The 52,089-nt window shown below is 48.0% G+C and carries 53 protein-coding genes, 1 tRNA gene and 1 pseudogene; 19 read left to right on the forward strand and 36 right to left on the reverse strand.

The window, feature by feature from the left end; genetic code table 11:
- A pseudogene (locus tag DU481_RS09485) lies at window positions 1-87 on the forward strand (IS1595 family transposase); the annotation flags it as partial.
- A 100-nt stretch (window positions 88-187) separates the two neighbouring features.
- On the opposite strand, the gene DU481_RS09490 reads toward DU481_RS09485, so the two are convergent.
- From DU481_RS09490 to DU481_RS09505, 4 genes are all read right to left on the reverse strand, one after another.
- On the reverse strand, window positions 188-904 hold the full coding sequence (locus DU481_RS09490; protein ID WP_350134028.1) for a GGDEF domain-containing protein: 717 nt from the start codon (window positions 902-904) through the stop codon (window positions 188-190).
- Window positions 905-1,195: 291 nt separating this feature from the next.
- Entirely contained in the window at window positions 1,196-2,899 is a 1,704-nt protein-coding gene (locus DU481_RS09495) for a GGDEF domain-containing protein (protein ID WP_350134030.1), read from the reverse strand.
- 145 nt (window positions 2,900-3,044) lie between these two features.
- Window positions 3,045-3,677 (reverse strand): response regulator, encoded by a 633-nt coding sequence (locus tag DU481_RS09500; protein ID WP_107803953.1) that lies wholly within the window; start codon window positions 3,675-3,677, stop codon window positions 3,045-3,047.
- A gap of 15 nt (window positions 3,678-3,692) precedes the next feature.
- Window positions 3,693-5,264, reverse strand: coding sequence for a hybrid sensor histidine kinase/response regulator (locus DU481_RS09505; RefSeq protein ID WP_350134032.1), 1,572 nt, complete (start codon window positions 5,262-5,264; stop codon window positions 3,693-3,695).
- Between the two features lie 304 nt (window positions 5,265-5,568).
- Between DU481_RS09505 and DU481_RS09510 the strand changes: the two genes are divergently transcribed.
- From DU481_RS09510 to DU481_RS09545, 8 genes are all read left to right on the forward strand, one after another.
- A complete protein-coding gene (locus DU481_RS09510) occupies window positions 5,569-7,020 on the forward strand; it encodes a flagellin N-terminal helical domain-containing protein (RefSeq protein ID WP_350134034.1) in 1,452 nt (483 codons plus the stop codon).
- A gap of 98 nt (window positions 7,021-7,118) precedes the next feature.
- Window positions 7,119-7,490 (forward strand): flagellar protein FlaG, encoded by a 372-nt coding sequence (locus DU481_RS09515; protein ID WP_121167547.1) that lies wholly within the window; start codon window positions 7,119-7,121, stop codon window positions 7,488-7,490.
- A 28-nt stretch (window positions 7,491-7,518) separates the two neighbouring features.
- The gene (gene fliD, locus DU481_RS09520; RefSeq protein WP_350134037.1) at window positions 7,519-9,489 is read left to right on the forward strand and encodes a flagellar filament capping protein FliD; all 1,971 of its coding nucleotides are present in this window, start codon (window positions 7,519-7,521) and stop codon (window positions 9,487-9,489) included.
- Between the two features lie 38 nt (window positions 9,490-9,527).
- Window positions 9,528-9,956 carry a flagellar export chaperone FliS gene (gene fliS, locus DU481_RS09525; protein ID WP_350134039.1) on the forward strand — a complete coding sequence of 143 codons (429 nt, stop codon included), beginning with the start codon at window positions 9,528-9,530 and terminating at the stop codon, window positions 9,954-9,956.
- Between the two features lie 37 nt (window positions 9,957-9,993).
- The gene (locus DU481_RS09530) at window positions 9,994-10,329 is read left to right on the forward strand and encodes a flagellar protein FliT (RefSeq protein ID WP_107803947.1); all 336 of its coding nucleotides are present in this window, start codon (window positions 9,994-9,996) and stop codon (window positions 10,327-10,329) included.
- Between the two features lie 71 nt (window positions 10,330-10,400).
- Window positions 10,401-11,444 (forward strand): flagellar hook-length control protein FliK, encoded by a 1,044-nt coding sequence (gene fliK / locus DU481_RS09535; protein WP_350134041.1) that lies wholly within the window; start codon window positions 10,401-10,403, stop codon window positions 11,442-11,444.
- Window positions 11,431-11,754: an EscU/YscU/HrcU family type III secretion system export apparatus switch protein gene (locus DU481_RS09540; protein WP_350134043.1), complete on the forward strand. Its 324-nt coding sequence runs from the start codon at window positions 11,431-11,433 to the stop codon at window positions 11,752-11,754. The genes fliK and DU481_RS09540 overlap by 14 nt, the downstream gene beginning before the upstream one ends.
- A gap of 2 nt (window positions 11,755-11,756) precedes the next feature.
- A complete protein-coding gene (locus DU481_RS09545; RefSeq protein WP_350134045.1) occupies window positions 11,757-12,542 on the forward strand; it encodes a flagellar brake protein in 786 nt (261 codons plus the stop codon).
- Between the two features lie 47 nt (window positions 12,543-12,589).
- On the opposite strand, the gene DU481_RS09550 is transcribed toward DU481_RS09545, so the two are convergent.
- Complete coding sequence (locus tag DU481_RS09550) at window positions 12,590-12,931, reverse strand: YnfA family protein (protein ID WP_292669430.1); 342 nt, start codon at window positions 12,929-12,931, stop codon at window positions 12,590-12,592.
- A 68-nt stretch (window positions 12,932-12,999) separates the two neighbouring features.
- Between DU481_RS09550 and DU481_RS09555 the strand changes: the two genes are divergently transcribed.
- The 3 genes from DU481_RS09555 (at window position 13,000) to DU481_RS09565 (ending at window position 15,028) form a co-directional block, all read left to right on the forward strand.
- Window positions 13,000-13,254, forward strand: coding sequence for a Rho-binding antiterminator (locus DU481_RS09555; protein WP_350117112.1), 255 nt, complete (start codon window positions 13,000-13,002; stop codon window positions 13,252-13,254).
- A 78-nt stretch (window positions 13,255-13,332) separates the two neighbouring features.
- Window positions 13,333-14,403 carry an A/G-specific adenine glycosylase gene (gene mutY, locus DU481_RS09560; RefSeq protein ID WP_350134047.1) on the forward strand — a complete coding sequence of 357 codons (1,071 nt, stop codon included), beginning with the start codon at window positions 13,333-13,335 and terminating at the stop codon, window positions 14,401-14,403.
- A 10-nt stretch (window positions 14,404-14,413) separates the two neighbouring features.
- Entirely contained in the window at window positions 14,414-15,028 is a 615-nt protein-coding gene (locus tag DU481_RS09565) for a 5-formyltetrahydrofolate cyclo-ligase (RefSeq protein WP_350134048.1), read from the forward strand.
- 24 nt (window positions 15,029-15,052) lie between these two features.
- Here the strand turns inward: DU481_RS09565 and DU481_RS09570 are convergent, their stop codons facing one another.
- From DU481_RS09570 to lptC, 8 genes are all read right to left on the reverse strand, one after another.
- Window positions 15,053-15,667, reverse strand: a complete 615-nt coding sequence (locus tag DU481_RS09570; protein WP_350134050.1) for a flavin prenyltransferase UbiX — start codon at window positions 15,665-15,667, stop codon at window positions 15,053-15,055.
- Window positions 15,668-15,744: 77 nt separating this feature from the next.
- Window positions 15,745-16,698 (reverse strand): HPr(Ser) kinase/phosphatase, encoded by a 954-nt coding sequence (gene hprK / locus DU481_RS09575; protein WP_350134051.1) that lies wholly within the window; start codon window positions 16,696-16,698, stop codon window positions 15,745-15,747.
- A complete protein-coding gene (locus DU481_RS09580; RefSeq protein WP_090318670.1) occupies window positions 16,685-17,152 on the reverse strand; it encodes a PTS sugar transporter subunit IIA in 468 nt (155 codons plus the stop codon). Before DU481_RS09580 ends, hprK begins: the two co-directional genes overlap by 14 nt.
- 73 nt (window positions 17,153-17,225) lie before the next feature.
- The gene (gene hpf, locus DU481_RS09585) at window positions 17,226-17,552 is read right to left on the reverse strand and encodes a ribosome hibernation-promoting factor, HPF/YfiA family (RefSeq protein ID WP_090318606.1); all 327 of its coding nucleotides are present in this window, start codon (window positions 17,550-17,552) and stop codon (window positions 17,226-17,228) included.
- A gap of 18 nt (window positions 17,553-17,570) precedes the next feature.
- Window positions 17,571-19,022: an RNA polymerase factor sigma-54 gene (locus DU481_RS09590; protein ID WP_350134053.1), complete on the reverse strand. Its 1,452-nt coding sequence runs from the start codon at window positions 19,020-19,022 to the stop codon at window positions 17,571-17,573.
- A 54-nt stretch (window positions 19,023-19,076) separates the two neighbouring features.
- Window positions 19,077-19,799, reverse strand: a complete 723-nt coding sequence (lptB, locus tag DU481_RS09595; protein ID WP_350134055.1) for an LPS export ABC transporter ATP-binding protein — start codon at window positions 19,797-19,799, stop codon at window positions 19,077-19,079.
- 34 nt (window positions 19,800-19,833) lie between these two features.
- Window positions 19,834-20,367 (reverse strand): lipopolysaccharide transport periplasmic protein LptA, encoded by a 534-nt coding sequence (gene lptA, locus DU481_RS09600; protein ID WP_350134057.1) that lies wholly within the window; start codon window positions 20,365-20,367, stop codon window positions 19,834-19,836.
- An 11-nt stretch (window positions 20,368-20,378) separates the two neighbouring features.
- Window positions 20,379-20,915 carry an LPS export ABC transporter periplasmic protein LptC gene (gene lptC, locus DU481_RS09605; protein ID WP_256206178.1) on the reverse strand — a complete coding sequence of 179 codons (537 nt, stop codon included), beginning with the start codon at window positions 20,913-20,915 and terminating at the stop codon, window positions 20,379-20,381.
- A gap of 244 nt (window positions 20,916-21,159) precedes the next feature.
- Here lptC and nadA point away from each other — a divergent pair, with 244 nt between their 5' ends.
- The 5 genes from nadA (at window position 21,160) to smbP (ending at window position 25,859) form a co-directional block, all read left to right on the forward strand.
- Window positions 21,160-22,257: a quinolinate synthase NadA gene (gene nadA, locus DU481_RS09610; RefSeq protein WP_350134059.1), complete on the forward strand. Its 1,098-nt coding sequence runs from the start codon at window positions 21,160-21,162 to the stop codon at window positions 22,255-22,257.
- A gap of 124 nt (window positions 22,258-22,381) precedes the next feature.
- On the forward strand, window positions 22,382-23,554 hold the full coding sequence (gene clsB, locus DU481_RS09615; protein WP_350134060.1) for a cardiolipin synthase ClsB: 1,173 nt from the start codon (window positions 22,382-22,384) through the stop codon (window positions 23,552-23,554).
- A 61-nt stretch (window positions 23,555-23,615) separates the two neighbouring features.
- The gene (locus DU481_RS09620) at window positions 23,616-24,638 is read left to right on the forward strand and encodes an L-threonylcarbamoyladenylate synthase (protein ID WP_350134061.1); all 1,023 of its coding nucleotides are present in this window, start codon (window positions 23,616-23,618) and stop codon (window positions 24,636-24,638) included.
- 25 nt (window positions 24,639-24,663) lie between these two features.
- Window positions 24,664-25,434 carry an HAD family hydrolase gene (locus tag DU481_RS09625; protein ID WP_350134063.1) on the forward strand — a complete coding sequence of 257 codons (771 nt, stop codon included), beginning with the start codon at window positions 24,664-24,666 and terminating at the stop codon, window positions 25,432-25,434.
- 71 nt (window positions 25,435-25,505) lie between these two features.
- Window positions 25,506-25,859, forward strand: coding sequence for a small metal-binding protein SmbP (smbP, locus tag DU481_RS09630; protein ID WP_107803930.1), 354 nt, complete (start codon window positions 25,506-25,508; stop codon window positions 25,857-25,859).
- Window positions 25,860-25,941: 82 nt separating this feature from the next.
- Here smbP and DU481_RS09635 read toward each other — a convergent pair whose 3' ends face one another.
- The 22 genes from DU481_RS09635 to DU481_RS09740 form a co-directional block, all read right to left on the reverse strand.
- The gene (locus DU481_RS09635) at window positions 25,942-27,009 is read right to left on the reverse strand and encodes a peptidoglycan DD-metalloendopeptidase family protein (protein ID WP_350134065.1); all 1,068 of its coding nucleotides are present in this window, start codon (window positions 27,007-27,009) and stop codon (window positions 25,942-25,944) included.
- A gap of 15 nt (window positions 27,010-27,024) precedes the next feature.
- The gene (locus DU481_RS09640) at window positions 27,025-27,687 is read right to left on the reverse strand and encodes a protein-L-isoaspartate(D-aspartate) O-methyltransferase (protein ID WP_350134066.1); all 663 of its coding nucleotides are present in this window, start codon (window positions 27,685-27,687) and stop codon (window positions 27,025-27,027) included.
- Between the two features lie 45 nt (window positions 27,688-27,732).
- Window positions 27,733-28,476: a 5'/3'-nucleotidase SurE gene (gene surE / locus DU481_RS09645; protein WP_350134068.1), complete on the reverse strand. Its 744-nt coding sequence runs from the start codon at window positions 28,474-28,476 to the stop codon at window positions 27,733-27,735.
- Window positions 28,477-28,570: 94 nt separating this feature from the next.
- Window positions 28,571-28,647, reverse strand: a tRNA-Pro gene (locus tag DU481_RS09650).
- A 72-nt stretch (window positions 28,648-28,719) separates the two neighbouring features.
- Window positions 28,720-29,100, reverse strand: coding sequence for a MerR family transcriptional regulator (locus DU481_RS09655; RefSeq protein ID WP_350117098.1), 381 nt, complete (start codon window positions 29,098-29,100; stop codon window positions 28,720-28,722).
- Complete coding sequence (locus DU481_RS09660; protein WP_090321981.1) at window positions 29,078-29,386, reverse strand: integration host factor subunit alpha; 309 nt, start codon at window positions 29,384-29,386, stop codon at window positions 29,078-29,080. Before DU481_RS09660 ends, DU481_RS09655 begins: the two co-directional genes overlap by 23 nt.
- A gap of 187 nt (window positions 29,387-29,573) precedes the next feature.
- On the reverse strand, window positions 29,574-31,940 hold the full coding sequence (pheT, locus tag DU481_RS09665) for a phenylalanine--tRNA ligase subunit beta (RefSeq protein ID WP_350134070.1): 2,367 nt from the start codon (window positions 31,938-31,940) through the stop codon (window positions 29,574-29,576).
- Between the two features lie 43 nt (window positions 31,941-31,983).
- A complete protein-coding gene (gene pheS, locus DU481_RS09670) occupies window positions 31,984-33,003 on the reverse strand; it encodes a phenylalanine--tRNA ligase subunit alpha (RefSeq protein WP_350134072.1) in 1,020 nt (339 codons plus the stop codon).
- A gap of 120 nt (window positions 33,004-33,123) precedes the next feature.
- Window positions 33,124-33,483: a 50S ribosomal protein L20 gene (gene rplT, locus DU481_RS09675; RefSeq protein ID WP_090321990.1), complete on the reverse strand. Its 360-nt coding sequence runs from the start codon at window positions 33,481-33,483 to the stop codon at window positions 33,124-33,126.
- A gap of 12 nt (window positions 33,484-33,495) precedes the next feature.
- Window positions 33,496-33,693 carry a 50S ribosomal protein L35 gene (gene rpmI / locus DU481_RS09680; protein WP_350134074.1) on the reverse strand — a complete coding sequence of 66 codons (198 nt, stop codon included), beginning with the start codon at window positions 33,691-33,693 and terminating at the stop codon, window positions 33,496-33,498.
- 89 nt (window positions 33,694-33,782) lie between these two features.
- On the reverse strand, window positions 33,783-34,337 hold the full coding sequence (gene infC / locus DU481_RS09685; RefSeq protein WP_502889939.1) for a translation initiation factor IF-3: 555 nt from the start codon (window positions 34,335-34,337) through the stop codon (window positions 33,783-33,785).
- 51 nt (window positions 34,338-34,388) lie between these two features.
- The gene (gene thrS, locus DU481_RS09690) at window positions 34,389-36,296 is read right to left on the reverse strand and encodes a threonine--tRNA ligase (protein ID WP_350134076.1); all 1,908 of its coding nucleotides are present in this window, start codon (window positions 36,294-36,296) and stop codon (window positions 34,389-34,391) included.
- Between the two features lie 91 nt (window positions 36,297-36,387).
- A complete protein-coding gene (locus DU481_RS09695; RefSeq protein ID WP_350134078.1) occupies window positions 36,388-37,143 on the reverse strand; it encodes a hypothetical protein in 756 nt (251 codons plus the stop codon).
- Window positions 37,144-37,301: 158 nt separating this feature from the next.
- Complete coding sequence (locus DU481_RS09700; protein WP_350134079.1) at window positions 37,302-37,994, reverse strand: NapC/NirT family cytochrome c; 693 nt, start codon at window positions 37,992-37,994, stop codon at window positions 37,302-37,304.
- On the reverse strand, window positions 37,994-38,713 hold the full coding sequence (cycA, locus tag DU481_RS09705) for a cytochrome c-550 CycA (RefSeq protein ID WP_350134081.1): 720 nt from the start codon (window positions 38,711-38,713) through the stop codon (window positions 37,994-37,996). The genes DU481_RS09700 and cycA overlap by 1 nt, the downstream gene beginning before the upstream one ends.
- Before the next feature lie 97 nt (window positions 38,714-38,810).
- Complete coding sequence (gene haoB / locus DU481_RS09710; protein ID WP_350134099.1) at window positions 38,811-39,803, reverse strand: hydroxylamine oxidation protein HaoB; 993 nt, start codon at window positions 39,801-39,803, stop codon at window positions 38,811-38,813.
- Between the two features lie 35 nt (window positions 39,804-39,838).
- Window positions 39,839-41,551 carry a multiheme c-type cytochrome gene (locus tag DU481_RS09715; RefSeq protein ID WP_121165764.1) on the reverse strand — a complete coding sequence of 571 codons (1,713 nt, stop codon included), beginning with the start codon at window positions 41,549-41,551 and terminating at the stop codon, window positions 39,839-39,841.
- A 367-nt stretch (window positions 41,552-41,918) separates the two neighbouring features.
- Window positions 41,919-42,635 (reverse strand): hypothetical protein, encoded by a 717-nt coding sequence (locus DU481_RS09720; protein WP_350134083.1) that lies wholly within the window; start codon window positions 42,633-42,635, stop codon window positions 41,919-41,921.
- 106 nt (window positions 42,636-42,741) lie between these two features.
- Window positions 42,742-44,016: a glycolate oxidase subunit GlcF gene (gene glcF / locus DU481_RS09725; RefSeq protein ID WP_350134084.1), complete on the reverse strand. Its 1,275-nt coding sequence runs from the start codon at window positions 44,014-44,016 to the stop codon at window positions 42,742-42,744.
- Window positions 44,017-45,090 carry a glycolate oxidase subunit GlcE gene (glcE, locus tag DU481_RS09730; protein WP_350134086.1) on the reverse strand — a complete coding sequence of 358 codons (1,074 nt, stop codon included), beginning with the start codon at window positions 45,088-45,090 and terminating at the stop codon, window positions 44,017-44,019. It lies immediately after the preceding gene.
- A gap of 5 nt (window positions 45,091-45,095) precedes the next feature.
- Window positions 45,096-46,550: an FAD-linked oxidase C-terminal domain-containing protein gene (locus tag DU481_RS09735; protein WP_350134088.1), complete on the reverse strand. Its 1,455-nt coding sequence runs from the start codon at window positions 46,548-46,550 to the stop codon at window positions 45,096-45,098.
- A gap of 4 nt (window positions 46,551-46,554) precedes the next feature.
- On the reverse strand, window positions 46,555-47,460 hold the full coding sequence (locus tag DU481_RS09740) for a 2-hydroxy-3-oxopropionate reductase (RefSeq protein ID WP_350134089.1): 906 nt from the start codon (window positions 47,458-47,460) through the stop codon (window positions 46,555-46,557).
- A gap of 322 nt (window positions 47,461-47,782) precedes the next feature.
- Here DU481_RS09740 and DU481_RS09745 point away from each other — a divergent pair, with 322 nt between their 5' ends.
- The gene (locus DU481_RS09745) at window positions 47,783-48,952 is read left to right on the forward strand and encodes a L,D-transpeptidase family protein (RefSeq protein ID WP_350134091.1); all 1,170 of its coding nucleotides are present in this window, start codon (window positions 47,783-47,785) and stop codon (window positions 48,950-48,952) included.
- Window positions 48,953-49,022: 70 nt separating this feature from the next.
- Window positions 49,023-50,018 (forward strand): isoaspartyl peptidase/L-asparaginase family protein, encoded by a 996-nt coding sequence (locus DU481_RS09750; protein WP_350134093.1) that lies wholly within the window; start codon window positions 49,023-49,025, stop codon window positions 50,016-50,018.
- 13 nt (window positions 50,019-50,031) lie between these two features.
- Here DU481_RS09750 and DU481_RS09755 read toward each other — a convergent pair whose 3' ends face one another.
- The gene (locus DU481_RS09755; protein ID WP_350134095.1) at window positions 50,032-51,849 is read right to left on the reverse strand and encodes an adenosylcobalamin-dependent ribonucleoside-diphosphate reductase; all 1,818 of its coding nucleotides are present in this window, start codon (window positions 51,847-51,849) and stop codon (window positions 50,032-50,034) included.
- Between the last annotated feature and the right edge of the window lie 240 nt (window positions 51,850-52,089).

A 52,089-nucleotide genomic window follows, 5' to 3' on the forward strand; every position in this document is an offset into this window, starting at 1 on the left:
TTGAAAGAAACCGAATTTCGTTTTAATCATCGCCGTGATAATCTCTATCATGAAATTCTTAAATTGTTACGTTTAAACCCGCTTTAACTTCCTAAGACCCTTTTTTTATTATTCATGCACACTGTTGATCAGAATCCCGGCTTGGTCACAGCAAAACTCTCACTCATGAAAATTTTGTTTGTGTTCGTCAGATCAATGCAGGAATAGCGCGATTTTTTCCTGTGCGCTTCGCTTGATAAAGCGCTTTATCCGCTCGACTTATGACTGAGTTTTGATGTTCGCCGAACGAACGTAGCGCGACACCGGCACTAAACGTTATCGGCAATGCTTGGTTATCCGCTTGGATTGAGTAATTCTTTGTCAAGTTATTTTGTATCCGCTGAATAACAGTCAGCGCATCTTGCATCTCAACATCGGGCAACAAGATGATAAATTCTTCTCCGCCAAAACGCGCCACAATATCGGAAGGCCGAAGTGTTTCTTTGGCTACAGTAACAAAATTGATCAGCACACTATCGCCATATTGATGGCCAAGGTTGTCATTGATTTGTTTAAAGTTATCCAAATCAACCAATACGACCCCCAATGATTGCGCATTCCGGTCTGCCCGAGCGGCTTCGCGCTTAAAAATATCCTCTAAGCCACGGCGATTGAATGCACCTGTCATTTGATCCGTTTGCACAAGCCCTCTTAACTGTTCCAGCTCACTCTTCAGAGATTCAATCTTCTGTTCCGCGCGCTTTACTTGCTCCTGCGCGGTGAAAACTTCATCACTAAATCTCAACCCCCGGGTTTCTGATAATACAATGTCAAGAATCCCGATGATCTCATCAGCGTTATTTGTTTTACGAATCTGCTCGGCATATCGTTCTACTTGCTTGTAATAGTCCTCAGAATCAATCATAGGTTTCTGCTCACTTTTAATAGCATTTGTTGATTTAACCAATCTCAGCATTCTTTTCTGTTTAGTAGCTTCTTGCATGGCTATCCTCCTCAATTAACATCATTAAGTGCCAGACTACGCCAGTTCGGGGGATAATTCGTTGGATTGCGAAGGAGAACCCACTCCGGTATAGACTGCCATGTCAGTAACGTTAACAGAGCAGTCCGTGAATGGATTGAATGAATAAAAAGGGAAATCGGTGCTATTTACCGACAGAAAGAATAAATACTATAACTAACAGAATGTTAAAAATTAATCAGCGATGATGATTTGATTCTTACCACCTTTCTTTGCACGATATAAAGCTTCATCTGCTCGCTTGAAAACACTTTCCTGAGATTCGCCCGCTTGCAACTGCGCAATACCGGCGCTAAAAGTGATGAGCAAACGCTTATTCTCATGCAGGAAGAACTTTTTGGTTAGATTGCGCCGGATTCTGGATAGAATCTGAGTCGCCTCTTCAAGACTTGTGTTCGGCAGCAAGATCACAAATTCTTCACCGCCATAGCGTGACACGACATCTTCGGGACGTGTCGTGTCCTTAACGGATTCAACCAGATAAACCAAGGCATCATCCCCCACTTTGTGACCATGGGTGTCATTCAACAGTTTGAAATTATCAATATCTAGCAACGCAAAACACAATGGCGTCTCATGGCGTATTGACCGGGAGGTCTCTCGCTCAAAAGCAGTATCCAAGCCACGCCGGTTCAGTATCCCGGTCAAATGGTCTTCATGAACCTTTTCGCCCATTTCCTGCAACTCGGTCTCGAGTTGATTGATCTTATCCTGCGCCAGACTCACTTCGGCACGCGCCGCCAGAAAATCATTACGGTAATTGAGTGCGCTTTTTTGCATCTGCTTGGTTTCTTCCATGATCTGCACCAGCAGTTGATTCAGTTCTTTTATATCATCCGTTTTACTGATTATCTCGGAATATTGTTCAAGCTTTTCCTGATACCCTCCGGTCGTATCGCTGAGTTCTTCGATATTGGTAATCAGTGAAGTCACCATCTTTTTCAGGGTCAGCTTGGCTTCACTCAAGTTGCGCCGGATAATTTCCTGCCTCTGTGTGATCTCTTCCAGATAATGCTCGGCTTGTTCGATGACTTGAAGATCCAACGGTCCGGATATCGTTTCGCGTAGTTTATTGATCTGCGCGCCAACCCATTGGTCTTCGGCCAGCAATTCGCCCGTACTCTTCATCAGCATATTGAGCAAATTGAGCAACCCCTGCTGCAATTTCCGGCCGCTCTCGCCGTACTCATCAAACCTACCGCAAAATTGCTTGAACTCCCCGGCAAACCGCTCCATTTCGGCCATCTCTTCAATCTTGCGGACTTGATGAGCCAGCACCTTGGCTTCATCCGCCAGCCCAGTATCATTTACTTGCACGGCAATAACTTGCTCTAGCACTTGCGCCAGCAGCTCCAGCAGTTGATCAGTAACATGGCTGACCGAAGAGCTTGACTCTACCGCGAATGTCTTGGGTCGCGCACCTTCCAGGTCCGCACCGGTTTGTGCAATCGCATCTTCTACTTCGATCGCAGCACTTGATTCTTGGGACGCAGCAGCCAATGCACCCCACGAATCGATCAGCGCCTTTAGCTTATTGTGCAACTGTTTTGAATCTTTCGAAAACTTGGTCAGAACCCGATTGACACCCTCTTTTTTCTTCGCGGTTGTCAGCGTGCCGTGCTTGCTTTCCAATTGTTTCAACAGCGTTTCTATTGTCTCTCCCCAGGCTGGAACGGTATCAATGATTGTATTCTCTATGGGAGATTCGAGACTTACTGAACTCGCAATCGCTGAATTGGTATTTTCTTCTGAGTTACCTGAAATCTGGTTATACAACCTATGGTAATTATCAGGGGTCGGAGGAATTCTAAGCGTTGCAAGCTGCCGCAGAGTTTCACGGGCTATGATGGTTGGGTTGGAGTCTTTTAATTGCTTCATAAAATTGGCCAGAATTTATTACTGCATTAGCAGCAGTTCATAGAGTTCAAAAGTATCGGCCAAGCGGCACAAATCTTGATCATGATCCGATGAGAAAGCCAGAAAAATGGATTAAAAATTGACTCTCCGCAACAGCAATGAAAAATCAGTCGACCAATCTATTTTTAATCGCATAGCGTATAAGCTCCGAATTATTAGTTAGCTTGAGTTTTTCCAGCAAGCGAGCCCGATACACGCTGACTGTCTTGGGGCTTAGGAACATCTCGGCCGATATCTCCGACAATGTTTTACCCGCGGCAATAAAACATAAGGTTTGATATTCCCGGTCGGATAACGTGGTGTGAAGGGGTTTGTCGACATCCGTGTTGATGATATTCGCAAGTTCTTGCGCTACCACCGGACTCACGTACTTATCACCAGCGGCTACTTGCCGGATTGCCACTACCAGTTGAGCGGGCGCGCTTTGTTTATTGAGATAACCGGATGCACCCGCTTTGAGTGCACGAATTGCAAATTCGTGTTCGTTATGCATGCTGAGCATGAGAACGGCCAGACTGGGTCTGTCTTTCTTTATCTGCTTCAAAATTTCAATACCATTTCTGTCTGGCAAAGAAATATCCAGTAGCATGACATCGAAATCTTGCTGCCGTGCAATCTTGATTGCTTGGAATCCCGTCTCTGCTTCACCGGTTACTTTGATGTCATCGGTTTCGCTCAGTATCTGTTTTAGACCTTGACGAACAATTGCATGATCATCAGCAATCATCACACTTATCATGGATACCTCCGGCTTCTAGAGCCGAGAAACCTTCTTTTTTTTCTTCACTGCTTCTAGCGGTACCGGCCGTTCCAATTCACTCTCCAGTCCATTCACATGTCCGGACTGATATTCCAGGTTACCTGTAGGTATGAGAATAGTCACTTTCGTTCCTTTTCCCTTATCTCCGGATATATGAAAATTGCCCTTCAATTGCTGACAACGCTCACGCATGCCTCTTATTCCGAATGAATCCTGCTTTTCCATATCGATATCGGTAATACCACGGCCATTATCAATCACTTCAAGTAAAACCAGTCCTTCTAGTTCAATGAGCTTTACTTGTATCCGGGAAGCGTTGGCATGCTTGGAAATATTCGTCAGCGTTTCCTGAAAAACACGGAAAATCGCTATCGCCAAATCCGAGTCTAGCGATATTTCATCTTCTTCACACGAAACTTTACAAGCAATACCATTCCGGTCACTGAATTCTTTTGCTTGCCATTGAACAGCCGCTACTATGCCGCAATCCAAAATACCCGGACGCAAATCAAGAGAAATCCGCCGGGTACTATCAATCACCCGATCCACAAGCGACTCAATCGATTTTGCTTTTTGTTGATAAAACTCCTGCTTTCTCGCCGTTGAGTCCATGCAGGGAAACAACTCGCATTTAATAGCAGTTAATGTTCCCCCGATATCGTCATGAATTTCGCGCGCAATACGCGCACGCTCTTGTTCCTTCACTCTTTGCAGATAAGACGATAATTCCGCCAGTTGTTCACGGGAGCGCGCGATTTCTCTCTCCGCCAGCTTATTTCGCGTAATGTTAATCATGATGCCATCCCAGAGTGTTGCATTATCCGACACTCTCCTAGGCGTAGCACGCAGGCTGATCCATTTGATATCACTGTCACCTTTCACCTGAATACAGCCTTCCCAGTTCCAAGTTGATAGCTGCTCCGCGGAGGTAACCATTAACTGATGGTAAGTTTTTTTGTCTTCTTGCAAGATCAACTCCGGAAACAGTTCCGGTCTATCCATCAGCATCTGGGGCGACAATCCCAATAATGTCTCACTGGCATCACTCACATACGGAAAGCTTGCCTGATGATTACCCGATAATAAAAATTGAAATACGACACCAGGAAGGTTGGAGGTGATCACTTGAAAAAGCGCTTCGCTCTTCTGTAGCGCAGTCTGTGTGGTGATAAAACGCTGATAATTCTCAACTTCATGCAAGCTGCGCCGGATTGCCGGTACCAATCGGGCCAGATTTGATTTCATTATGAAATCATAAGCACCTAAAGCCATGATATGTTCGGCTGCTTCTTCACCTACGTGACTGGATATGATAATCAGCGGTATATCGAGCTCTTTGCTTTTTATGACTTGCAAAACTTCCTGAGCACTCAGTCGAGGTAAATCATAATCCGATAGCACCACATTCCAATCCCGAGTCATTAGGGCATCATGCAAAGCTTCAGCCGTACTAACACACAGGCAATCAGTCTTAAAACCGCCTTGCGAAAGTATTTGCAACGCCCGATCGATATCCTTCTCGGAATCCTCGACCATCAGTATGTTCAGTTTCTCTTCATTAATCATCTCAGCATATTACCGGTTGAAGTCGATATAACATATAACTTCTCTTAACTTGTCAAATTAACTGACTGAATATATTCCCAATTTTACAAGATAATTTTACGAGAGAAAATCATTTTATACCATGAATAGCTCATATTAACCAATCAATTGGACAAAAACCATGAAAGTAAAATCCTAAACTTTTCAAATTGATTTCCGATAACTGCAATCAACGGTGGTTACACACCCTCTTGGATTGCAGGGCAGCCAACGTCGTAAATGGCAATTATGCCAAAACAAATAGTTATCAAAAAGGAGAACCCAAATGCCACAAATCATTAACTCTAATGTAGCCTCATTAAATGCGCAACGTAACCTGAACACTTCACAAAATGCATTAAATACTTCATTGACACGTTTATCATCTGGTTTACGTATTAATAGCGCAAAAGACGATGCTGCCGGTCTCGCAATTTCAGAAAGAATGACTTCACAAATTCGCGGTTTAAACCAAGCAGTGCGTAACGCGAACGATGGCATCTCTCTGTCGCAAACCGCCGAAGGTGCACTGGGTGAAATCGGCAACAACTTGCAACGTATTCGCGAACTGGCAGTACAATCCGCCAATGCAACCAATAGTGCCAGTGATCGCGCCTCACTACAAGCTGAAGCCGCTCAATTAAGTGCTGAGGTAACCCGTGTCGCCAGTCAGACTCAATTTAACGGTCTGAACTTGCTGGATGGCTCTTTCCTTAACCAAAGCTTCCAGGTCGGGGCTAATGCAAACCAAACCATTAATATTTCTTCAATCTCAGATGCACGCGCTACTGCATTAGGCAGCCACATTTTAACCACCAATGGTACGGCAATGGGTACAGCAACCGCTGCTGCCGCTGCATCTGCCGCCAATGGTGTTGCGGTTGAAGCGGGCTTAACGCTAGCCAATAACAAAGGCGTCACCGGTAACATTAGCTATGCAGCAGGTGATGATGCTAAAACCATTGCCGCCGCCATTAATACGGCGGCCTCCGGTATCGGTATTACTGCAACCGCATCCAACAGTGCCACACTAGGCAATTTGTCGGGAACTGGCACTACTGCGCTGACAATCAATGGCAGCACAGTTTCTGCCACAATCACCGATGCCGCCGATCTAAGCGGTTTGGCTTCCGCTATTAATGGATTGCAATCCACTACCGGCGTCACCGCCTCATTCGCTTCTTCGACGGACAAATCGGTAATTACACTGTCAACCTCAGACGGTAGAGACATTGTATTGGCAGATTTCACCAATGGCGCCATCACCGCAGATGTCACTGCCGGCTCAACTACAAGAACGCTAACCAGTGGTGGTAACGACTCAACAACCGTCACAGGTACCATTGAACTTTCGAGCGCCTTCGGACAGATCACTGCAGCGGGAAGTAACGCCACGGAATTTGGAGCTACCTCTAGTTCTTTTAACTCTGTTGCCACTTTGGATATCTCTACCGGAACCAACGCACAGACAGCAATTAAAACATTGGATGAAGCTTTAAAAGCCATCAATAGCTCACGTGGTGATTTGGGTGCAATTCAGAATCGTTTCAGTTCGACCATCGCAAACCTGCAAACAGCGTCGGAAAATCTGTCTGCTTCTCGCAGCCGGATTCAAGATGCTGACTTTGCCGCAGAATCTGCCAACCTAACGCGCGGACAAATTCTGCAACAAGCTGGTGTAGCGATTCTGGCGCAAGCAAATTCACTACCCAATAACGTTTTATCACTATTACGTTAAGTAGATCGTAACAGATGATATTTCGTATTAAATAAAGCTGATAGAACGCGGAATTCAAGAAATATTCCGCGTTTCTCTCAACTTTAAGGAGTTACAACATGACTATAAATCAAATAAATACTATCGGCGCACTTCCACCGTCTTCGCCACCATTGTCGACATCTCGAAAATTATCCATATCTAATGCAGATGTAGTTGCATCACCCGTCTCAACCGCAGACCCTAGAGTTAATAGCAGCCCGAGATCCGAGGATCAAGTTAACGAGGCTGTTCAAAAAATTCAAGGTACTGTGGATAATCTGGCACACAACTTGCGATTTTCAATTGATGAGGATACTGGGAAAACAATTATTAAAGTAATGGATGTGCATACCGAAGAAATTATCCGCCAGATTCCATCAGAAGAAGCTGTTGAAATAGCCCGCACCTTAGACAAAGTCCAAGGATTGTTATTCAACGGAAAAGCATAATTACAATCATATTGGATAGAGCTCAGAAATGCTTTCATCTCCAGGAATCGGATCAGGCTTAGATGTCAATGGCATAGTCAGTAAGTTAATGGCGGCGGAAAGCCAGCCACTTACCGCTCTTGATGCAAAAGAAGCTAAACAGCAAACCCGGTTAACTGCTTTTGGTACTTTGAAGGGGGCATTATCTTCATTTCAGAGCAACCTTGTGGCACTGTCCGACCCGGCAAAATTTACCGCCGTCACGGCTAATTTTTCTGATACAACATTGGCCAGTGCAAGCGCATCATCGTCAGCAGTCACTGGAAGTCATTCTGTAGAAATCCAAACACTCGCTCAAGCTCAGAAATTAAAATCGGCTAACTTTGCAAACACCAGTGCCACAGTCGGTAGCGGCACTTTAACGATTCAGTTTGGCACATACAATAGCGGTACATTTACGCTTAATCCGGATAAAGCTGCACAGTCTATTATCATTTCCCCAAGCAATTCATCGCTATCTGGTATTCGTGACGCAATTAATCAAGCGAATGCGGGAGTAAACGCCAGTATAGTCAATGATGGAACAGGCAATCGCTTAGTTGTTGCATCTCAAGATACTGGTTTAAGTAATGCTCTGAAAATAACTGCGACTGATACCGATGGTAACAACATCGATAATGCCGGACTCTCCCAGCTTGTTTATGATGCATCGACTGGTGGCACGACCAACCTGACTCAAACGATGGCCGCTAGTAATGCCACACTGGTTATCGATGGTATCTCAATCAGCAAAGCGTCAAACAATATCACGGATGCTATTGAGGGCGTCACATTAAATTTATTAAAAGCAAATCCTGGCACCACATCTACCTTAAATTTATCGCGAGATACAGCAGGCATTCAAAACGTTGTGTCATCATTTGTAAAATCCTTTAACGATTTGAACAAGACAATTGTTGATCTATCGAAATATGATGCAGCAACAAAGCAAGCATCAATTTTAACTGGGGATTCAACAGTTAGATCAATTCAAACACGAATACGTAGTGCAATTTCTGATCCATTGACTACTGCGGGTGGAGGTTTAAGCTTATTATCAGAGACCGGCATTTCCTTTCAGTCGGATGGAACACTTAAATTGGATTCAGCTAAGCTATCAAAGGCACTGAATGATCCAACCAAAGATATCTCAACTCTATTTGCTTCTGTTGGAAAAACCAGCGACAGTCTCGTCTCATTTACCAGCGCCAAACCCGAAACCGTCAATGGCAAATATGCACTGAATATCAGCCAAATTGCAACACAAGGTACCGCAATTGGTAGCACCGCGGCAGCATTAACCATCAATACGGGGGTTAATGATTCACTGAATCTCACCATTGATGGCGTTAATGCCAGTATAACCCTTGCAGCCGGTACTTATACGGCAACCTCTCTGGCAGCTGAGATTCAATCAAGAATTAATGGCACATCTGCAATTTCCTCTGCAGGTGTCAAAGTAGCAGTGAGTCAGTCTGCTGGAAATCTAGCTATTACCTCAGATCGTTATGGCTCTGCCTCAACCGTATCCATTACAGGTGGAAATGGCAAATCGGATTTATTTGGCACACCCGTTGAAACTGCAGGAGCAAACGTAGCTGGCACGATAAATGGCGTCACTGCAACAGGTTCTGGCCAGACTCTAACCGGTGCCGCTGATAGCAGCGGACTCGTACTCAAAATAACTGGAGGCAGCACAGGTGCAAGAGGGGATATAGATTTCGCGCATGGTTTTGCAGCAAAATTGAATAAATTGGTGGGAGGAATGCTGAACGGCCAGCTAATTGACAGTCGCATTGATGGTATAAATTCGTCTATCAAAGATATAGGAACACAACGAGAAACTTTAACTCAGCGCCTTGCTGATACAGAAAAACGAATACGCGCTCAATTTACCGCATTGGATACAACCATTGCCAGCATGACTCAAACCAGCAATTTTTTACAACAGCAATTATCCAGATTGCCAAAATCAGAATAACCAGCAACCAGTCTCGTCAATAAATAAAGGAGTACAAAATGTATACAGCCATGAACAGTGCGATATCCGCTTACCAACGTGTTGGTGTTGAAACAGGAATTGAGTCGGCCGATCCGCACAAGCTCATTTTGATGCTATTCGAAGGTGCGCAAGAAGCTTTGGCAAAAGCCAAAATGCATATGCACCACAATGAAATTGCCGAGAAAGGGCAAATGATCTCAAAAGCTATCATGATCATTGATCACGGCCTAAAAGCAAGTCTGGATATGAATGCCGGTGGTGATCTAGCAGTTAAGCTTCAAGCACTCTACGATTACATGGCATATCGACTTCTGGTTGCCAATATCCAGAATAATCTTGAAATTGTCAACGAGGTCAGCAAATTGCTATCTGAGTTGCATGGCGCTTGGAAAGAAATTGGGCAAACCGGTGAAACACAAACCACAATCAAAGCAGTCGCAGTCTAGCTCACAATTCTGAATAAAAATAAGGGTACAAAGATAAATGGATAGTGTACAAACACTGAAAACATACAATGCTATTTTAGCAACTACTGGAAAAATGCTGGCGGCAGCTCAAAATAGCGAATGGGATCAATTAATACAATTGGAACAGGAATGCAGGCAGTTAACCGAAGTACTTATTAAGAACGACCAGGAGCCCATATTAGACGAAGAATTACTTCAAAAGAAAGTAAAAATTATCCATCAAATATTAGCTGATGATGCGCAAATCAGAGCGATCACAGAGCCATGGATGATGAAACTGCAAGATATGCTCTACACGAATAGCCGTACACGTAATCTTCAACTAGCTTATCAACCCGTTAGCAATCTATAAATACACATTAGAAACAATATGCCACACTCAGAATTTTTCCAATTCATTATTTAGATTTAAGATGAGTTGTCGTGATTCCGACCATAATTAAAACAGATGTAGCTGCAATTTCAAATCAAATCAAGCCAACCGCCCCCGTTACGCCCGTAACGGCGATACTCGATTCACAAACCTCTCCCGCAGAATTCATACAAGGTCAAAAGTATCAAGCACTAGTTGAATCGCGCTTATTGAATGGTGATTCACGGGTATTGGTTGCAGGCAGGTCATTACAAATGCGTCTGCCTGAAAATTTTCAACCGGGTAACAAACTGCAACTCGTTTTCATCTCGAATGAACCAAAGCTTGAGTTTCTGGCCTTGAGCGATACACCATCAGATAATGAAACAAATAATACATCCATAAGCACCACTGGGCGTTTCTTGGGAGCGCTGATGCAAAATATCCTGAAGCAAGCGCCAGCAAATGCGCCGGATACCCCAGCCACGCAATCACTCAGCAGCTCCGCTCCTATTCTGACCAGTGCGCCAATAAATAGCACTGATTTACCCAGTTTATTGCAAAAAGCAATTGTGCAAAGTGGTTTATTCTATGAATCACACCAAGCGCAATGGGTTAATGGAGAAAATACACTTGAAAACTTGCAGCAAGAGCCTCAAGGAAAATTAATGCTGGTCACGGCTGATTTGTCTACTGCCAAAGTGGCTGCAGCGGCTTCGTTAAGTCCGGAGATGCCGGTGCACACTCAAGCAATCCCGCTAGTGCAACAACAGCTGACCACCTTGGAAACCGGTCATCTGCTTTGGCGCGGAGAAGTCTGGCAAGGTCAGTCGATGGAATGGGATATTCATGAACAGCCCGCAGACGAAAAGGCGCAGGAAAATGAGCTCGATCAAGCAGCGCAGTGGCGCACACAGCTTCGTTTATCGATGCCTCAGCTGGGTGATATTACCGCCAACATTGCGCTGAGTGCAAATGGCATCAGCATCAAACTGAACGCCGCGCAATTAGAAACTGCCGGTTTATTGAAAGGTAATCAACTACCACTCGCCACCGGCATGCAATCCGCAGGGTTAAATATTCGCGCGGTAGAGGTCGAGTATGATGGAGGATGAGTCTTACCTTACTGCAGTTGCACTCGCTTATCGCGAAGGGCAAATTGCCCCTAAAGTCGTTGCCAAAGGCCGCGGTCTGATTGCCCAAGAGATTATTAAACGCGCCAAAGAAACCGGAATCTATGTTCATGAATCGAGTGAACTGGTCGCGCTACTCATGCAAGTGAACCTTGACGATCGAATTCCGCCCCAACTTTACCTCGCTGTGGCGGAGTTATTAGCATGGCTTTACAAATTGGAGCAAGGCAAAGCAACTTTAACCGCAAATAGCCTGAACAAAAAGATTACACAGAAAATTCTGGAGAATTAATAATGTTGCATACATCCGACCAAGTCACTGAAGAGCCTACCGTATTTACACCCACTCAATTCTCTCGAGAAGAAATGAGCGAGAATTTCCGCATCCATTCGGAAATCGATATTCTCTTTATTCTTCGAGGGATTATGCAAACAAATTCATTAATCACTCTCTATCCCGATTACGCCAGTGATTTTATTTTAACTTCAATCCTCGCGATCGACACGAACAAAAAAGAAATGGTGATTGATTATGGCATCGATGACAAACATTGCCAGAAAGCACTGCATTCCAAAGCACTGGTCTTTGTAACCACGCAAAATAGAGTAAAAATTGAATTTGTTTGCGATCAAATCAGAAAAATTCAGTATGACGGTAAAGATGCTTTCGCAGTCAATATTCCTAAATCACTGTTACGCATACAAAGAAGAAATCATTTCCGCATTACCACTCCCATCGCCAAACCGCTTAAATGCGTCATTCCAATTCCAGGAAAGGACGCATCCACAAAAGCTGAAGTGGCATTACTCGATATCAGCTGCGGCGGAATCGCCGTGATTGATCACCATCCAATCATTGATTTTGATCCAGGCATGATCTATAGCGATTGCGTAATCGCCCTTCCGGAAATCGGAACCATCACGGTCACCATTCAGGTAAAAAATACCTACGAAATCACGTTGCGTAACGGACAGAACTGCATGCGCGCAGGATGTCAATTCATAGAACTGGCAGCCAGCATGGAAGCGATGATTCAACGCTATATTATCAAGCAGGAACAGATAAGAAAAATCAAATAACTGTTCGGAAAACAACTTGTAACACCGGAATACGCCAGTCAGTTTTGCTATAAATACCGGTCCAGTTGTCTTCCGTACATAATCACGATTACCCCGATCAGGCAGATACTTACTCCAATCCAATCCGTCATTGCCGGGCGGATAGCATCGACCGCCCACAACCACATCAGCGCCACACAGATATAAACACCGCCATAAGCGGCATAAACACGGCCAGCCGCTTGCGGATGCAGTGTCAACAACCAAACAAATATTACCAAACTGACCGCTGCGGGGAAAAGCAACCAGAACGGCTTGCCTCCTTTCAAATAGAGGTACGGCAGATAACAACCGATTATTTCAGCGAGCGCAGTAACGGTAAATAAACCCAGTGTTTTTAGAATTTCCATAATTTGATTTTGCAGCTTTAGTATCGTGTATATTATGCCCTCATACTATCATTTAAGGATTCATCACCATGACTCAAGACGCAATTTCATGCGATCTTCATGATTTTGTGGAGGTTGCTTGCATGTACGGCTACCAGCTGAAACTCATCTTAAAAAACGATCAAATTATCGAAGGAAAAGCCATCGATATTGTCAATTCACCCGAGAAAAATGAATGCCTGGTGATCGATAGCGATACGCGGCAGCAAGTCGAATTAATCCGTCTCGCCAAAATGGAAGTGCTAACACCCAATGCCAAATTCAGTGAAGTCATTTTCCCGTAAATCTTGCCAAAGAGTGATCGCAATATAGCAATCATGACAGTTTTTCCAGGTCACCTGCTCCGGCGCATTTGAGCTTTCATGTCGTTTATAGCATCCCGGCTTATCCATTGGCATTCCGACCATGGCCGTCACCACTTGCCTTGGCAACGGAGTCGCGATCCCTATGCGATTTGGCTATCTGAAATTATGTTGCAGCAAACGCAAGTCAATACGGTCATTCCTTATTACACCCGGTTTATGCAGACATTCCCAACCGTTGCTAGTTTGGCACAAGCACCACTCGATGCGGTATTGGCTTTGTGGAGCGGACTTGGCTACTACTCACGCGCGCGCAATCTGCACCGGACGGCTCAAAGGATTATGCAGGATCATCAAGGCCAATTTCCCGCCGCCCGGGAAATTATTCAGCAACTGCCAGGAATCGGGCGATCCACCGCCGCCGCTATCGCCGTCTTTTCTTTTGGCCAACGCGAAGCGATCCTGGACGGCAACGTTAAGCGAATCTTGACGCGTTATTTCGGCATTAGCGGTTATCCCGGAGAAACCAGGGTTCAGAGCCTGCTGTGGGAGAAAGCGGAAGAATCACTGCCCGTTGACTACAGCGACGGTGCAATTGAAACCTATACGCAGGCGCTCATGGACCTGGGCGCTACCGTTTGCATACGCAAAACTCCGCGCTGTGAAGTCTGCCCGCTGCAGTCACAGTGCGCTGCATTCCAGCAACAACGTGTGAATCAATTGCCGTCCGCCAAACCCCGTAAGGCGCTGCCACAAAAAGAAACCGTATTTTTATTGCTAATGTGGCAGCAGAAATTGCTTTTGCAAAAAAGAGCTTCTTCGGGTATCTGGGGAGCATTGTGGTGCCCTCCGGAAATCGAAACCGGTACCGATGCGATTCATTATTGCCAGCATCAGCTTGGCGTCAAGGTTCACTCACCGCTTGAGTTACCGGTTCTGGATCATCAATTCACACATTTCAAGCTGCGCATTCATCCGCGCTTGCTCCATGTTGTGCCGGACTCTGGGATTACAAAACCAGAATCAATCTGGATCAACCCGGTTGATGCGCTTGAACAAGGTATTCCGGCGCCGGTCAGAAAACTGTTAAAACAAAATTTTTTATCTGACAACGCCATTCACCGCGTTTAAATTAAGACTCATGGACAATTTACCGGAATGGAAGAAACAGCAGCGCAAGCATTTAATCGCAGCCCGCGAAGCCATCCCGGCGGAAATCCATCAACAATGGAGCCGGGCCATTTCCGGCTTTCTCAAGCAAGGTTTGCAACAACCGCAGAAAATGATCATCGGGATTTATTGGCCATTTCGCGGCGAATACGATCCGCGCCCGATCGCCCAGTATTTTTTGCAACAGGGCGCCATCCTTGCTTTGCCGGAAATAACCAGCAAAAACGAGCCGCTTTGTTTCCGAGAATGGTCGCCGGATACACCGATGAAAAGCGGCGCTTACGGTATTCCAGTCCCGCTGGAAACTCCGATTGTCCGGTTGGATGCTCTGATTATACCGATGGTCGGTTTTGATCAACATGGCTACCGGTTAGGTTACGGCAGCGGTTACTTTGACCGCACCTTGGCTACTTACGAACGCCAGCCGCTGACCATCGGTGTGGCTTTTGAGCTGCAACGGCTCGACAGTATTTATCCGCAAGCACACGATATCTCGATGCACTATGTGGTAACCGAAGCTGGAATTTTTCGCACTAAGGATCATCAGCTCATGCCTGCTTCGATACTGCAAGATACGCCTCAGTAACACAACCGGAGAATAAAACGAGCGTCAGTTATCCGTTCCCCAGCGCGCAATCAGATCATGCTTGACACCCAAGTGATCCAGAATGCGAGCTGCGACGAAATCCACCAGATCCTGCACCGCATGTGGATGATGATAAAAACCGGGATTGGCTGGAAGAATGATTGCACCGCTTCGCGCCAGTTTGAGCATATTTTCCAGATGAATGACAGAAAACGGCGTTTCTCTTGGGACGATAATGAGCGGCCGGTGTTCCTTTAACATGACATCGGCTGCGCGCTCAATCAAATTCTGACTCAGACCGGCAGCGACCGCAGCCATGGTACCCATGGTGCATGGGCAGATCACCATCGCATCGGCCGGGTTAGAACCGGAAGCAACCGGCGCAAACCATTCCTCGCGTCCGAACACCCGCAATTGTCCATCCGGCGCCTGGTACCGGCGGCTAAAGAATGCTTCCGTTTCCTTGGCGCTGGATGGCAACGCCAGATTCATTTCCTGTTGCGCAACAATCTGCGCTACTTTTGAATACAGCAGGTAGACTTGTTTGCCTTCCCGCAACAACATTTCCAGCAAACGAATACCGTACGGCATGCCCGATGCGCCCGTCAACGCCAAGGTAATTGTTTGAGGATTGTTCATAACATCCGTGTTGACCTGGAGATCGCTCCCGGAAAGACTGAGAAAAATAAACACGCAAGAATTTATCCGCGCCGGGATTAATTCTTATCGGTTAATTCGTTATTCATCTCACGTTCGTGGCGTTCAATGAATTCCTTCGTGCCATCAATGCCGCGCAATTGCAACACGTAATTCCGTACCGCCGCTTCCACCAAAACAGCCAAATTACGGCCAGCCGCGACGGGAATAACAACCTTGCGGATATCGACACTCATAATGTTCTCGGTCAGATCGCTGATCGGCAGGCGCTCCAACTGACCTGAGCTGGATCCGCCGCCATTTTGCAAATGCACGATCAATTTCATGTTTTTGCGCCGCCGCACCGCCGTTTCACCGAAAATGGTGCGGATGTTCAGCATGCCAAGACCGCGCACTTCCAGATAGTCCCGGAGCATCGGTGGACAGAGACCTTCCAATGTTTCCGGTGCGATACGCCGTAATTCCACTACATCATCTGCAACCAAGCCATGACCGCGGCTGATCAATTCCAGCGCTAATTCACTTTTACCGACCCCGCTTTCGCCGGTTATCATCACCCCCATGCCGAGCACATCCAAAAGCACGCCATGCAAGCTGCACGATGGCGCCAGCGCGGTGCTCAGATAGGTGCGGATCAACCAGATCACCTCCAAGCCGGGATAAGGCGAATGCAGCAACGGAATATTGTTTGCGCTCGCCATATTAAAGATCGGCGGCGGCACTTCGGCGTTATCCGCGACAATGATGCAGGCCAGATTAATCTGCGTGAGCTGATTGATCTTTTTCTCCAGTGAAGCGGCTTCCAGCTTGTTCAAATAATGAATTTCATCACTGCTGATGACTTGAATCCAGTCCGGATGAATGAAATTCAAGTGACCGATCATACCCTGCCCCGATTGCGCGATCTCTTCATCGCTCAGCTCGATGGCGGCGCCGGCCTGACCCGTGATCCAGGTCAGTTTGAGTTTGTCTTTTTTATCCTCGAAAAGCTGTGCAATACTAATTCGCGACATTGGGTTCCCAGTCGGTAATGAGCTTATGGATCTCCGCAGCGTCCTTGCATTTCAGGATGCTTTCACGAAACTGCTTATCACTGAACATCTGCGCCAGCTCGCTTAGAATCTGCAAATGCTTGTCAGTGGCTTTTTCCGGAACCAGCAGAATGCAGGCAATATTAACCGGTTGACCGTCAGGCGCATCAAACGGTATCGCCTCCTTCATGGTCACCAGCGCAGCGATCGCTTCGCGCAATCCCTTGATCCGGCCATGCGGGATAGCGACACCCTGCCCTAATCCGGTTGAGCCGAGTTTCTCACGCGCAAACAGGCTATCGAAAACCTGGCTGCGCGCAATTTGATTCGTATTTTCAAATAACAATCCGGCTTGTTCAAAAACACGTTTTTTGCTGCTGACATCAAGATCGACAATGACATTCGTCAATGGCAGCAATTGCGAAATTTGATTCATGGAAAATGGAATACTTTCTTCTAAATGATAATGCCGCGAATCATGCTGAAACCGCATGACTCGCGGCATCTTATTATTGTTCAAGCTCTTGATCTTTCAACGCGCCATGATTGCGCCGTTCAAGATTTTTTTCCTTGTGTTTGAGGATTTGCCGGTCCAGTTTGTCTACCAGACTATCAATCGATGCGTACATGTCTTCGCTGTCGGCTTCGACAAAAATATCTTTACCGCGTATATGAACATTAGCTTCAGCCTTTTGCTTAAGCTTTTCAACCGAGAGAATGACGCTGACATCAATGACATGATCAAAATGGCGTTTAATTTTACTGATTTTTGAAGTGACATAATCACGCATGGCATCAGTAATCTCTACATGGTTACCGGTAAGTTTAAGGTTCATATCCTTCCTCTAATTTGATTAAATGGACTTGCGAAGATTTGCCGCGGGAATCTGTAGCGATTCCCGGTACTTCGCAATGGTTCGACGCGCAACAACAATACCCTGTTGCTCAAGAATACTTGAAATTTTATTATCGCTCAGCGGCTTCCTTGGATTTTCTTCCTGTACCAATTGTTTGATCAACGCACGAATCGCCGTGGCTGAACAAGCACCGCCTGAATCTGTGGCAACATGGCTGCCAAAAAAATATTTGAGCTCAAAAATACCTCGCGGAGTATACATAAATTTTTGTGTCGTTACCCGTGATACTGTGGACTCATGCAGATCCAAAGTTTCCGCAATCTCGCGCAGCACCAGCGGGCGCATAGCAATCGCACCGTGTTCAAAAAATTGCTGCTGCCGCTCCACGATGGCATTGGCTACTTTCAGAATGGTATTGAAGCGTTGTTGTATATTTTTTATTAACCATTTGGCCTCATTCAGCTGACTGACTAATTGACGCGCGGAATGATGCTCCTGTTTGAGTATGTTAGCATAGAGATGGTTTATATTGAGGCGCGGAATCGCATTCGCATTAAGATGCGCAACCCATACGCCGCCTCTTTTCGTCACCGTAATATCGGGCACAATGTAGCGTTCGCTATGAGAACCAAATTGAGCACCCGGCTTAGGATTCAAACTGGTAATCAGTTTGTTGACCGCACGAAGGCTTTCATCATCACACGCCAACAGCTTTTTTATTTGACCGAAATCATGAGAAGCTAGAATTTCCAGATAATCTCGCACCACCTTGATCGCTTGATCACGGTGACCGGCATTACTTGGCATCGCCTGTAGCTGCAATAACAAGCATTCCTGCAAATTACGCGCCCCCACGCCCGCAGGATCAAAATGCTGCAAACGTTGCAGCGCACTCTGCAAATCATCTGAACCGATGTTCAATTCCGAGGGCAGCAGAGTCATCAACTCGTTTAAGTCCTGTAACAGATAGCCATCATCGTCCAGACTGTCGATTAGCAGCCCGATAATTATTTTTTCACGCTCGGAAATCTGACTCAGACATGTTTGAAAATTCAAGTGCTCCCGCAAGCTTAACGGCTTGTCAGGTATTTGCGGTCCATCCAGATCATCATCTTCAGGAGCACCATAAGAGACAATATTGTCCTGCTGCCATTCTGGATCATGCTCAAAATCTTCTTCGCGCTCCGCTTTAACTTCGGTCGATTCCACTTCTGCTGAGATAGCGTCAGAATCTGCTGATTCGGAAGCGGTTTCCGGGTTATCGGATGAGACAACCGCTGGCGGGGCGCCCCATTCTTCCCCCAATTCCAGCAATGGATTCTCTTGCACCATTCTTTCAATTTCTTGATTCAGCTCAACGGTGGATAATTGCAACAACCGGATAGATTGCTGCAACTGGGGAGTCAGTCTGAGTTGCTGCGATACCTTTAATTGGAGTGTCTGCTTCATAATCCTGAAAAAACAATAATCGCCAATCGATTCAGTTGCAGTCCGCCCGGAACGCTATAGCCGGAAGTGTTCCCCCAAATAGACTTCTCTAACTTTTTCATTATTGATGATCTCTTCAGGTTTACCTTGGGCCAGCACGTGGCCTTCGCTGATGATATAAGCCCTGTCACAGATTCCTAAAGTCTCGCGCACATTATGATCGGTAATGAGAACACCAATCCCCCTTTCTTTTAGAAAGGAAATCACTTTCTGAATATCGATGACAGCAATCGGATCAACGCCGGCAAACGGTTCATCCAACAGAATAAACCGCGGCTGGGACGCCAATGCACGCGCTATTTCAACACGGCGGCGTTCACCTCCGGACAGACTGATTGCGGCATTATCGCGCAAATGACTGATGTGCAAATCGTGTAATAAGTCATCTAAATACCGCTGTTTCGTGTCTTCATCAAAAGGCTGCAACTCCAGTATCGCCAGAATATTTTCTTCAACGGTCAACCGCCGGAAAATGGAAGCTTCTTGCGGCAGGTAACTTAATCCGAGTTTTGCGCGCTGGTGAATCGCCATCTGACCTAAATCCTGATCGTTCAGATAAATTCCGCCGCCATCCAGCGGCACCAAGCCGACAATCATGTAAAAGCAGGTCGTCTTACCGGCACCATTGGGCCCCAGTAAGCCAATCACCTCACCGCTGCTCAGTGAAAAAGAAACATCCTGCACAACCGTACGTGATTTATAGCGTTTTTTTAAATTATTCGCTCTTAACTCACTCATTTTATGAGATTTATTCCACGCTTTAATCGGTGATTCATTCTTCGGGTCTGTTTTTAGGTTGAATGGTGATGCGCACCCGTTTATCGGGACCGCTTTCAACGCCGCGCTCTTTGCTGCCGACAACCTTGAAAAACTCGGTGTTCATGTCATAGGAAATATAGTCGCCCTGCACTTCATCGGAACCGCGCTTCAACCGCGCTTGCCGGAACAATTCAATCTTGTCCGCTTTACTATCGTATTCCGCCCGTTCGCTCCATCCTTCAACGTATTCATTCATACGATCACGCTTTTGCCGGAAACTCACCAAGTCTCCCGTTGCGGTGGCATGCCGGAATCCTTGCATATCCTCCTTCATCACCACTTTATTAGCCAGTATCCGCATCGTTCCTTGCGTCAGTACGACATTTCCGGTGAATGTGCTAATCCGGCTGCCTTCCTTACGATTCACATCCTCCACCGTGGCGTGATCCGCTTCCAGACGGATCGGTTTTTCACGATCGGCTCGCTCAGCCACTGCCGGTTGGATAAAAAATAAACTAGTAAAACCAATAACGAACAGTATCTTCATATTTTATTCAATTACTTTGTATTAACAGCTTTTACATTGGATAGGAGCTGTATTATCCCGGTGCGGTTATTGAACTCCAGTCCATTCGCATTAACCGTGGTCTTGAATCTAGAAATGGCTACGGCCTGATCTGACTTAATCAAGCTTTCATCCGGAATAAGATGCAAGAAATTAGTCGCTAAAGTAATCTTGCTTTTATCATCATCCGCTCCTCTGACGGCTGTCACATCTCCGGTTAAATAAATATCCTTACCTTTACTGATTATGACCGCCCGATCCGCAAACAAACGTATCAACGGTTTTTCCGGCTCGATATTGGTGAAATTGACATGCTCCAATTCCGTAACCTTATCATCAAGATAATGAAATAATTTTTGCGCGGTGAATTTACGCTGAACCGCATGTTCGTATTCTATCCGGATGCCGGATAAATTCTCCGCAATATAATCCGGATTGCGATACAAATAATCATCCTTAATTTGTTCCAGCGGCCGGGTCAGACGATCCAGCCAGAAAGTCAAAAAGATCAACAAAACTATGAGAATCAAAGGAGATCTGATATGTAGGCGAGCGCTCATCTGGAAATTTTATTCGTTTCTCTAACCGCGGCAATTTGGAATCGGACGACCACTGCCGATTAAAATTTCCACTTTCATGAATTATAACAGAACACTAATTCTCATTTTGTGAATAGATTTTCACCGCAGTCCTTTAAATTTCAGCTTGAATCTATATCTTAAAGTAGAGTAATGTTCATCATTCAATCAACAAATTGGGAAGAATAAGATCGCAATGCATCAAGAAGCCTTTGAATTTGAACAGTATGATCAACTGCAGGATGAAATATGTGCACAACGCATCATCAGCGCCAAAAAAGCGTTGGGGAAGCGCGCCGTCATTCTGGCTCATCACTATCAACGCGCCGATGTATACCGGCACGCAGACTTGACCGGTGACTCCTTAAAGCTTTCCCATCTTGCCGCGCAGACGGATGCTGATTATCTGGTGTTCTGTGGTGTGCACTTCATGGCGGAAGTTGCAGATATGCTTTCCAGTCCGGCGCAAATCGCTATTCTGCCCGACATGGCGGCCGGCTGCTCCATGGCCGACATGGCCAATCTCGCCAACGTCGAACGCGCCTGGCGTGAGCTTGCGGAAATACTGAATCCCGATGAAGTGATTACCCCCGTAACCTACATCAATTCCGCCGCCGACCTGAAAGCGTTCTGCGGGGAACACGAAGGCATCGTCTGCACCTCCAGCAATGCCGGTAAAATTCTGGAATGGTCGTTCAAACGGCGCGAAAAAGTGCTGTTTTTTCCTGACCAGCATCTGGGCCGCTGGAGCGGGCATCAATTAGGCATTCCGTTGGATGAAATGGTGGTATGGAATTTTGACGAACCGATGGGCGGATTGACGCCCGAACAAATCAAGAAAGCCAAAATTCTGTTGTGGAAAGGTCATTGCTCCGTACATCAAATGTTTCAGCCGCAGCATATTATCCGTTTCCGCAATCAACACCCCGATGGCATTGTCATTTCGCACCCGGAATGCAGCTTTGAAGTGTGCAAGGCATCGGACTATGTCGGTTCGACGGAATACATCATAAAAACCATCGCAGCCGCGAAAAGCGGCACACGCTGGCTGGTTGGCACGGAATTGAATCTGGTCAGCCGGATCGCCGAGGAATTCAAATCACAGGACAAGATTGTCCAGTTCATGTCACCGATGGTGTGTATGTGTTCGACCATGGCGCGGATCGATCCCCAGCATCTGGCTTGGGCACTGGAAAATCTGGTTAATGGCAATGTGGTCAATCAGATCAAAGTGCCTGAACACGAAGCCAAACTGGCAAAAGTGGCGCTGGATAGAATGCTGAGCATCTCGTAATCGCGTCGCATCAATCCATGTCGGGAAATCCGCCCACCATGTGTTGCAACATTCCGGAAGATTTCCATCGGCTGGTTGATCGCGCGTTCACGCTTATCACACCGGTACAGCCTTTGTTTTCTCCATGAGAAATTTTCACTTTGCTGAGAACAATCAAATCACTTTATTGCACAATGGCGCTGAGTATTTTCCGGAACTAGAAGCCGCAATCGACAAAGCACACACTGAAATCCACCTCGAAACATATATTTTTGAATACGATGCGATTGGCCAAAAAATCACCGATGCTTTAAAACGCGCGGCTCAGCGTGGTGTAGCGGTATTTCTGCTGCTTGATGGTTTCGGTTCACAGGATTTCCCCCGGGAAGAAATACAGCGGATGCTGCAAGCGGGCATAAGAGTACTTATATTCCGGCCGGAATATATTTTCTCAAAACCGCGCCGCTACCGGTTGCGTCGTATGCATCGCAAATTAGTGATCATTGATGCACAAACCGCTTTTATCGGCGGAATCAATATCATCGACGACGAACATAACCCGGAAAATCTGACCCCGCGTTTCGATTATGCCGTCATTATCCGCGGCCCGTTACTGATGCAAATCCATAAGGCGGCGCGGCATTTATGGCTGATCGTCGCTTGGGCGCATTTTAAGAAGCGCTGGGTTCATCCTGCCGCGATTAAACCATCGGGGGAGCCATGCGGAAATCAAAAAGCCGCATTGCTAATACGCGATAATTGGCGGCATCGTCACGATATCGAACACGCTTATTTGGATTCTATTAATCAGGCACATAGCGAAATTATTATTGCCAACGCCTATTTTCTGCCAGGAAGAAAATTCAGCAACGCGCTGAAGAATGCCGCACAGCGCGGCGTGCAAGTCGAACTTTTGCTGCAAGGTAAAATCGAATACCGCTTGCAGTATCATGCCACCCAAGCCCTGTACGAAAATCTCTTGGGGGCGGGAATTAAAATTTATGAATATAATCGCAGTTATTTACACGCAAAAGTAGCAGTCATTGATCAGCATTGGGCCACAGTCGGCTCTTCCAATATTGACCCATTTAGTTTGCTGCTCGCGCGTGAGGCCAATGTCGTCATTGAAGATCGCGAATTTGCCGCTACCTTAAGAACCAGTTTAAAAATGGCCATTGAGCAGCAATCGGTCCCTGTGACACCGGCCAGCAAAAGTATCTTTTCATGGCGCAACTACATCGTGAATTGGCTAAGCTTTCATATCGTGCGGATGATGCAAGGCATACTGGGGTATGACTGGCATGACAATACACCGTGATTCATTTCGCCGCTCCATAGCATGAGCGTTTGCCTTAAATTGAGAATCGAAAGTTACAACAATGGAACCAACGCTATCCACACCACAGTCCGGGTTAACCACGGAGCAACAACAGCAGGTTACTGCTGCTGCGCAGATATTATGCGCAGGCGGAACAGTTGCGTTTCCAACTGAGACTGTCTACGGTCTGGGTGCCGATGTCACCAATCCTTCCGCTATCCACAAGATATACCGGATAAAACAACGCCCTGCGGATCATCCACTAATTGTCCATATTGGCGCTATCACTCATTTACATTATTGGGCGCAAGCGATACCGGAATCCGCTTGGAAGCTGGCGCAGCACTTCTGGCCCGGGCCTTTGACAATCATCCTGCAGCGCAACCGGCGCATACCCGATTGCGTAACGGGAGGACAGAATACTGTAGGGTTGCGTATGCCAGCGCATCCCATCGCGTTGGCTTTGCTGCAAGCATTGGGGCCGGAAAAAGCATTGGCGGCGCCATCGGCCAACCGGTTCGGGCGTATCAGTCCGACCACAGCCGCGCACGTGCAGCAAGAATTAGGTCCGGAAGTCGATATGATCCTGGATGGCGGTGCGTGTGCCGTCGGTTTGGAAAGCACCATCATTAGTTTTCACGATGACTTACCGCAAATACTCAGACCGGGAGGAATTGCGGTATCCGCCCTTGAGACGGTGCTGGAAGGCCCGGTTCTGCTGCCGCACAATGGCCAGCAAACCATCCGTACTTCTGGATCCTTACCCGCGCATTATGCACCGGCAACGCCATTGAGAATTTACCCTGCGGAGCAACTATGGCAGCGCGCAGTGGCTTTGGCGGAACAAGATTTGCGCATACTGGTCATAACCTGGTCCCATAGCGCTCAGTCACGGCCCGCCTTGAGTCAATCCATCGAACAATTCGCCATGCCGTCCGATCCTGTCGCGTATGGCCAGCAACTGTATGCCAGATTACGGCAGTTTGACCGGGCAGCATTTGATTATCTGCTCGTTGAGGCGCCGCCAGATCATCCGGGATGGTTAGCCGTCACGGATCGTTTGCAACGCGCCAGCTATCACTGATTCAACACTTACTACAACTAATACAATGAATACAAATAATAAATTACAAGCTGTACTATTTGATGTTGACGGCACGCTTGCCGACACGGAACAGGACGGTCATCGCCTGGCTTTCAATGCTGCCTTTAAACAATTCCATCTCGACTGGAATTGGGATATCGATCTTTATGGTGAGTTACTGCAAATCACCGGTGGCAAGGAGCGGATTCGCTATTTCATGGAAAGATACGCGCCCGCCGAGCTCGATAAAAGTAATCTGACCGAATGGATCGCCAGTTTGCACAAAACCAAAACCAAGCATTTTGAGTCGTTGATGGAAACCGGCAACATCCCGTTACGTCCGGGTGTCGCCCGGTTGATTCACGAGTTGCGCCGGGAAAAAGTAAAGCTTGCGATCGCAACCACGACGACGATGGAAAATGTCACCGCGCTGCTTAAATCGACACTAGGTGAAGAATCGATCGGCTGGTTTGATGTGATCGGTGCCGGCGACATTGTACCGTTGAAAAAACCAGCGCCGGATATTTACCACTGGGTGCTCGATCAGCTCAAACTAACCGCGCCGCAATGCATCGCCATTGAAGATTCGGAGAACGGTTTGAAATCAGCACGAGCAGCAAATCTTTCCACCCTCATTACCGTCAGCGGTTATACCCGTTCACAAAATTTTAGCGGTGCGGTGACTATTCTGTCCGATCTGGGCGAACCATCCCAGCCATTCACGCACATGGGTGGTGTGGCCCTTGAGCAAGGATGGGTCGATCATAAAACACTCAATAGCCTGATCAATCTTTAGTCCCGTTTGTACAAACATGATCACTATTGAATACTGGCAATCATTTCTTAACCAGCACGGAGGGTAGTAGTATGAAACTCAAGCAAACTTTAGCGATCACTGTAATCGGCGCTTTGTTTTACTTCAGTTCACAAGCCATTGCAGCGGATGCACGCCAACATACAACGGAAGCGATAAAACACGCGGAGGATGCGCAGATTCACGGCAAAGCCGGACATAGCAAAGCATTGCTGGATCATGCGCAAGAAAGCCTCACCCATGCAAAAGCCGCCGAAAAAGAGTCTGCTGAGGCACACCAACACATAACCGAATCGATCAAGCATTTAGAAGAAGCGATTGCGCATGCGAAACAAGATCATGCGGAGGAAGCGACCAAACATACTGCCGAGGCGTTGAAACACCTGCGGCATTCTGTTGCTGAATAAAAAAACAGCGGAAATGAAAAAGCGCATAACCTTCTAGAGTTATGCGCTTTTTTATTCTATCGAACTGGTTTACTACCGGCTATTACGATTGATTTGGTAAATATTGCAACGGATCAACCGGTTTTCCATGCTTACGGATTTCAAAATGCAGCTGGATCGTATCTGTATCGGTATTACCCATTTCCGCGATTTTCTGCCCTTTCACCACGGCCTCACCTTCTTTGACCAACAGCTTACTGTTGTGCGCATAAGCGCTCAGAAATGTATTGTCGTGCTTGATGATGATCAGGTTTCCATAGCCGCGCAGGCCATGACCGCTATAAACCACTTCGCCCGCCGCAGAAGCAAGAACCGGTTGCCCTGCTTGGCCGGATATTTTTACTCCTTTGGAATTCTTGGAAAAAGATGACAATAATTTTCCTGTTGTCGGCCAGATCCAATCGGCAACCAAACTGACCGCTTTATCGGATATTGATGATTCAGGCTGAGGAGCGACTTCAATTTTGGTATTTTTTTCTGCTACCGCGGATGCAGGCAGTATTGCGGGCGAAGGGCTATTGGCCGGATATTGTAATCGCGCCACATTCTGCTCTGAGAAAGGAAGTTTTAACGCTTTGGGACTGTTTTTTACCTTGCCGCTACTGACTGCTGGACTGCTTTCGGGAGGAATAGGAATAACCCGGTCAACTGGATTCTGCGCCGGTTCAAGCGTTACCGTTTCCGGTTGCTGCGGCAAGGCGAATAATGCCGGTTGCGAGCTTTTTGCCGGTATCGACAAATAAATTTTTTGCCCCGGTTTGATCGAATTTGGATCGGTAATATTATTCCATTCCGTCAATTTCTTGAAATCCACGCCATGATTAAGCGCTATTCCGTATAACGTATCCCCTTTCTGCACCGTATAGACTTGATTATCCGCATTGTTCGATTCGACTGGCTTCACAGGTTGTACCACATCGCTTTTTGCGCGATCGACTACCTGGACGGGAGGCTGTGTCGTACTACATCCAATCAACAGAAGACTGGCGCCGCACAACAAATAAAAATTGCTAGTGGGTAACTTTGACCGCTTCGGTAAAGAAAATATCGTAACCATATACTTGCAGATATCAGTAGTGTTGATCAGTTTGATCGTTGCATGATTTGCCATTTATACCTCGCGCCGCTATTTTTTTATGACTCCTGCCAGTAAAGGTACAAAATTCACTTCTTCCAATACCGTCTCGGCAAAACCTTGCGCATTCCGTTCAATAATGCATAAATGCTGCTTTTGGGTCCCCTTCGGGAAAACCATCCTGCCGCCGACTTCCAGTTGTTCCAATAACGAAAGTGGCACGTGCGTCGTCACTGCCGTCATGATAATACCATCAAAAGGCCCTGCTTCGGCAAGCCCAAGCAAACCATCCGCATGTTTTAAATAGATATTCCGGATCTGCAATTCTTGCAGCCGGATACGAGTGCGTGTCAGCAGCGGTCCAATCCGTTCTATCGAAAAAACCTTTTGCGCGATATGTGCCAGCACGGCAGTCTGATAACCACAGCCGGTGCCAATTTCCAGCACCTTGCCTAAACTTGAATTAGCGCGTAAGAGCTCGCTCATGCGCGCCACAATCCAAGGACTGGATATCGTTTGTCCGTAATTTATAGGTAAGGCAACATCTTCATAAGCTCGGCTTGCCAAGGCTTCTTCAACAAAAATATGACGAGGAATGTTACCCATCACGGATAAAACCACCTCATCCGCGATTCCTTGTGCACGCAAACGTTCAATCATGCGCATGCGTGTACGCTGCGAGGTCATACCTATTCCAGAATGACGAACATTCACCAATCAGTACCTATAAAATTTCAACTCTCTCGACATAACAAGCATTTAATTATTAAGCCAGCTTGTTATCAGATCCAACTGATCATAACGGGTGAGATCTATCTGTAACGGCGTTACCGAAACCCGATGATGCTGAACAGCATAAAAATCCGTACCTTTCCCAGCGTCTTGCGCCGGACCTGCCGCGCCCACCCAATATACGGTTTCACCACGGGGATTTTGCGATTTAATAACGGGTTCCGCTTTGTGCCGTCGCCCCAAGCGAGTCACTTCGATTCCTTGCAGTTGCTGATATTCGATATCCGGCACATTAATATTCAACAAAACGGAACTCTGAATTTCATTTTTTTTGAAACGTTCCACCATATCTACCGCAACACGTGCGGCGGCCAAATAATTCCCTCTGGACGCATCGACCAGAGATACAGCCAATGAAGGAATCCCCAGCAAAAAACCTTCTGTAGCCGCAGCAACAGTACCTGAATAAATCGTATCGTCACCCATGTTAGCGCCCTTGTTGATTCCGGAAACAATCATGTCCGGCATAATGTCGAGCATGCCGGTGACTGCCAAATGGACACAGTCAGTCGGTGTGCCATTGACATAATAGAAACCGCTATGGGATTTACGCAGACTTAATGGACGATCCAGTGTCAGAGAATTACTGGAACCGCTTCGATCTCTCTCGGGTGCAACGACTATGATTTCTGCAATTTGTGAGAGTGATTCAGCAAGGCAAGCAAGACCGGGAGCAAAATATCCATCATCGTTACTGAGTAATATGCGCATTTTTATGAAGTTATGAAAATCACTGGATAATCAAACGAACATTCGTGCACAGCAAACTCAGCATCTATCATATTTAAGTGGAAGCCCAATCAAGTGGTCGGGGCGAGAGGATTTGAACCTCCGACCACTTGCACCCCATGCAAGTACGCTACCAGGCTGCGCTACGCCCCGAGCGGGTAATTATAGCAAACAATACACGTGAACTTCAGAAACTCTTACTGAGAAAACATCACTTACTATCACTCATGCACGCAATTGCGACACAATACTCTGAATTTCACGCCGGATATAACTTAAATCCGTCATTGGAGGCTGCGAACTGGCAGTAATATCCTCCAGTGAAATCAATTCGCCTTCAGTGTGTTCCAAACGGTTACGCGCACCACTGATTGTGAATCCTTGATCATACAGTAGCTCTTTAATGCGCCGTATGAGCAATACTTCTTGATGCTGATAATAGCGGCGATTGCCACGGCGTTTTACGGGCTTTAATTGCGCAAATTCCTGTTCCCAATAGCGCAATACGTGCGGTTTGACACCACAAAGAACACCAACCTCCCCGATAGTAAAATATCGTTTGGCAGGGATCGGCAGCGGTGTATTACTTACTTTTTTGTTTTCCATGATAATTTTTCTCAACCAAAGCTTTTAACTTCTGGCTTGCATGAAATGTGACGACACGACGGGCAGTAATCGGAATTTCTTCCCCTGTTTTTGGATTCCTTCCCGGACGCTGAGGTTTTGCCCGTAATTGAAAATTACCGAATCCTGAAAGTTTTACTCCCTCACCATTTTGTAAAGCGGTACGTACTTCTTCATAAAAAGACTCGACCATATCCTTGGCTTCACGTTTATTAAGCCCTACATTTTCAAACAATAAATCTGCTAATTCAGCCTTTGTTAATGCCATACTTCACTCCAGTTAGTTATTAATTTTATAGCTATAAATTCATCTATATTAGAATTATTAAGCAGTAACACTTTTACTTTAAATAAAAAGAGATTAATAACTTATCTCATACAATCAGTTTTTACGGAATCGATCCATAAACAATCAATACCAAATAAAATATCGACACATAGGAAATAGAAATGCATCAATTGCGCAATGTGGCTGAGAATTTATTCTTCAATATTTCTACTATGCTTGCCACCGCAGAGTCAGCCTCTTCATCGGTCAATGTTTTCTCAGTATCTTGTAACAACACCCGGAATGCAAGACTTTTTTTGCTGTCGTCCATCCCCTTGCCGCGATAAATATCGAACAAAGAAAAGTCCGACACTATCGCTGATTTTCCCGTATTTATCGCATCGAGCAGGGAATGCACAGTAACGTCATTATCGACCATAATTGCAATATCGCGCCGTACAGGTGGAAATTTAGAAATTTCTTTAACCGCTGGTAACGACTTAGACATCAAACTGCCTGATTCCATCTCAAATAGTATAGTGTTTCTTTGTAATCCATATTTCTTTTGCCAACGCGGATGCAATTCGCCTAACCATCCAATCGGTTGATCATCAGCCAAGATTTGCGCGGATTTCCCCGGATGCAATGCCGGATGAGCAAATTTCCTAAAATAGAGAGCTTTACCTTGGCACAAAGCTTCTATATCTGCTTTGACATCATAAAAATCGACACCTCTCGCCGTTATTCCCCACTGTTCCGGCACTATATCGCCATAGCTTAATCCGGCAAGCTTTTCCACTTGTTTACAGTCGCTTTCATCATCCCTGATAAAACAGCAGCCAATCTCGAATAAACGTACTCTAGCTTGCTTTCGGTTCAAATTAAATTGCAAATTGGAAATCAAGCCGCCTATCAAGCTACTCCGCATGACGCTCATTTGACTCGCAATTGGGTTTTGTAATGCGATTGGTTTACTGTTATTGACCAAGTCAAGTTCCCAATCGGCATCGACAAAAGCATAATTAATAACTTCCTGATAATCGCGTGCTATTAACGACCGTTTTATGTCTATTGTGGAATATTTTGTTTCGGATGCCGGAAGCATCGCCATTCCACCATACGGGAAATGCACCGGAATCTGGTCATAACCATAAATCCGCGCCAGTTCCTCTATAAAGTCCTCTTCAATCGCTAAATCGAAACGATAACTTGGTGGTGTCACATTAAAGGCATCTTCATTCACTAAAAATTCAAACCGTAAGCGGTTAAAATAATCAATGACTTGCTGTTTTCCGATATCAATACCCAATACTCGTTTGACTCGTTCAACACGTACATGAACAAGCGATCGCTGCGGCAGTTCATGCTTGATCTCAGTCACCGGCCCCGCCCTACCGCCACAAATCGTTTGTATCAGATGAGTCGCATATTCCAGCACATCTCTCGTGGCTGCAAAATCCACTCCGCGCTCAAACCGATAAGCCGAATCCGAGCTGAATCCCAATTGAAAAGATTTACCGCTAATCGTATCCGGGCTAAAAAACGCGCTTTCCAGAAAAATATCCGTCGTGCCCTGGGTTACTCCGCTATCCAATCCGCCCATGATGCCAGCCAGTGCCAGCGGTCTTTGTTCGTCGGCAATTAGTAACATTCCAGAATCAAGGTCAATTTGATTACCATTCAGTAATTGCATTTTCTCATCCCGACCTGCATATCGGACTTGGATGTTCCCCTTAATTTTGGCAAGATCAAAGGCATGCATAGGCTGCCCGGTTTCCAGCAATACATAATTGGTAATATCGACGATGGGATTTATCGACCGCAGCCCGCTGCGTTCCAGACGCTGAGTCAGCCATAATGGCGTTAGCGCATTGAGATTGATATCCCGCATAATGCGGCCGCAGTAAAGCGGACACGCGCCGGAAGCCATGACCTGTACAGCCAGTGTATCGTTTATTTCTTCCGCACTAGGTTTTCTCTCCAGCAAGGAGAATTCGGCCGATGTTATTGCCGCAACCTCACGCGCCACGCCCAATACACCCAGACAATCCGCCCTGTTTGGTGTCAGCTTTAACGTGAAAACATGGTCGTCAAGCTCATAATAACCGCGAAAATCCATACCCACAGGTGCGTCACCAGGAAGCAATAACAAACCATCCGTAGCATCACTGATGCCTAATTCCTTAGCCGAACATAACATGCCGGCTGATTCGATTCCGCGCAGCCTTGATTTTTTGATGGTGAAACCCGGCAAAGTTGCGCCAATCATTGCGCAAGGGACTTTTACACCGGCGCTTACATTGGGTGCACCACACACAATTTGCAATACATCTTCCTCGGCTTTTCCAGTTTTGACTTTACAGACTTTGAGCCGATCAGCTTCCGGGTGTTTTTCGACAGCCAGCACCTCGGCCACAATAACCTTATCAAAGGTGGCCCCTACCGGTTCAATACTTTCCACCTCGATGCCGGCCATGGTCAGTGCATGTGCAAGCTCGGTACTGGAAAGCGGCGGATTAACAAAACTGCGTAGCCAGTTCTCGGAAAATTTCATAAGATTAAGTTGTTATTAACGATGATGAGTAAATCAATCAGATTCAATTGAATTGTTTGAGAAAGCGCAAATCATTTTCAAAAAACAACCGCAAATCATTTACACCGTATCTGAGCATTGTCAATCGCTCGACTCCCATACCAAAGGCGAATCCGATATATTGCTCGCTATCAATTGCCACATGTTTTAATACATTGGGATGAACCATGCCGCATCCCAGCACTTCCAGCCAGCCGGTATGACTACAAACACGGCACCCCTTTCCATTACACATCACACAACCTATGTCCATTTCCGCTGAAGGCTCGGTAAAGGGAAAAAAGGACGGACGGAAGCGCACGGGTAAATCATCCCGTTCAAAGAATTGCGCCATGAAATTTGCCAAAACGCCTTTCAAAGCGGAAAAATTGGCATTTTCATCAATCCATAAACCTTCCACCTGGTGAAACATGGGTGTGTGCGTCACATCGGAATCACACCGGTAAACACGCCCTGGCGCGATCACCTTAATTGGCGGTTTGTTATTCTGCATATAATGAATCTGTACTGGCGACGTATGCGTGCGCAGCAAATTGCCATTATCGATGTAGAATGTGTCGTGCATTGCCCGTGCGGGATGATTTTCAGGGATATTCAGCGCCGTGAAGTTATAGAAATCGGTTTCTATTTCCGGCCCCGAAACCACATCAAATCCGATCGAGTGGAATAATGTTTCAATCCTCTGCAGCGTTTTTGTCACCGGATGTAAACCGCTGACTCCGCATCCTCTACCTGGCAAGGTAATATCCAGAGCTTCCTCGGTTAATCTAGCTTCCAGCTCTTTCTCTTGAATTGCATGACGGCGGAATTTAAGCGTCGCTTCCAGCCGGTTCTTTGCTTCATTGATCTGACTTCCCATTGCGGGACGTTCTTCAGCAGGCAACTTACCCAATCCTTTGAGCAACTCAGTCAGCACACCGCTTTTACCGAGATATCGCGCTTTAACATTTTCCAGCTCGGCAGGGTCTTCGATGTTATCCATCTGGCTTATTGCTTCAGTGATAATTTCTTCCAAGTTTTTCATGTCAACAAGAGCATTAAGATTAAATAACAACTACCCTATCGTTCCACTTCACAAGATTCACAAGAAAAAGGGAGGCTCAGGTTTTACCCGACCTCCCAATATCTATTGGTTTACATCCAATTATGTAGTAAGACTCGCTTTTGCTTGTGCTGCAATTTTCTCAAAAGCGCTTTTATCGAATACGGCCAAATCGGCCAGGACTTTTCGATCAACTGCAATACTTGCTTTCTTAAGACCATTCATAAATACGCTGTATGACAAACCGCATTCACGAGCAGCTGCATTGATCCGCGCAATCCATAATGCACGAAACTGTCTTTTACGTTGACGGCGGTCCCGGTAAGCATACTGGCCGGCCTTCATAACCGCTTGTTTGGCTATACGATAAACATTCTTACGACGTCCGCGATAACCTTTGGCTAAATCTAATATTTTCTTATGCCGCGCATGAGCGGTTACACCACGTTTAACTCTTGGCATGATCTTCTCCCTTTATGCGTACGGCATCATAGCGCGAACCGAAGCTTCATTCGTGGCATGCACAGCAGCAACACCTCGCAGTTGACGCTTATTTTTGGTGGTTTTCTTAGTCAAGATGTGGCGTTTAAAAGCTTGCGAGCGTTTGACACTCCCGCTCGCTCTAAACTTGAAGCGTTTTGCCGCTCCACTTTTAGTTTTCATTTTAGGCATAAATACTCCTCTTTGATATGAAACCAGGTGTTCTCACGATTGAGAAACTTTACCAACCTGGAGATCACTTATTTTTACACTCAACTGCTCTACGATACTTCGGACGAATCTTCCGTTGATACTTTTGCTTTATCGGTTTTGGTATCTTTCTTTTTAGGAGACAATACCATTACCATTTGCCGCCCTTCCATCTTAGGAAATTGCTCCACTATTGCAAATGCTTCCAGATCACCTTTTACACGTTCCAGCAAACGCATACCGAATTCCTGATGCGCCATTTCACGTCCGCGGAATCGCAATGTCACTTTAACTTTATCTCCTTCATGCAAGAAGCTAATTAAGTTCCTAAGTTTTATATTGTAATCCCCTTCATCCGTATTCGGTCTGAACTTAATTTCTTTAATTTGCACTTGCTTTTGCTTGATTTTCGCATCGTGCTTCTTTTTACTTTCTTGATAACGAAACTTACCATAATCCATCAAGCGGCACACTGGCGGCTGCGCAGTTGGCGCTATTTCAACCAGATCAACCCCCGCTTCTTCCGCCAAGGCATTTGCTTCAGCAAGTGTCACAATACCGATTTGCTCCGCATTCACACCAATCAAACGAACTTCTTGCACATCAATTTCTTGGTTGATGCGCACTGATTTTTCCTGAGCTATGGTAAATTCTCCAAGAGTAATTTATAAAGAAATTTATACTTTTGCAGACAGTTCTTCATTTAGATGCACAAGCAATGTTTCTAGCGTCATCTGACCCAAATTATCGCCTGCGCGATTGCGCACTGCCACTGTATTCGTGCGTACCTCTTCGTCCCCGACTATAATTTGATAGGGAAGCTTCTGCAAGCTATGCTCGCGGATTTTATAGGTTATCTTCTCATTTCTCAAGTCCAAGGTGACTCTAATGCCATGCCGCTCCAATTGTGCAGCTACTTCCTGGGCATAATCGGTTTGTGCACGAGAAATATTGAGCACGACAACTTGTTCGGGTGAAAGCCACAAAGGTAGTGCACCCGCGTAATTCTCCAATAATATGCCGATAAATCTTTCCATGGATCCCAAAATGGCCCTATGCAACATCACAGGTATCTGCCTTGAATTATCTTCTGCGACGTATTCTGCCCCTAGACGATCCGGCATGGAAAAATCCAGTTGCAGTGTACCGCATTGCCAAACCCGTCCAATACAATCTTTTAACGAGAACTCAATTTTCGGGCCATAAAACGCACCTTCGCCAGGCTGCAATTCCCATTCAAGCTTAGCTTCAGTTAATGCCGCTTTCAGTGCTGCTTCCGATTTATCCCATTGCGCTTCCGATCCGACACGCTTTTGCGGCCGGGTCGAAAGTTTAACCATCAATCCTTTAAAGCCAAAATCAGCATAAACACCCTTTAGCAGATCGATAAACCTCACCACTTCATCTTGTATCTGATCTTCCGTACAAAAAATATGCGCATCGTCTTGAGTAAACGAACGTACTCTCATGATACCGTGCAACGCTCCTGATGCTTCATTGCGATGACAAGAACCGAATTCCGCCAATCGTATCGGAAGCTCTCGATAGCTCCGCAAGCCTTGATTAAATATTTGCACATGACCGGGGCAATTCATCGGTTTGATAGCAAAATCACGTTCGTCCGCATGAGTGGTAAACATATTCTCGCGAAAGTTTTCCCAATGTCCTGAACGAACCCATAAATCCTTATCCAAAATTTGTGGCGTGCGAATTTCCTGATAGCCATTTTGCTTCAGTATATTTCGCATATATTGTTCAATCTGCTGCCACAACATCCAGCCTTTAGGATGCCAAAATACCATGCCAGGCGCTTCATCTTGCGTATGAAACAAATCCAGCTGTTTGCCAATTTTGCGATGATCTCTTTTTTCCGCTTCTTCCAAGCGATGCAAATAATCTTTCTGATCATCCTTATTGGTCCACGCAGTTCCATAAATGCGCTGCAGCATTTCATTATTGGAATCACCACGCCAATACGCACCTGCGACTTTCATCAGCTTAAAAACTTTTATTTTCGATGTAGCCGGAACATGCGGTCCTCGGCACAAATCGGTAAAATTGCCCTGAGAATAGAGTGATAAATCCTCATTGCCTGGTATCGACTCAATGATTTGCGCTTTGTAGTGCTCCCCCTGACCCTTGAAAAAATTGATCGCATCCGTACGTTCTAAAACTTTTCGTTCTATCTTTAAATCGCGCTTACTGATTTCCAACATGCGTTTCTCGATTGCTTGCAGATCTTCCGGTGTAAATGGCCGTTTATAAGAAAAATCATAATAAAAACCATCTGAAATCACGGGGCCAATAGTAACCTGCGCGTCTGGAAATAATTCTTTTACCGCATGCGCGAGTAAATGCGCACACGAGTGCCTGATAATCTCCAATCCTTCAGCATCTTTCTCCGTAATAATAGCGAGTTCACTATCATCTTTAATCTGACTATAAACATCGACGAGCCTTCCATTAATTTTTCCAGCAATAGCCGCTCGAGCGAGGCCTGGCCCTATGGACGTAGCCACGTCTAATATCGTTACGGGTTGATCAAAATTACGCTCAGATCCATCTGGCAAACGCACAACAGTCACAGAAATTCCTTCCAAGTAATCAGATGATTTATTGAATATCCAGTCTTAATTGCTACCATTCAATTCATTCATGTTTTTTTGTGATAACAGGCTACTTTATAAATGACGTTTTATACCAGCTATTCATTTTTTGCAATCCGTTTAGAATTTTTGGCGAAAATCCGATTGCTACCGCATCAACAAGACAATACCAGGCAGCGACACCACTCGGCGGATTCCCTTGTGTCCAATTAAAAACCGGCTCTATGGACGCCCACTTCCATGTACCGGCTGCTGTCCCCACGACTTCTAGCCAAGTGCAAATGAAAAATGCACCCAGATATACCATCGGCGATCGCCCTTTGAAAAGACAGATAACAAAAATACAAAACAAAAACGCACCAACCTGATCTCCTTGTTCAGGAATACCACTGATTCCCCACAACGACCATAGACCACCGATTGCGATTACAAATACCGCTAACTTCCTGGCATTAACCAGGAAAAATCTTGAGCGCGAAAGGGCAACCGCTGTCAGATAAACCATGCCATGACCAGGTGGGACATAAAACGGCACATTTCCAAACCGATAGGTATAGCCTTCCATATAAATCGATGCGAAGTGTTCTCCGGCAGTTGCAAACGCCACTGCAACGACAACCTGCATTCTTACTTCTCTATTTTCACCGATCAGCAGCCCAAACAGAAAAATCCAGGCGATCACACCCAGCAAATTCTGCATTTCTTTACTTGCGCTTCCGTCAATCACCAGACTGACTCCAACACAAAAGAAAGTAAAACCCGCAATAAAATAATCTCTAATTCGATGCGGATAATCAATATTTGGTTTTGGAAAATGATTCAACATCTTTTTAAAAAACCTTACTGTAACAAAAAGCCCGCCATAGGCGGGCTACTGAATTTCCATAAATATGCGGCATTTGCTTGTACTTACCAATATATATCTGCAAACGCCTTGATATGCCTTACATAGTTTATTATTACTTCAACGAAGTGTGACGATAATTACTCTTCATCCTCATCTTCATCCTCACTCTGGGCTTCTGTGCTGTCTGATGAACCGCCAGCAGATCCTTCACCCTCGTCTTCTTCCTCGTCTTCGTCTTCTCCACTACCACCGTCATCTTCTTCCTTCACCAAAACCAGCTTGCCAGCTTTCAAGCTCGCATTCAAGTCGGTCTTCGGTACTTCTTCATGCACCAGGTTCTGATGGCAGTCTATACATGTCGCACCTTCCGTCTTCATCTTCTTGTGCGCTTCCTGCGCGTCCGCTCCCGGTGGATTCGGGTTCTTATGGCAGTCACGGCAGGTGATACTGTCCCATTTCTTCAGGTTCATCCGCGCATCGTGCGCCATGATCAACCGGCGTTCGTTAAACTTCTCCAGCGTCGAGTAATCATTCATCAGTTCTAAGTACAATTCTCTCGCGCCATCTACTGCGTGGCTATACACCGCTAAGTGGAAGTTCTTGAACCCTTGCGGTATATGACAATCTTTACAACTAGGATTAACACCCAACGCGCCATAGTGCGTCGATTGTCTTAGTTCCGTTTGCGTATAGGTCATCGAGTGACAGCTGGTGCAGAATTCTTCGGTCGAGAGTGCTGCTTCCCCGCCAAATACAACCGCTACCAGTACGATGCCCAGCAAGCCGCCTGTCAGCAGTGTGCCTATCGCTCCTTTTTGTATGCCTGTCATTACTCTTTTCCTTTATCTTTTTTGTCCCCTGTCTTTTCCTTTGCACTGGCTTGGAATTCGTCATGGTACTTGAATTTAGGTTCGCCTACGAAGGTGCCGTCCAGTTTGTAATGTTCGTGCATCGCTTTGACGTCTTTGACCATCTTGTCAAAGTTAAAGGTGTATTTAGGGTCTACTGCCGGGGTGAATGGGGTGTAAGGGGCTTTTGCGCCTTTCCAAGGTGAACCTTCGTAGTTCAAATGGCATGCTGCGCAGGCTTCTTCAAAGTGGAAGTCTTGGCCTTTGTCGGCAACCACTTTGCGTTGTGTGGTGGTGCCTTTGCTTTCAAACGCTTGCCCGGCTTTGCGGTGATCGCCTCGATAGTTCTTGCCAGGTCCGTGGCACGATTCGCAGCCTACTGCCGCCAGGGGTTTCTTGGCTGTTTCTATGGTGTAGCCGCCTTTCTTGCCAAATCCGTCTACGTGGCAGCCTACACAGTCTTTGTCTTGGGTATAGTCTTTTTCCGGATCCAGTTTGGCTTTAACTTTGGCTTCTTTGCGTGTGCCTGGTTTTAGCGATTCCATCGCTTTGGCGTGCGCGGTGTCTTTCCAGGATTTGGCTTGCGATTTGTGGCAGGAGCTGCATTTCGCGCGTCCTTCAAAGGTGTCCGCTATCGCCGTGCCTGAAAAAAATGCGACTGTTGCCAGAACAGCCAGTATATAGGTTATTGGGTGTTTCATCCTTCCTCCTTTATGCTCTTTTAATTCAAGTTTTTGATGGCTCGTATTGTACGCTATCGCCGCTTTGTGTAAATGGCTATTTCGCTGGTGTTTCCGTTTACGGTAGCCGGTATACCCAGTAGCCGCCTTGTTGATAGATCAGTTGCGCTACGTCCAGTTCCGTCGGGGCTTTTTTGTCTACAAACGGTAACATCCTCGCCAGTAGGGTTTGGCTGCTCTTTTCGTCACTCAGGAAGAATACTCTGATTTCTTCGTCCGCGACCGATTGCAAGGTGTAGGTGTCAAAGTCGTTTTCCTTCAGTTGCACTTTCATCTGGTTGATCATGCCGTGCATGTTGCCGGTCATCGGGAAGTTCTGGAACGCTACGCCGATTCTGTCGGGGTACATGAGTCCTACCTTGTACAGGTCGGTGACGTGTACGATGACATAAGTTTCCCGGTCTGAGCCTACCAGTTCCCGCAGTTGCTTCACGCCTTCTTCCGCCGGTGCGGTCAGGGCTTCGCTGAAACGTTTGAATTGTTCCCGTTCTTTTTGACTGGCTTTGCTTCCCCAGAATTGTTTTTCATAGGCTTGGATTGCTTCGCTTTGTTCTAGCCAGGGGACCGGTATCATCAGCGGTTCGTTCAGGTGGCTGGTAAAGAGTGTGTCGTTGCCGGTGAGCAGCTTGATTTGCCGCGATGTGTCCCACCATGAGAGTATCAGGGCGTCTTTCGGGGCGTGCTTGGCTATCGCCGCAGCCAGGGTGCTGAGTTCCGATGGTTTGCGGTCAAAGTTGTAGAGTATTTCGTTGGTGCTGTTCTTCCAGTAAATCAGTACCGGTGCTTCATCTTTTTGTCTTGCGACGATGAATTCGGCGATGGGTTTGGCTACGCCGTCCGCTTGTACTTTATATTGGCTTAGCTTTAGTTCCGGCCAGCCCGACAGGTCCATTTTGCTGAACTTTTGGCTGTCGCCTTCCGCAACGAGTTGATATTGATAGGGGGCCGGTACCGGTTTAAACCATAAGTAAGCAAACCAGCCCAATAAAAGCAAACCTCCCGTCACTAGGATGATTCCTAATGACGGGAGTAGCTTGTCTGACGATCGCACTGCCTTGGCAGTGCGATCTTCCGCTTTAGCGCTTATCAAGCTTCGCTTTGTTTACGTTTGCGCCAGCCTGCCAGTGCCAGTGTTCCGGCTAGCAGCATGCCACCGCCTAAACCGCCCAGAGAGATTTTCTCTGCTGTGCCGTCTAAGTCGAGTAGACTGGTTTTCTTGCTTTCAAGATTTTTAACACGTTCTTGCAGTGCAACCATTTCACGGATGCGGGTGTTTTCGTCTTGAATTTCAACATAAGCGCGGTTGATCGGACCCCAGCCTTCGGTGTAGGTCCAGCCGCCCGGGTTAACGTGCGCCAGGCCTACGTGCATCTTGGCCAGGTCGTTTTCATGCATTTCCAGCACTTTCAGTTCGATGGCTGCAGGGCTGTTGCCTTTCGACCAGAACAGTTGGGCAAAGTAGGCGTAGCCTTCTTTTTCCGGTGCAGGTGGTGCAGGACGGTTGGTTTTTTGACCAGTCAGCAGGCCTTCTTTGTACAGTTGATGTACGATTGCATTAGCTTCTTGGTATTTAGCCAGTCCTTCCAAAGTACCTTTGTCCATCAGGTCGAGGTAGGAGCGGGCAAAACGTTCCGAGTGGCATTGGGTACAAGTGACTACCCATGAGTCCAGACGTTTTTCCGACCATTCGCTTTTGATGTTTTCCGCAATTCCAGGAACAAACGGGTAGTTCGCCCAGCGGATTTTCCTGACCATGTTGTGGCTATATTCGCCTTCATATTCCATGTGGCAGCCGGCGCAGGTTGGTGCGTTTTGTCCACCTACTGCATAGGCGTCTTTCAGCGGTGCTTCCCAGTTCCATTGGTTGCCCAGCATCGATACCATCTTGCCGTGCTTGGACATCGAGTACGCTTCCCAGTTGTTGTGGTCTACACCGCTGTGACAGGTTGCGCAAGCTTCCGGTCTGCGGGATTCCGCTGCTGAGAATTCGTGACGAGTGTGGCATGAGTCACATTTGTTTTGGTTGGTGTGGCACATCGAGCAGCCTTCGGCTACTTCGCGTTGTGGCATCGCTGCCCATACGGTGGTTTCTACGTTGGCTTTGTAGTCCAGTGCGTGCGATGGACGTCCATCCGGCCATTGGTCGTGCGGCCAGATCATCGTGTCGCGTTCTGATTCACGTTCCGCAAATTCTGCCAAGTGACAGGTGCCGCATACGTCGGCTGTCGGCATTCTGATGTCTTTGGTGTGGTCGGCTTTTTTCTTCGCGCCAATGTCTACGTGACAGTCTATACAGCCAACTTCTTTCAGGTTCTCGCCTTCAGCCAGTCTGCCCATCGAACGTAGGTTCTTTTCGACCTCTTCCAGTTTGGCTTTCTTGTAAAAAGTAGGCTCGCCCGGTTTCAGGTTGCGCACTTTGTCCAGGTTCGCATGGCTGCTTCTCTTCCATGCTTGTACCCATACCGGTGATTCGTCGGTGTGGCATTCCACGCATTCTTTGCGGCTTGCTACTTCTTTGTTCGTGGTTGGTGATTTGTAAAATGTCGCCGGATCCAGGTAAATTCCGTACGGAATCGGTTCCCAGTATTGCGCCAGTGTGCCGCGTCCCGCTCCTTGCGCAGGATCTTTGTAGCGCTTCACGAGCGCTTCGTGCAGTTCCTTCGGCGTTACTTTCGCACGGTCCAGTTTCAACGCTTCATACAGTTCGTTCGGTACGCTCGGTATGTCAGCTTGAGCCGCTCCTATCAGCAACCCTCCTAACAGTACCGCTACTATCCTCGGCCATAGCTTGCCTTTCATCTCTCTCTCCTTTGGTTTTCCATAAGTTTCTTCCTTGCCTCTTCTTTACTTTGCTCTTCTTCTTGTTCTCTACCGCTATGGATACCCCTCATACATCCAGCACCCAGAGCTTTTACTTCCTCAATCCATCCGGTTCCCTCTGCCCGCACAGCTTCCCAAAACACAGGCAGGTAGCCTCCCCTAGACTACTTAGTCACCTCACCACTGTCAAGGGATTTTAGCTGACATGGTAACGTAGGAATAATTGGTATTAATCTTATCCGCTGATTTTGATTCAAAAAATCAAATTGCACTGCTTGATTCAACCACAACCTAAGCAGCGCAATAGCGTAATCCGGCTTCCACCAATAAAAAGCCTGACCTCAGTTTACGCTGAAGCTTCAGATGCCTTTTTGCGACGCACAAAATAGAATGCAGCGCCGCCGCCAGCAACTAGGACTAATACAGCAATTTCCATCACGCCAAGACCGCCGCCATGACTGCCATGACCGCCACCTTTACCAACGCCTAATGGAATTTTAACGATTGTTTTGACATTGCCTGCGTCATCTTTTCTTTCCAGTTGTACTGCGTACTGACCTACTTCCTGAATATTGGCAGCTACCACAATAATTCCGGAGCTATGCTTTTGAGCAGGCATATAAACAAGACCATGTTCTGCAGCAGCATGTCCTGCGTGCTCGTCATGATTCATTCCTTCGTGTCCTGCATGATCGCCGGCATCCGCTGCTTTTTGCTCCGCCGGTGCAGCTGGCTTGGCACCATGGCCTTCATGCCCATCCTTAACCAAGCGAACTGCCAAAGGAATTTCGCGTGCTTCATGTGGTAATTCAATGGTCAAATTCACCTTGCCGGTATTTGGCAGATTCTCGCAGAATGAATGCATCGGTGGTATGCCGCCTTCCGGTACTTCGTACGCGCTGAATGTCACCGGAAATTCACCGGTTTTGATCGTACAACCGCCAGCATCGTGATGACCTTCGTGAGCGAGCATTAACTGCGCATACGACGGTAGCGCTATAAAAGATGCCAATACTGCACCACCAAATTTTGCTACCCAACTACTTTTAGAAACTACCTTCATATTTTCTCCAATTGATTATCTATATGCCTGTTACTCATTTATGTATGCCCAGAAATTTCGCCCGAACAACTTAGCCAAAGGATTGTATAACAAAAAATTTAGAATATTAATCGAAATGAAAACTTTTCGCCGGTCTGCTGTCGGATAATCGCTCATCCAGAAGCTCAATCCAGTGCTTGACTGATAATGTGGTGCCGGTCTGCAAATGCATCAAACAACCGATATTCGCAGTGGCTATCTGATCGGGTTTACCCGATTCCAGTGCTGTCACTTTATTTTTCAGCAGCTGCTGCGACAGCTCCGGTTGCAGGATTGAATAAGTACCCGCCGAGCCGCAGCACAGATGCGCATTGGGCACAGCCGTCAAATCAAAACCGGCGCTGTGCAGAATTTTCTCGACCACGCCGCGAATCTGCATGCCGTGCTGCAACGTACAGGGAGAATGAAACGACAATTTAGTCTTTCCAGCATCAACACGCTGCTGAGCGAGCAATTGCTCAATCTTATCCAATTCCGCATGAACGATTTCACCAATGTCCTTGGCAAGCGCCGAAACCTTAGCGGCTTTCCCGGCATAAACCGGATCATGCTGCAAAAAATGTCCGTATTCTTTCACGGTCACGCCGCAGCCGCTGGCAGTGACCACAATTGCATCGACTTCACCCTGCTCCACCCATGGCCACCAGGCATCGATATTACGGCGCATGTAATCGAGTCCGTCCTGCTGCGCATTCAGATGGAAAGCCACGGCGCCGCAGCACCCGGCATTCTCAGCTTTCATTAACGAAATGCCCAGATGATCCAGTACACGCGCGGTGGCGGCATTAATGTTAGGCGCCAATGACGGTTGCACACACCCCTCCAACACCAGCATTTTCCGTGCATGACGCGACTCAGGCCAGGCTTTGGCGGAACTGAGTTTAGGTGGAATTTTTCTTTTTAAACTCTGCGGCAAAAACGGCCGCACAAGCTGACCTGCCTTGAACAAAGTATTAAATACCCAAGCATTGGGCAACACTTTACGCAACGTAAAACGCAACACTTCCGATTGCGTGTCGCGTTTCACTTGTTGTTCAACCATAGCGCGGCCGATATCGATCAAAGCGCCATAGCGCACACCGGACGGGCACGTCGTCTCGCACGCGCGGCACGTCAAACACCGGTCCAGATGCAATTGGGTTTTCTGTGTAACCGGCTGTCCTTCAAGCATCTGTTTCATCAGATAAATACGCCCGCGCGGACTATCCAGCTCATCGCCCAGAATCTGATACGTCGGACAGGTTGCCAAGCAGAAACCGCAATGCACGCAACTGCGCAAAATGGCATCGGCTTCCTGGCCTTGTGGAGAATTTTTTATAAAATCAGCAAGCTTGGTTTGCATTTAAATCTCGGAATAGAGTCGCCCGGGATTGAAAATCCCTGATGGATCAAATTTCTCTTTCAGCGCGCGATGGATTTTCATCATGCCGGAAGGTAAAGGATGGAATACGGAAATACCTGATTTATTATGGCGAAACAACGTGGCATGACCGCCCGCTTCTTTCGCGGCGGCACGAATAGCTTCAGCGTCTTCTCCGCCATCAGTGCTCAGCCAGCGCAAGCCGCCATTCCATTCCAACAACTTTTTCCCTGTCAACAATAAAGGCGGTGTTGTTGATTTGATCGATAAACGCCACAGCGGTTTGTCCGGCTGGAAAAAGCCGTGCGTATGTTCACGCACCGATCGCCAAAAAATCTTATCATCTGCCAGCGTTTCTCCACCCAATTTCACTTGGGCCGCGCGTACTGCCGGTTCAGCGCCGGAAAGTCTGACAAATAACTGACCATCGGTAAAACAAGTTGCGGAAACCGGCAACGGTTTACCCGCCCATTGGTTCATTTTGTCAATCGCAGCCGCTTCATCCATAGCCATGCACAGCGTCGCTTCAACAGCGGGTTTGGGTAAGACTTTCAGCGAAACTTCGAGCAATACGCCCAGCGTGCCCATCGATCCCGCCATCAACCGGGAAACATCGTAACCGGCGACATTTTTCATCACCTGTCCGCCAAAATGCAAATCCTCACCTTTCCCATCAAGCATGCGCACACCCAACACAAAATCACGCACACTACCAGCCGCAGCACGGCGCGGACCAGATAGCCCCGCAGCAACGCATCCGCCTAAGGTAGCCGTCGCACCGAAATGCGGTGGTTCAAATGCCAGCATCTGGCCATGCCGGTCAAGCTCGGCTTCCAGATCGGCCAGCCGCGTTCCGGCGCGTGCGGTAATAACCAGTTCGGTCGGCTCGTAATCCACGATGCCGTTGTAATCGTTCATATCCAGCAACATGCTGTTTTGTTCTGCTGCCGGATTACCGTAAAAATCCTTGGTGCCGCCACCGCGTATTCGCAGCGGGGTTTTAGATTCAGCCGCGGCGAGAATAACTGTCTGGTATTGATCAACCGTGGTCTGCATGGCATTCAAAAACGCGGCAATTCTGCAAATTTTTGCTCACCACGATGCACATGCATCGCGCCCATTTCCGCGCAACGGTGTAATTCAGGCACAGCCTTGCCCGGATTGAGCAAACCCACCGGATCGAACGCCGCTTTCACGGCATGGAACATGGCCAGTTCTCCGGCTCCGAATTGTGAACACATCTGATTGATTTTCTCCATCCCCACGCCATGCTCTCCGGTAATCGTGCCACCGGCATGAATGCACATTTCCAGTATCTTGCCGCCGAATTCCTCGGTTCTTTCCAACTCACCCGGCTTGTTCGCATCGTACAAAATCAGCGGATGCAAATTGCCGTCCCCGGCATGAAAAACGTTCATGCAGCGCAATCCATATTCTTGTGAAAGTTCTTCAATGCCGCGCAGCACATCGGCCAGACGCTTACGCGGAATGGTGCCGTCCATGCAGTAATAATCCGGCGAAACCCGGCCCGCCGCAGGAAACGCCGCTTTACGCCCGGCCCAGAATTTGAGCCGCTCGGCTTCATTATTCGACGTACTGATGTTGGTCGCGCCGCTTTGCTGCATGATGGTATAAATTCGCCGGATCTCATCCGCCACTTCCTCGGTGCTGCCGTCCGATTCGCATAATAAAATCGCCTCGGCATTCAAATCATAACCGGCGTGCAGAAATTCCTCCACCGCATGGATCGTGATCTTATCCATCATTTCCATACCGGCAGGAATAATGCCCGCGCCGATGACATTCGCCACCGCACTGCCCGCTTTCTGCACATCATCGAACGCCGCCATCACCAATTGTGCTTTTTCCGGTTTGGGAATCAGCTTGACGGTGATCTCCGTGACGATACCCAGCATGCCTTCGGAACCGGTCATCAAGGCCAGCAAATCATAGCCCGCGCTATCCAGACTGTCGCCGCCGATTTCCAGGCACTCGCCGTCGATCGTCAGTACCCGCAATTTGAGAATATTGTGCACGGTCAGGCCGTATTTCAGGCAGTGCACGCCGCCGGAATTCTCCGCGACGTTGCCACCGATTGAACAAGCGATTTGCGACGAAGGATCGGGTGCATAGTACAAACCATACGCCGCCACCGCTTCGCTGATCGCCAGATTGCGCACGCCGGGCTGCACGCGCGCTGTGCGCGCCAGCGGATCAATGGCGATAATCTGCTTCAGTTTCGCCAGTGACAACAAAACACCTTGCGCATGCGGCAATGCGCCGCCCGATAAGCCGGTGCCCGCGCCGCGCGCCACCACGGGTGTTTGAGTCGCGTAGCAAAGTTGCAAGACCTTGATGATTTGTTCTTCCGTTTGCGGCAAGACAACGATCATCGGCAATTGCCGGTAAGCGGACAAACCGTCACATTCGTACGGTTTCAAATCCTCGGCTTCATGCAACACCGCGTCGGGCGGCAAAAAAGACCGTAGTTGGTTGACAAGTTGTTGAGCAGACATGCGATTATTCTGAGTGTTTTTTAATTTCGTGGTTGGCCAGTTTTTCCAGCATCTTAACGATGGCGGAATTATCCCATGTTGCGCCGCCGTGCGCGAGACAAGCGGAAAACAATTCGCGCACCGCCGCCGTTGTCGGCAGGCTCACGCCCAATTCCGCAGCGCTTTGCAACGCGATGTTCAAATCCTTGTGATGCAGTTCGATGCGAAATCCCGGCTCGAAACGCCGTTCGATCATACGCTGCCCATGCACTTCCAATGCTTTCGATGCGGCAAAACCGCCCAGCAACGCTTGCCGCACCTTGGCCGGATCGACCCCGGCTTTGGACGCGAACAACAACGCTTCGCCCACCGCTTCGATTGCCGAGGACACCACGATCTGGTTGGCGACTTTGCACACCTGCCCGGCACCGACATCGCCGATATGCGTCACCGTTTTCCCCATCAATTCCAGTACTGGTTTGATGGTTTCAAACACCGCCGCACTCGCACCCGCCATGATCGTCAGCGTAGCATTCCGCGCCCCCACATCGCCGCCGGAAACCGGCGCATCGGCGTAATCATGCCCGAGCGCATTCAGCCGCACGGCAAATTCGCGCGTCGCCAGCGGCGAAATCGAACTCATGTCAACGACGATCCGCTTCCGGTCAGGATCGGCTTGCAACCCCTCGGTCACGCCATCTTCGCCAAACAACACCTTCTCCACATCCGGCGTATCCGGCAGCATCGTGATGACGATATCCGCATGCTGCGCGACCTTATTGGGCGACGATAACGCACTGCCGCCCAGTTCGACCAACTCAGTCGGTACGCCGCTGCGCGAGTGTAAAAACAGGCGGTGCCCGCCTTTGATCAAATGCCCCGCCATGGGCTTGCCCATGATGCCGAGACCGATAAAACCGATAGTGGTCATTTTTTATAAATGTTGATTGGTCAAAATTTCAAACCGATGGTGGATGACGTTGCGCTGATCCGCCCTCCCCACTGTTTTTTAATTCGGCAATCATACTGGCAATCGATTTTGCCGGGCAAAAAATGTGCGGATGACAATTCAAAATTACTGCATGAATTTACAGTTCTGGCAGCGATCAGCGTATTCCCAGACTTTCATTCGATACTTTAAATTGCAGTAGAAATACTCTGATTTGACATGATTAATGGTTGTGCCATCGTGAGAAATCTTGTAAATTGACTGTCATCGATCACATCGAATCTTTATGATCCTGTTGATTCCTATGAATAAAAAATCAATATCGTTACTCCGCGTCAGCCTCGTCTTCGGCTTTTGCGCCGGTCTTTTGCTGCTGAGCGGTTGCCAGTCGCTACCGACGCAACAAGCGGCTTCACCGGCTCCAACAATCAAGCCATTGCCCATTCCGGTTGCTAGTCACGAATTCAGTTTCGATGCCGCGCGCGACGATGTCGTCGGCACTTTGCAAGTCATTACCGCCGGTAAAGACGACACGTTGTCCGACATCGCGCGGCGTTTCAATCTGGGTTACGAAGAAATTGTCAGCGCCAATCCCGGCGTCGATCCGTGGCTGCCGAAAGCGGGCACGAAAATCATCATCCCCACGCAATTCGTGCTGCCGGATGCGCCGCGCCAAGGCATTGTCATCAATCTCGCCGCGATGCGGTTATTTTATTACCCCAAAACCAAGCCCGGTAAATCGCAGCGGGTGATCACGCATCCGGTCGGCATCGGCCGGGTAGAATGGAAAACACCCGAGGGAATGACGCGCGTCGCTTCGAAAGTCGAAAATCCGAGCTGGATTCCTACGCCTTCCATCCGCCGGGAACACGCCAAAAATGGCGACCCGTTACCGGCCGTGGTACCGCCCGGGCCGGATAATCCGATGGGTACGCATGTGTTGAAACTGGATTGGCCGAGCTACGCCATTCACGGTACCGATAAGCCGCCCAGCATCGGCCTGCGCGGAAGCCACGGTTGCCTGCGCATGTACCCGGAAGATATTGTGTACATCTACCAGAATGTCCCCGTCGGCACGCCGGTTCGCATCGTCAATCAACCGCGTTTGCTCGGCTGGCGCGATAACAAGCTGTATCTGCAAGCGTATTCCATCTTGGAAGACGACAAACGCAATCACGCCAACCTGTTCAAGAAATCGTTAACTGCGGTGCGCGCAACACCGAAAGGTAAACGCGATGGGCGGCGTCAGGCCAAAATCAATCAAGCTCTGCTGGATGAAACGATCCGCACGCCGCGCGCCACCGCCACGCCGGTCACGCAGCCGCAACTGACGCTGCAAGCCTATCTGGATCGCGCCACGCGCGTGCAGAACACCCTGCCGTTCAATGCCACCTGGGATGGCGACATGAGCAGGCAGCTCACGGCAAACGATGTATTGGAAATGGCGAACGAGGAATCCACCCGGGTTCGATAGCAACGGCCATCATCCCCCGTAAATCACACGTTAAACGGCAGGGGCGATAGCGTCCCCGATTCTGTCACTCATGACAACACAAATATCCAGCACACCCGACGATCATTCACCCATCCGCCTCATCATTCACGGCGGCGCGGGCGCGATCAACCGCAATCGCCTGACTACGGAACGCGAACAGGCTTACCGGCAAGTGCTGGCAGAGTCGCTAACCGCCGGTCATGCCGTGCTCAAAGCGGGCGGCAGCAGCGTTGATGCGGTGATTGCCGCGGTTGTGGTCATGGAGGATTCGCCGTTGTTCAATGCCGGTAAAGGCGCGGTGTTCAGTCACGAAGGCCGTAACGAACTGGATGCGTCGATCATGGACGGCGCTACGCGCATGGCGGGCGCGATTGCCGGGGTCACCACGATCCGCAACCCGATCCGCGCCGCGCATACGGTCATGACGCAAAGCAAACATGTGATGCTGATCGGCCAAGGCGCCGAGACTTTCGCTGCCGAACATGGCATGGAAATCGTCGATCCTTCTTATTTCTATACGCAGCACCGCTGGGATCAGCTGAAAAAAGCCATCGCGAAAGAACAGGTGGTGCGCGATCACGACATGGATTCCGGCACACTGTTGCCCGATGGCGATGAGAAGCACGGCACTGTCGGCGCCGTGGCACTAGACCGATATGGCAATCTGGCCGCGGGTACTTCGACCGGCGGACTCACGAACAAGCGCTACGGGCGCGTCGGCGATTCACCCATCATCGGCGCAGGCACTTACGCGGACAATCGCTCGGTCGCGGTATCCGCAACCGGCAGCGGCGAAATGTTCATCCAAACCGCAGCGGCGTTTAATACGGCGGCACAGGTGCGGTTGCAGCAAATTCCACTCGCCGAAGCTGCCGACCGTACGCTCGCGGAAGTCGCCGCGCTCGGCGGCGACGGCGGTTTGATCGTACTGGATGCGCAAGGCCGCTTTGCGATGCGTTTCAATACCAGCGGCATGTTCCGCGGCAGCATCGGGAACGATGGTATTGCGCGGACAGGTATTTTTTCGGACGATCCAGATTTTTAGTGTTATCGGGCGCTTAGTCCGGTTCCCGCTCCAGACCGCAGCAATGCGGGGCTGCATGTTCCGTATCTGGTTTATGCAAAATTTCACCGGTCACCGCGTTGGGCCGGAACGTGGTGCATCCCTTCAAGCCGAGATCGTAAGCTTGTCGATAAAGATCGAGAAAAGCCGCGAAGTCGTAATCCGCTGGAACATTGATCGTCTTGGAAATCGCTTGATCAACACACGGCTGAATCGCCGCTTGCATGCGCAAATGCTCGGCCGGTGTCAGTTCGTGTGCCGTAACGAAAGCCGGTGGCAAATCAACACGCGTGCGGTCTTTGCGCCATAAAGCAGCGGCATAATCAGTCACCGCATAATCCGCATAACAGCCATCGCGCTTCAGTACTCGGCGCGCGTAGTCACTGTCAAATACCGGTTCAAGCCCACTCGAAACATTGTTAGCCAGCAAGCTGATGGTACCCGCCGGAGCGATGGCGATCAGATGACTGTTGCGGATGCCGTATTGCGCGATGCCTTCACGGATGGATTCCGGCAACGTCCGCACAAAAGCACCGGCCAGGTATTTTTCTTTATCGAACAACGGAAACGCACCCTTCTCCCGCGCCAGTTTTATTGAAGCCTGATAAGCCGCGTGACAGATATGCTGCATGGCAAGCTGCGCGATTTGCACTGCTTCGATGCTGCCGTAGCGGATTTGCAGCATGATCAGCGCATCGGCCAAGCCCGTCAGCCCCAAACCGATCCGCCGAGAGCGATGCGCCTGTTCAGCCTGATTGGGTAAGGGAAAATGCGAAATGTCGATGACATTATCCAGCAGCCGCACAGCAGTTGCGGCTGTCGCGCAGATGCCTTCCAGATCGAGCCGCGCTTGCGGGGTAAAAGGATCGCGCACGAATTGCGTGAGGTTGATCGAACCCAGATTGCAAGCACCGTACGACGGCAGCGGCACTTCGCCGCACGGATTGGTGGCTTGAATCGTTTCGCAGTAATACAGATTATTCAGCCGGTTGATGCGGTCGATGAACAACACACCCGGTTCGGCGTAGTCGTAGTTGGCCTGCATGATTTTCTGCCATAACGTACGCGCCCGGATGCGTTTGTACACCCTGCACGGCATCGCATCGTCATAACCTGACCAGGCGCGCATGAGCAGCTCGCCACCGGTTTCACCTTCGTTCGCAGGGAAAACCAGCGGCCAATCTTCGTCGCGGCTGACGGCGGTCATGAACGCATCGCTGACAAGCACGGAAACATTAAAATGCCGTAACTGACTGCGATCCTGCTTGGCGGCGATGAATTCCTCGATATCCGGATGATCGCAGCGTAACGTGCCCATCATCGCACCGCGCCGCGCGCCGGTCGACAGGATAGTCGCGCACATGCTGTCCCAGATGCGCATGAACGAAACCGGCCCGGAAGCCACCGACCCCACACCGGCGGCTGGCACACCACGTGGCCGCAACGTCGAGAAATCATAACCAACCCCGCCACCCTGCTGCATCGTCAACGCGCCTTCCTTGAGCGCATCAAAAATGCCATCCATCGAATCGGCGATCGTTCCCATCACGAAACAATTGAACAACGTCACCTGGTGCGCAGTGCCAGCTCCGGCCTGAATCCGCCCGCCGGGGAGAAATTTAAAATCGCGCAGAATGCTGTAAAAACGCGCTTGCCAATCAGTCGGATCCTTTTCCGGCGCGGCTAGCGCCTTCGCGACACGCTGCCAGGTATCTTCGATGCAGGCGTCCAACGCGATACCGTGCTCATAGTAGCGGTATTTGGTGTCCCAGATGTGTTGGGCGATGAGGACGGTGAAATGGGGTTCGTTCATGGTTCTATTGGGCTGTTCTATTTGACAACAAGCGACTTTGTTGACAGTGTAGATTCTGAATCGATCTGGATACATGTATGTGTAAGAATTCCTAGCGTTGTTTACAGTATTCAGGAGAATACTGTAGATGAACATACACAAACGCACTCGCTTAACATTATTGGATCGTCAGGAAATCTGGCAGCTTTATCAAACCCGGCTATGGAAGGTAGCGCACTTGGCGGAACGCTTCCACGTCAG

Source organism: Nitrosomonas sp. (assembly GCF_040240425.1).
Taxonomy (GTDB): Bacteria; Pseudomonadota; Gammaproteobacteria; order Burkholderiales; family Nitrosomonadaceae; genus Nitrosomonas.

Excerpts from the sequence above, each read along its gene's own strand:
- DU481_RS09555 (WP_350117112.1), top strand. The coding sequence starts at position 13,000 with ATGACTCAAGACGCAATTTCATGCGATCTTCATGATTTTGTGGAGGTT.
- DU481_RS09545 (WP_350134045.1), top strand. The coding sequence starts at position 11,757 with ATGTTGCATACATCCGACCAAGTCACTGAAGAGCCTACCGTATTTACA.
- DU481_RS09715 (WP_121165764.1), bottom strand. The coding sequence starts at position 41,551 with ATGAAAGGCAAGCTATGGCCGAGGATAGTAGCGGTACTGTTAGGAGGG.
- rpmI (WP_350134074.1), bottom strand. The coding sequence starts at position 33,693 with ATGCCTAAAATGAAAACTAAAAGTGGAGCGGCAAAACGCTTCAAGTTT.
- glcF (WP_350134084.1), bottom strand. The coding sequence starts at position 44,016 with ATGCAAACCAAGCTTGCTGATTTTATAAAAAATTCTCCACAAGGCCAG.
- hpf (WP_090318606.1), bottom strand. The coding sequence starts at position 17,552 with ATGAACCTTAAACTTACCGGTAACCATGTAGAGATTACTGATGCCATG.
- DU481_RS09735 (WP_350134088.1), bottom strand. The coding sequence starts at position 46,550 with ATGTCTGCTCAACAACTTGTCAACCAACTACGGTCTTTTTTGCCGCCC.
- DU481_RS09570 (WP_350134050.1), bottom strand. The coding sequence starts at position 15,667 with ATGAACAATCCTCAAACAATTACCTTGGCGTTGACGGGCGCATCGGGC.
- DU481_RS09740 (WP_350134089.1), bottom strand. The coding sequence starts at position 47,460 with ATGACCACTATCGGTTTTATCGGTCTCGGCATCATGGGCAAGCCCATG.
- DU481_RS09580 (WP_090318670.1), bottom strand. The coding sequence starts at position 17,152 with ATGAATCAAATTTCGCAATTGCTGCCATTGACGAATGTCATTGTCGAT.
- DU481_RS09510 (WP_350134034.1), top strand. The coding sequence starts at position 5,569 with ATGCCACAAATCATTAACTCTAATGTAGCCTCATTAAATGCGCAACGT.
- DU481_RS09505 (WP_350134032.1), bottom strand. The coding sequence starts at position 5,264 with ATGATTAATGAAGAGAAACTGAACATACTGATGGTCGAGGATTCCGAG.
- DU481_RS09745 (WP_350134091.1), top strand. The coding sequence starts at position 47,783 with ATGAATAAAAAATCAATATCGTTACTCCGCGTCAGCCTCGTCTTCGGC.
- fliS (WP_350134039.1), top strand. The coding sequence starts at position 9,528 with ATGTATACAGCCATGAACAGTGCGATATCCGCTTACCAACGTGTTGGT.
- DU481_RS09565 (WP_350134048.1), top strand. The coding sequence starts at position 14,414 with ATGGACAATTTACCGGAATGGAAGAAACAGCAGCGCAAGCATTTAATC.
- DU481_RS09700 (WP_350134079.1), bottom strand. The coding sequence starts at position 37,994 with ATGACAGGCATACAAAAAGGAGCGATAGGCACACTGCTGACAGGCGGC.
- rplT (WP_090321990.1), bottom strand. The coding sequence starts at position 33,483 with ATGCCAAGAGTTAAACGTGGTGTAACCGCTCATGCGCGGCATAAGAAA.
- DU481_RS09655 (WP_350117098.1), bottom strand. The coding sequence starts at position 29,100 with ATGGAAAACAAAAAAGTAAGTAATACACCGCTGCCGATCCCTGCCAAA.
- DU481_RS09660 (WP_090321981.1), bottom strand. The coding sequence starts at position 29,386 with ATGGCATTAACAAAGGCTGAATTAGCAGATTTATTGTTTGAAAATGTA.
- DU481_RS09490 (WP_350134028.1), bottom strand. The coding sequence starts at position 904 with ATGATTGATTCTGAGGACTATTACAAGCAAGTAGAACGATATGCCGAG.
- DU481_RS09695 (WP_350134078.1), bottom strand. The coding sequence starts at position 37,143 with ATGTTGAATCATTTTCCAAAACCAAATATTGATTATCCGCATCGAATT.
- DU481_RS09625 (WP_350134063.1), top strand. The coding sequence starts at position 24,664 with ATGAATACAAATAATAAATTACAAGCTGTACTATTTGATGTTGACGGC.
- DU481_RS09635 (WP_350134065.1), bottom strand. The coding sequence starts at position 27,009 with ATGGCAAATCATGCAACGATCAAACTGATCAACACTACTGATATCTGC.
- DU481_RS09530 (WP_107803947.1), top strand. The coding sequence starts at position 9,994 with ATGGATAGTGTACAAACACTGAAAACATACAATGCTATTTTAGCAACT.
- lptA (WP_350134057.1), bottom strand. The coding sequence starts at position 20,367 with ATGAAGATACTGTTCGTTATTGGTTTTACTAGTTTATTTTTTATCCAA.
- lptB (WP_350134055.1), bottom strand. The coding sequence starts at position 19,799 with ATGAGTGAGTTAAGAGCGAATAATTTAAAAAAACGCTATAAATCACGT.
- fliD (WP_350134037.1), top strand. The coding sequence starts at position 7,519 with ATGCTTTCATCTCCAGGAATCGGATCAGGCTTAGATGTCAATGGCATA.
- DU481_RS09590 (WP_350134053.1), bottom strand. The coding sequence starts at position 19,022 with ATGAAGCAGACACTCCAATTAAAGGTATCGCAGCAACTCAGACTGACT.
- DU481_RS09540 (WP_350134043.1), top strand. The coding sequence starts at position 11,431 with ATGATGGAGGATGAGTCTTACCTTACTGCAGTTGCACTCGCTTATCGC.
- glcE (WP_350134086.1), bottom strand. The coding sequence starts at position 45,090 with ATGCAGACCACGGTTGATCAATACCAGACAGTTATTCTCGCCGCGGCT.
- nadA (WP_350134059.1), top strand. The coding sequence starts at position 21,160 with ATGCATCAAGAAGCCTTTGAATTTGAACAGTATGATCAACTGCAGGAT.
- cycA (WP_350134081.1), bottom strand. The coding sequence starts at position 38,713 with ATGAAACACCCAATAACCTATATACTGGCTGTTCTGGCAACAGTCGCA.
- DU481_RS09750 (WP_350134093.1), top strand. The coding sequence starts at position 49,023 with ATGACAACACAAATATCCAGCACACCCGACGATCATTCACCCATCCGC.
- DU481_RS09550 (WP_292669430.1), bottom strand. The coding sequence starts at position 12,931 with ATGGAAATTCTAAAAACACTGGGTTTATTTACCGTTACTGCGCTCGCT.
- surE (WP_350134068.1), bottom strand. The coding sequence starts at position 28,476 with ATGCGCATATTACTCAGTAACGATGATGGATATTTTGCTCCCGGTCTT.
- DU481_RS09515 (WP_121167547.1), top strand. The coding sequence starts at position 7,119 with ATGACTATAAATCAAATAAATACTATCGGCGCACTTCCACCGTCTTCG.
- pheS (WP_350134072.1), bottom strand. The coding sequence starts at position 33,003 with ATGAAAAACTTGGAAGAAATTATCACTGAAGCAATAAGCCAGATGGAT.
- DU481_RS09495 (WP_350134030.1), bottom strand. The coding sequence starts at position 2,899 with ATGAAGCAATTAAAAGACTCCAACCCAACCATCATAGCCCGTGAAACT.
- DU481_RS09755 (WP_350134095.1), bottom strand. The coding sequence starts at position 51,849 with ATGAACGAACCCCATTTCACCGTCCTCATCGCCCAACACATCTGGGAC.
- pheT (WP_350134070.1), bottom strand. The coding sequence starts at position 31,940 with ATGAAATTTTCCGAGAACTGGCTACGCAGTTTTGTTAATCCGCCGCTT.
- hprK (WP_350134051.1), bottom strand. The coding sequence starts at position 16,698 with ATGTCGCGAATTAGTATTGCACAGCTTTTCGAGGATAAAAAAGACAAA.
- smbP (WP_107803930.1), top strand. The coding sequence starts at position 25,506 with ATGAAACTCAAGCAAACTTTAGCGATCACTGTAATCGGCGCTTTGTTT.
- DU481_RS09720 (WP_350134083.1), bottom strand. The coding sequence starts at position 42,635 with ATGAAGGTAGTTTCTAAAAGTAGTTGGGTAGCAAAATTTGGTGGTGCA.
- mutY (WP_350134047.1), top strand. The coding sequence starts at position 13,333 with ATGTCGTTTATAGCATCCCGGCTTATCCATTGGCATTCCGACCATGGC.
- DU481_RS09620 (WP_350134061.1), top strand. The coding sequence starts at position 23,616 with ATGGAACCAACGCTATCCACACCACAGTCCGGGTTAACCACGGAGCAA.
- clsB (WP_350134060.1), top strand. The coding sequence starts at position 22,382 with ATGAGAAATTTTCACTTTGCTGAGAACAATCAAATCACTTTATTGCAC.
- DU481_RS09500 (WP_107803953.1), bottom strand. The coding sequence starts at position 3,677 with ATGATAAGTGTGATGATTGCTGATGATCATGCAATTGTTCGTCAAGGT.